Genomic DNA, 57,671 nt, shown 5'->3' with positions numbered 1-57,671 from the left:
TTCATCTTGAAATTTTTCTTCCGTTCTCTTAACTTTTCTCATTCGGTCTACGCGGAAATGTCTAAGTTGATCATCAGGTAAACTTCTTGTAATTAAGTAATAGTAATCATTCGACCAAATTACTGCGAGTGGCTTTACTGCGTATTCTTTTCCATCATGGCTTAATTCAAATTTTTTGTTAAAATTGTATCGGCCATATTGAAAGGTAAGTAATTTTTTCTCAGCGATGGCTTGATGAATTTGATCGATTGAGAAGTGAATACGATTGCTTTCACTTTTAATGGCTGTATCTGGGATAATGCCATTGTGAAGCTTTTTGGCTTCGTTTTCACTTGTAAGGTTTTTTAATTTATCAATAATCTTTTTGGTTTCTTGTTTGTTTAAAAATCTTGAAGCTGTCACAGCATCTACTAATAAACGGAGTTCATGTAATTCAAATAGTCTTTCTTGGTGACTATATGTAGTTGCCTTACCTTCTGAAGCGTTTTCAATTACGTCAAAACCAACATCCACTAATACTGAGATATCTTTTAAAAATGTATTTTTACTATAAGAAAAATCCTCTTCTCCTGCTGCTAACCTCTTTTTTATTTCATCAAACGTAAACTCACGATCAATATCTGTTTTACTTTCTAGTAGTTTCATTAGTTTATAGAAACGTTCTCTGTTTTCCATGGATTCCTCCGTTTATTTAGTAAAATTCAAAAGATGTATTTTATATCAATCTTAATCTATTTTTAATTTTATCATATTTAATTGGTAAAGATTATAGTAATAAGATACTAGTCTTTTTTTACTAGTAGTTCTATTTAATCAATTTTATATTACATCATAAATTTTAGTAAATAAAAGCCGGAAACACTGTTATAGTGCTTTCGGTTTTTGTTTTGATTCAGTTTAGCTTTATTTTTTGTCTAGGACACAAGTACTCGTCCAAAAAGACTAAAAACAAAATAAACGTGATATAGAAATGTGAACAAGCATACACATAAAATATTGATTCCCAAATTTCTCCAATTTACATATCCGAAAAAATTGTACAGGAGGTCAGGAATGATTGAATTTAAACATGTAAATAAGTTTTATGGAGATTTTCAAGTCTTGAAAGATATTAATCTCACAATCAATAAAGGTGAAGTTGTTGTTGTGATTGGGCCGTCTGGTTCTGGTAAGAGTACTTTGTTGCGTTGTATCAATCATCTGGAATCAATTAATGACGGGACACTTACTGTCAGTGGGATTTCAGTTGGGGATAAAAAAACAGATCTTAATAAGTTAAGGCGCAATATTGGAATGGTTTTTCAGCATTTTTATTTGTATCCGCACAAAACTGTGCTTGAAAATATCACTCTAGCTCCTATGAAAGCGCTAGGTCAATCTAGAGAAGAGGCTGATGAAACAGCCAAACATTTTCTTGAAAAGGTAGGTATTTTAGAAAAGGCGAAATCTTATCCTTCCCAGCTTTCTGGTGGTCAGCAACAGCGTGTGGCAATTGCTCGCGGGCTTGCGATGAAACCAGATATTATGCTTTTTGATGAACCTACTTCAGCTCTTGATCCTGAAATGATTGGTGAAGTGCTTGATGTTATGAAGACTCTTGCTAGGGAAGGCATGACGATGGTTGTCGTGACACATGAAATGGGCTTTGCCAGAGAGGTTGCCGACCGAATCGTCTTTATGGACGAGGGTCGCATATTAGAAGAAGCAACTCCGGTTGAGTTTTATGAGAACCCGCGTGAAGAACGGGCTCGCTTATTTCTCAGCCGTATATTAAATCATTAATAGGAGGTAAGTGGAATGTTTTTAAAAAAATTCATGAAAATGGCTTTAGTTTCAACAACGGCCGCCTTAGTTCTTGCAGGTTGTGGTGGGAAGGATGATTCTAAAAGCAAAGATGCTCTAGCACGCATTAAGGATGATAAGAAAATCGTATTTGGCGTAAAATATGACACTCGTTTATTTGGATTGAAAAACCCTTCAACAGGTAAAGTAGAAGGATTTGATATTGACCTTTCCAAAGCACTGGCAAAAGAAATGTTTGGCGATGATGTTAAACCTGAGTACATAGAGGTTACGTCAAAAACTAGGGTTGGTCTCTTAAATAATGGGAAAGTTGATGCGGTAGTCGCTACAATGACCATTAATGAAGAACGTAAAAAAGAAGTAGATTTTACTGATGTTTACTTTAATGCCGGACAATCTTTACTTGTGAAAAAAGGCAGTAAAGTTCATGGACTTGCTGACTTGAAAAAAGGGACAAAAGTGCTTGCTGTTAAAGGGTCCACTTCTGCTGTAAATATTCGTCAGAAAGCTCCTGATACAACAGTACTTGAATTCGAAAACTATGCTGAAGCTTTTACAGCTTTAAAAGCAGGTAAAGGTGATGCCCTAACGACTGATGATTCAATCCTTTACGGTATGAAAGAAGAAGATCCTTCATTTGATTTAGTAGGTGGAACTTTTACAGAAGAGCCTTATGGAATTGCTGTTAAGAAAGGCAATAAAGATCTTGTCGAAGCATTAAATAAAGCATTAAAAAGTCTGAAAGATTCAGGTAAATACGATGAAATTAAGAATAAATGGATTAAAAAATAATTTTTGATATTATCGTTGGGATACGCAGAGTCCGTAATTTTACGGGCCTGCTTTTCCTGATAATTAGGAGGAAATCCTTTGATTGATTTCTCGATATTAACAGATCATATGGAGTATTTTTTAGAAGGATTAAGAGTAACCATTTTAACTAGTTTAATTGCATTATTATGTAGCTTTATTTTAGGGACAATTATTGCAGTTATGCGAATTTCTCCAATTAAACCGCTTAACTGGTTAGGTTCGGTTTATGTAGAATTTATCCGTAATATCCCTGTACTAGTAGTTATTTTTTTCACTTATTTAGCTGGAAGCTTTAGTGGGATGACCGCAGGAACAATTGGACTAACCATCTATACAGCAGCCTTCATTTCCGAAGCAATCCGTGCCGGTATCCTCTCTGTTCCAAAAGGACAAATGGAAGCCGCTCGCTCGACAGGATTGACTTACGGACAGGCAATGAGATTCATTATACTTCCCCAGGCGATAAAAATCGTCATCCCTCCCCTTGGCAACCAATTTCTAAATCTAGTAAAAAATTCATCCTTGTTAGCAGTCGTAGCTGGTGGAGATTTAATGTATCAAGGCGATCTTATTTCTGCAATGACTTACGTAACGTTTGATACTTATATTTTCGTAGCCTTATTTTATTTAGTCTTAACGATTCCTTTAAGTATTGGTGTAGGATATTTAGAAAAACGCTTGGCTAGAAGTAATTAAGGAGGTGGATGAATGGATTTTCTACAGCCGTTTGCTGATGTGTACACTCTAGATCATATCAAGTTTTTGCTAGAAGGATTTTGGGTTACCCTTAAGGTCGCTGCCATTTCAATTGTACTAAGTTTCATTATTGGTGGACTTATTGGAACGCTAAGATATACTAAGATTCCTGTTGTTACTCAATTACTTACCGCGATTGTTGAGACGATTCGAAACCTTCCTTTGCTACTGATTATTTTCTTTACGTATTTTGCCCTACCGGAAATCGGGATTGAAATGAAAATAACGACAGCTGCCATCGCAGCATTAACGGTTTTTGAATCAGCTATGATCTCAGAGATTATTCGAAGTGGATTAAACTCGATCGAAAAAGGACAGATTGAAGCAGCTCGTGCGTCAGGCCTCAATTATACTCAGACATTACGTTATATTGTCTTGCCTCAAGCATTGAGACGAATGGTTCCGCCAATTGTTAGTCAGTTTATTTCTTTACTGAAGGATACATCGTTAGCTGTCGTTATTGCATTGCCCGATTTATTGCATAATGGACAGATTATTTATGCGCAGAAGGAATCTTATGTGATCCCTGTTATGGTGATGGTTTCGTTGATGTATTTTATTGTTAATTATGTTTTGTCGTTGGTTGCGCGTAGATTGGAGATTAAGCAGACTTGAGAAATCTGGTTCATTTATTGGGCCGGATTTTTTTATTGTAAAAATTAAGGAAATAAAAAATACCCCCTTATTAATGAAACTTACAAAAGAGGATTTTGATATCTTCAATGATTTTATCTTAGATATCTTGTCTGATCCATATTAGAATGACAGTGATTTTTTCAATGAGGCTATTATTCATTTGTAGTTTTAGTTTCTATTTCAATCGTATTAGAAACTGGTTTTAATAATAAATTAACTGCAAAAACAAACATTATGATAATTAATATACTAAATAAAACGATTTTAAATAATTTATTTCTCATCTAATCGCCCTTTTATATTTTTTGAAAAACGAAATGCCATAATATATCTCCTGACTTAATACTTAGTTATAATAGTTTGTAATACTTTCTCTTTATATATAATGAAAGTCAATTTAACATTTCTCTCTTTATCAAGATACGTTATCGTTTCTCCTATTTCTTCAAACGAGTGAATGTAGTTATTACCGTACTTATCTATAATAGTAGATATATCATCTCCTTTTCCGATACCTTTATTAGTTTTTAGATTAGGATCTTCAGAAAAAATACTATTAATTTTATTGTTTTTAGTCCCTATATAAAATTTCTTAAATTGATAGTTTCTATCATTCTCAACTGAAAGTATTACTACTATATCTGTGTGTTTAACTGTACTACCATATTTACTTTTTAGATCTACCAATAGTTCAGGTGTAACTTGTTTATCAATCATAATTTCATTCATTCCTTCATTTTTTAGTGAAGTACTTTCTAGTAGTCTATTTTTTACTAAAATAGAAGTACGTTCAACAAGGAAAAAACCTATTAATAGCAATACAATAATTCCAAATAGTGCAGTAATATACTTCCAGGGGATCAGTTTAAATAATAGATTCCCTAGAATTAGTAATAAAATTAAAACTAAGACTGTTAATATCATTTTTATTCTCCTGAACTTTTTAGAAATGTAGGTATTCCAGACCCATAACTACAAGAAAATAGCGAAGCCTCCTTGGATATATTAATTTAAGAATCTAAATACTTCGGTAATATAAAATTTAATACATAGTTTTCTTCTTGTACCCCAAAATAAACTATTAGATGTTGTATCTATGACTAGTGAAAATGATGTAACCTTAGAACTATAAATTTTTCAAAATCATCACTCCTTATTAATAAGTAAGTAAATAGTAGTATAAATTTTAGTAAAATTTACTAACTTGTGAAAATATTAACATACTAAGTTCTATTAAACTCATTATCAATGTGACAAATAATTGAAGATTTTGGAAATAAAAAATGCAGTCTTCAAAAATTTGAAGACTGCATTTTTACTTTAACATAGTATTGATCACTGTAGACAAACTCAATGAAAATCAGGTTTGCCAACAGTCTGAGATAGTTAGTTCATTCTTGAGAACTATCATTTTTTTACTTCTTAAACTTATCTTTCACACGCTATAAAGTCTTTATCTCGATCCATTTTTTTATTAGCGTCATATAAAGCTTTTGATGCATAAGGTTTATATTTAGTTTTACCGCCTTTATTTTTAACGGATGAACTACGGGCAACTCCACCCTTGTAAATCTCGTGCATTTCAGTACAGTTTTTAAATGTTTTCACAGCTGCACTAGCATCATCAGTTGAAATAATTGAATAACTTTGAATAAGTCCAATTGTAAGAATTCCAATAACAAGTTTTTTCATTTTTAATAACTCCTATCTATTTTTTTGTTACAAATGCTACCTAATTTAAAATTTCCAGTAAATAAATATGTTTGACATTTATCTTAATCTATTAATCATTTTAACATAGAAAATTTCGTTATTTTAGTAAAAATGCACCAGATTTATCTAGGGAGTATTTACTAACTTTAATAAACCTACTCAAAAATTGAGTAGGTTTTGGCATCTTTTTAATTCTCCTAAAAGCATAGAAAAGGTTTTTTGAGGTTTTAATTATCTCAAAATTTTTATGAATAACTTTTGTCAGTTTCTCTGGTAATAATCTTTTTCCCACAAGTTATTTCATCGTATGTATAGTATGTATGTCCTTGTAGTGTTTCTTTTGGCGCAGGAAAATGATCTAGTTGTCTTTCTTCTTTCAAAATATAAAACTTAAACTCTTCTTTCTTTTCAAAACCAAATTTATTTCTTCTTTCGTAAATATAACCTAATAGTCGATTTTTAGTTTCACTATCTAAATAATTTACTTTGTTTTCCAGTTCAGGATCTCCATGTTTTAACACTAATTCACATTGTACGCTATACAATGCATCCATGCAGCCACCAGTTTTACGGAAAGTCATATATTTGGATGCTTTATAACTTCTTGGGTATGGATGTGCATGCACCAAATACTTCTTAATTAATTCTTGTGTTCCACTAGCAGGTATTGAAATTACTTCTTTTATTTTTTATCCCCCCTGTTTATCTTCTATATTAATATGCATTACTAACTTGTTTCGATTTCTCTGTATACCAAGGTAATTAAATCTGCATAATATCAGAACTTATCCTTCTACAACATGTTTCAAAAGAATTCTATCTTTAAACCCACCACGATCTTCCTTCTTTTGAAGTCGAACTTTCTCAATTTCCTCAATTGAAATCCCCTGTGTCTCAGCTAAAGCATAAAGTACTTCTAAAATATCAGCAATTTCTCCAACAGTTTCCTCAGGTGTTGCATTATAAAACTCTTCAAGTTCTTCATTTAACTTTTCGTTTAGTTTTTCTAAGTACTCTTTTTCACCTAGGACTTCCGCCTCATATGTACTCCCTGATTTGGTAATAACTGCTGGAATTTTATCTCTTACTAATTTGTTATAATATTTTATAGTCATTAAGTACTCTCCTTTTCCAAAAATAAGTATTTATTGTACACACTTAATTGTAGAATATATTAATTTAAATAGTAAGGGGTTAATTTTTTTGAATATTTTTACAGAAGAGTATCCATCGTTAGAATCTTACTTCAGATCTGTTATTCTTTTTGGAAAGAATTCAGCAAGTTATAAATTCGCATTAGCTAAATCTTTAATAGAAATTTCAGAGAATCATAATCAAAATACATTCATCCCATTAGAAGAATTATCAATTCCTTTTTCTAAATACATTTGTGACCATTTAAAAATTAATGATAAACAAGCTACATCTTCTTCAAGTAGATTTTTAAATGCATGTAGAGACTTTAATAGTGGATCAATAACACAAGATGATTTAATTCTTTTAACAAAAAAATTAGGTTTTGAAAATGTTTTGGATGCATTTCATAATGTAAACCAACAAAACATTCCGGTTTCATTTTTTGAAGTAAAAAAAGAGGGTAAAAATAAAGGTATTATACTAACTGATGATTTGTTTCACTTAAACCAATCAACACAGCACCAAAATTTTGGTCATGAAGTTGAAGCAAGATGGAGACTTGTTGAAACAGCCTGGTCATTAAATTTAAGTCCATCATTATTAAATGTTCATTTTGATGATCAATCCAAAATGTTCTTTATTGATGAGGATAATACACTTAAACGAATAGATGTAACATCGTCAAGAGATGCCTTAAATGGGTATCAAAAAGGTAAATGCTTCTATTGTTTTAATGATATTACAATTGATGAAGGATCTGACAGTTTGGCGGACGTTGATCACTTCTTACCATATACTTTACAACGAGAACTCCCTATAAATTTAAATGGTGTATGGAATTTAGTACTATCGTGTAAAGAATGTAATCGGGGAAAAGAAGGAAAGTTTGCAAGAATACCTGAAATTAGATTTCTAGAAAGATTGCATAAAAGAAATGAGTTTTTCATAGAAAGTCATCATCCATTAAATGAAACTTTGAAGAATCAAACGGGTAAAACCACTCCTACAAGAATTGCTTTTTTACAAAGTGTTTATAATGAATGTTCAAGTTTATCTGGTAATATTAAGTGGAAACCATTAAATGAATATGAAACTGCTTTTTAAAACTAACAATTTAATAAAGATGATTAATCTTAAATCGTTAATTAAAAAAACACTCTAAATTAAAATTTAAAGTGTTTTTTGTTATGGTCTTATAAATTCATAATAAAGATGTTTTTATTGATTTACTTACTTCTATATAAGAAATACTAACGTATTAACTCAGCTACTTTTTGTTTCTTAATCAAATCTTTTATAACATGTTCGATTCTTTCAATTTCACCGGAACGGTTTTTCCACCAATTCCTACTCCAAATACGTTCAATTTTCCATCCTCTATCTTCAAGGAATTTTTGGCGATAAACGTCTCTTTCTTTAGCACTTGGTGAGCTATGGTACATAGCTCCATCACATTCAATACCAAGAAGGTATTTAGAAGGATCATTTGGATCAACAATTGCTAAATCAATACGATATCCTGATAAACCTACTTGAGTATGGACTTCGTATCCTAGTTCAACTAACATATCATAAACTTGTACTTCAAATCCTGAATCAAAATGTAATGCATGTGGCGTAACCATCGTATTGCTTCCTTCTTGAACATCTTTTAGCGTACTTGTAACTAGATCTCTATTGTTTTCAGAAGTAGCTTTAGCATATTCAAGATATGCTTTTAATAATTTCGGACCTCTATTTTTAGAATTTGATACATCAAGTTCATTTGGCTCTATACTTGAAACTACTAGGATTTTTTCTTTTGCACGACTTACTGCTACATTTAACCTATTTTCTCCGCCAGATTGACTTAAAGTACCAAAACGATTATAAACTCTACCATTCTCTCCTTTAGCATATCCAATTGAGAAAATAATGACATCACGCTCATCACCTTGTACATTTTCAATATTTTTTACAAATATTCTTTCATCCAAATCACGTGATTGTATTTGATTATAGATCACTTCAAATTCTTTATCTGTTTCAGCAAGTTTTTCAATCTCATCTAGTATTTTTTCTTGCTGTTTAGCATTAAAAGTAATGATTCCAACAGATAACTTTGGATAGGTAATTATTTGTTTTTTAAGCTCTGAGACAACAAATTGTGCCTCTATAAGATTCGATTGATTTATCCATAATCCATCGATTTTTTTCCAAGTTATTGCAGCAGGTTGTTTTAAAGGCTCAACGTTTGGTGCAATTTGAATATTAGAATTATAAAAAGCATAATTTGAAAAATTAATTAATTCCTCGGACTTAGATCGATAATGCCATTGTAAAATGCTTTCTTGAAAATGACGCTTAGACAAGTTTAGTAAGCTCTTTGATTCCTCAATTTCACCCATTGTTTCATCATCTTCATCTACCTCCATACTACCTTGGAATAAATTAGATGGTGGTAATTGCATTTCATCTCCAGCAACAACTACTGTTTTCCCCCTATAGATCGAAGGAAGCCCATTTTCAACTGTACATTGAGACGCTTCATCAAAAATAACAAGATCAAATAAACCTTCAGTTAGAGGTAAGATTGAAGACACAACTTCAGGTGACAATAACCAAACTGGAAGTAATTCCGTTAGTCCTTTGTCTGAAAACTCTCTTACCAATTTTCTTAATGGCCATAATTGTCTCTTTTTAGATGTTTGATGACTTAGCTCTTTAATCGCTTTACCAAAGTTTATTTTAGTTTCTTCTATTGAACTTAATAATTTATTTTGAAGCATAAGTCTACCAGTATTCCGTTTTTGTTCAATTAAATTTTTCAATTTATCACGAATTCTATTAAACTGTTCTGTACTAATTGCCTCAATTATAGGATGTTTTCTTTCAATTTCATCAATCCAATGTAAATAAGTCGAATCTTTTAGGGAATCAACCCATTCTTTTGCTAAATTCGTTTCAACGAAAGGTACTTCTTTAATAGCTAGTTCAATTAATGAAATTACTGTATCATCTTTATCATGATAGAAACGGTCCATTCTTCTTAGCTCTTCAAAATCTGAGAAAATATATTCATGCATTATTTCAAGCTCATTTAATGGAATCTTTCCATCATTAACTAGCTTTTCCATACTTGTAATCCAATCTTCAGCTACATATGGAATTAAATTTTTTAACTTCGACATGAAATTCTCTGTTTCTTTTGAAAGGTCATAAAGCGTTTTTAACCATTGCTTTAATCTAATCCATTCTTTTGAACTTGTTCCTTTAAACTTATTACCCTCTAATAGCTCTTCAATAATGTTTTTTCCAGTAAAAGAAGTCCAAATCCATAACCGAATATTCTTAAAAGAGCGTTTCTTACTATCATCTAGATCCTCATAAATCTTCTCAATTTTTTCTTGAACTAATTTTGCATATTCAGGAGTCACGAAATTTTGTTCAAACTCGTCTAATTTGGAAACAGTAATTTTTGCGCTTTCGATTAAATCATTTAACGTATCTGTCATTTTCGATTGATCTTTTAACTCTAAAACCTTAAAACTCTTTCTTTGTTTCCATGGATAATTTTCATTTCCAAATCTTTCATAATATTCTCCGTAAGTATAAACCTCCGCAAGAATATCCTCTAAATTGTACTTACTTAATTTGTTTAAATAAGGTTTAACATTAACAAGGCGTTTCATTTCATCCTTTGGTTTCGAGATACTATACAAATCATAAGCTCTATAACCAAAATCCTGTACTTCAAATAATGCATTTGAAATATCATTTAATTGGCCTTCACTCATTCTTAATTGTGAACTTACTACCTCAAAATCTTTTTGATTTGAATCGTTTAATTGAATAGGAACATTTATCAACTGCTGAATCTTCGAGTAAAGTTTTTGACGGTCGTTCTTCTCATCATGTACTAGCGCTGCAAACTTTGATAAACCCAATCCATCAAGTCTCTGATTTACTACATCTAATGCAGCTCTTTTTTGACAAACAACTAATACCTTTTTTTTCTGATTAATTGCATCTGTAATTAAATTAACAATAACTTGAGATTTTCCCGTCCCAGGAGGACCATGAACAACTAAACCCTTTTGGTTTCTAGCTAGTTGAAGAATTTCTTCTTGGGAACCATCTGTAGGTAATAAAAAAACTTTATCTCGTTCATCAATATTTTTTTCTACTTCTTCTACAATTGGTGATAATAATGAATCATTTATAATATTTTCTTCTTCAAATAACAATTCCGAAATAAACCCTAAATCACCGTTCTCTTCTAAAATTGATTTCATTAAATCATAGTCTTTTATTACTGCAGAGTTCCCTTGAGGGAAACAGCCTATTACTGCTAAACTCTCAAGTGCAATTTCTCCATCATTTAATTTTGGAATGTCTTTTAAAGTATAGTTTTGAAATTTTTGAAGTATAGTGTTTTTAATTGGAAAATTATAATCGAATTCTTTAAACCATTCATGAAGTTCTTGAATTGAAGTAACATTAGAAAAATAATCTTCATCTAACATTTTCTCTTCAATATTAAATTCATTTAGTTTTTTTAAGGCTAAGAATAGCGTCCTATTAATTAATTTTTCTCCTTCACCTTTAACTAGATTCCAAGTTAAACCGTTTTTTTCTAACTTGATTGGGTATAAGAAAACAGGTGCTCTAAAAAAAGTACCATCCATCATTTTTCCAGTTAAGAATGGATAGCCTAAATATAAATCATACATTCCAGTTTCTTCTTCAATCCCTTTTAAATTACGGTGTAAGCTAGTTAATTTATGTGATAGAAGCATTTTCTTTTCATCATTTATATCTCTTTTAAATAATGAAATCTCATTTTTCTTATTTTTTATAATATCATCAAGAAGAGAAGAGTTTTGATTCTTATCTTGATAAACAAATTCTAATTCTGTTAAATCAACTGCCCATTTATCTGCTAACTTCATAAGGCGAATAGAACGGTTTCGTTTACTTAAATCACTCAAGCGATCTTTCAAATAGTCCAATTTTTGTATCATTGATGTCAACCTTTCAAAGCTTTTTCCTACATTTTATTTTTTACAAATTTTACTTATGTCTTTACTATAAATTAAATTGTTATATCTTCTATATTAACCTTTGTTATAAATACAAATACAAACATAAAAGCATGAGAACGATTCATTATCGAGCCCATGCTTTTAATTCTAACAAAAATTATAATAAAATATTACACTTAAATATTAATTCTCGTATCAAATTACAACTGGTGACATTTCATAGTAGTAACTTAAATACTTTAAGAACCACTCTTTTAAATCTTCCTTATCTAACATAGGTGACATAATGACAGGATAGCTTTTATTGAATTCAAATAATACACGGCGACCTACACGCTCATCTTTACCAAGATTTTCACGCCCTATAATTTTAGACTTCATCACTTTTGAAAGGTCCAATTCATCGATTATATCTAAAATATTTAATAAGAAACGATCGTTTCGGAAAATTTCATATTTAATAATGTAGTTATACATATCCAGATTATCAATCAACAACTCATAATAACGAGCTCTCTCCTCTATATCTGACACCGCATCATTAATATACTGTGCACCAAGTACACATTTATAAATATAGCTTTCCCAGTTAAAATCCTTTAAGACTATATTGTTAAAATGGCTAATACCTTCTGCGATTTGAGGATATTGCTCTAACAAGTAATCTCTTTTTACTGATGTAAGTAAAGAGTGCCAAAATAACTCATCAAAATGAATATCACGATCGGTATTTAAGTATGAACTTGACAACACTTTAAATGCTTCTAAAAACAATTCTTTTCGTTCCAATTCACTTCTTTGTGCCAAATAAATTGGGAAATCAGGTGCTTCGTCTATAAAAACTACATCCTCTGAAAAATACTCGTCTTTATACCTAATTTTGTCATCTAAAAAATCCATATAAAACTGTTCATTATTTTTATAACCTTTTTTGAGCAGTCTAATTTCCATTTGAACTTAGCTCCTTTAATGCCGCTGCGTATTTCTCTATAATTCTATCTGAAATTTTGTATATAACTTCATCGATGTTATCTATTCTTAATTCATTAATCATCTTTTTTCTCATTAAAGTGTGTAACTTAATGTCCAATGGATCAATCAAATTATCGATTTCGTCTAAATCTACTTGTTCTCCATCTCCGTTATTTACGATAAATCGTTGGAGAGCCTTTTGTAGCCCCATATAAATATATGGATTATTTAATGAATTACTTTTTGGTAGATTATTAAACTGCAACTGTTCATGCTTATAGTGAATAATAATCGTTTCATTGCCTAATTCGATTTTTACATCACTCAATAAATTTGGGTTTAATTTCTTTTCAAATAGTTCTAAAGGTTTTGTAATGCTACCATCAAAAATAACAACATTTGAGAAACCTAAAATCGTGTTTTTAGGCACAATTATTTCATCTTTAAATTGTTGGTAAAATTCACTTAGGTCATTATTGTCTATATAACTGATATCCTCTTTTGACTGAAGATGAAGTTGAATAGTTGTTCGTTTGCTAACGGAAATACGTGATTTTGGAATTTCAATGTAAGATTCATATTGTTTAAGTTTATAAAACTTATTATCTTTAGATTGAATAACTAAGATAAGTTGTGCTTTTCCTTGTTCAAGTAAGCGCTTTATAAAATCAGAATCGATTTCATAGGAAATATCAAAACGATAATTATATACATTTTCATGTAGTTGGACATCTAAAGTAAAATGACTATTTTCATAACTTGTAGATGTGTTCGTTAATATTGGGTATGGGAAATTAGCGTCCTTTTTATATATCATTTTACACCTCTACGTAGTAAACAAATTTAAGAGCTTTGTTGAAATTTTTTGTCAACTCTAACTGTAATTGAGCTCTACCTTCGTAGATAGCAATATCTTTTATAATATTGTTTTCGATTTTACATACTTTCCCTGTTATTCTATCAATTACTTGGCTGTAGTTTTCTTTTAGATTAAATTCGTCAGAATACTCTACGCCCATGCCATCAATAATAGAAAGTGAAATATCGCATGAAGTTTCTTTATTGATTTCTTTACTTTCACTGAAATCAAAACGAACCATTTCTTTATTACCTAATATTAATCGTTCAACAATATCTGGATTTGTAATGTATTTATTACGTACTTTTTCTTGTTCGATCCCATCATCCGCAAGTGGTTGAGATTTTACTCTTTTAACCGGATTTCTAGGAGTTGTTGGTTCATTAGATTTTTTACCGTCTTTTGATTTTTTCTTCTTTTTTGGTATTTCAGTGTTCATTTTTACAATCGATTTACCTTTGTTTATTTTTACTGTTGACATTGTATCTGTTAAGTCTCGTTTAAATTCGTTTTCCACAACATATAAAATATCTTTTGTATTCATTAACCCATCTGTAGGATTATTACTCTTAATCGCCTCTTCAATGATTTTAGAAATTTCACGAGTTAAATTGCTAATAAATTTTTTTGCACGCTTTTGAAGTTCTGGGTCTTTAATATGGTCATAAGACAATTCAGTATGGGATTCATTTTCTAATGATTTTAGGTATGCATCTTCAGGTGCTCCACCTATTAAAATAGCATTATATGGTTTATTAGCATTTCCTTGAATTTTCTTATCTTCTATTTTCATCCCAATTGTTCGAACAACTGCAACTCGACCTTTAGGAATAGCTTCATTGTAATTGAAATATAAATTGAATTTATAATCTACTTTACCATCGGTAACGGTTAATGATTTCGGTTCTTCATTTAAATATGTCTTTACATATAAAGGAGTAAATTCTTTCTTCATTTCTGCCATTTCCTGAACATAGTAATCCGCACTAAATACATAATCTTGAATTGTTTCATTCGTTATATATTTATCGTTTACGATTACTTCTAATTTCTTTTGAAGAATGGATATAAAGAAGCTATCACAGATACTTTTAATAATTTCATTTTCATTATTGTATTCTTCTCTTAAGAACGGAATAATGATTTTTAAACCACGTGTCTTTTTCTCAAATACCTCATGGAATTTATTTTCAAATGGATAGAACTTTGATTTGATATTTTCTAACTTCACGATATCTGTGAAATAACCAGATGAACGATAACTTTGATCTTTGTAATTATGCTCTATCAATTGCACAGTACCACCGAGATGTTGGTTTCCTTCTGCGTCGCAATTGGCAAAAAACATTAAGTTTAAATCTGAGGCTGCGTTCGAGGCAATTTTACCAACACCGTGTGAGCCACCGCGTGAAGTTTCAACAGCTTCATCCTCTTCCTCTGAGTGAACTCCTTTATTGTATGCATAAATCGCCCATGTATCTTCCTTTGAATTACTTTGGCCATTTAAGGCACCCTTAAGTCCTCTTGTATTAAAATCCTCAAAAGAAATATATGATACTTCCTCTTGATCAACTTTATTAATCATATGTTCGATCGCTTCTTTTGTATAACTGTTACGACCTTTTAAGCATTTAATACGATCAATAACTTCGTCAATACCTGGTACCTCGGTCTTTTTTATCGTACCAGTTTTTATTGTTAAAACTACTGGTCCATCATATCCGATTATTTTTCCATCTAGAGCATTTTGTGTGTTTTCACGCGTTAAACCAGAAATTCTTAAGTTGAAAAATCTTTCTAGAATTTTATTAAAATTCGACTCCTCGATATTTGGAATCGGTGAAAATTGCCATAATTGTTTTGTATCTACCAGATTCATAGAATGCTCCCCTAATAATTATTTCAAATACCCCAATTTTATATTTCAATATTTTTCTAATAGGACTCCTTAATAATAAAACTTTAAAGTTGATTAATACTATGATTTAATCCCAATTCTATAAATTACCAACTGTTTTGAAATTCAGTAAATTATAATTAAAATATATTCTCAACTTTAAAATATTTTTCTACCCTTTTAGTTTAAACTATTTGGTATGTAATAATTTGAATAGGTATTTCAAATTATTCAATCATTCACACTTTCTATATGATTGTAAAAGTTCAAATAGTATTCTTTGACATGTAAGAAAATGATAAGAACAAAAATGACGTTCCCTATATAGGTAGGAGAACGCCATTTTTTAGTTCATCAACTTTTCAACAGTAGGAATATCAGCCGGAGCCCATTCAAGTTCTTCTAAATCCGAAACATCTTTCCACTCTAATTTTGCATGCTCACTTGCAACTGGAGTTCCTGTTGAAATCTCTGCTTCATATGTTAACAGGTTTACAATAATTGCATCATATTCATGTACTACATCTTCAACCAAATCTGAAACTACAATTTCACAACCTAATTCTTCCATAATTTCACGAACTAAAGTCTCCTCAGGTTTTTCACCTTTTTCAATTTTACCACCAGGAAATTCCCACAAATTCGGTAAACTCATTTCAGGTGACCTAAGCGCACACAAAATTTGATTTTCATTGTTTCGAATTACCGCACCAACTACTTTAATTTGTTTTTTCATTTTTACATCCCTTTATTTATTTTATTTAACTCTATTATATTGGAAAGATTATTCAATTTAAATAAAGGAAGTAATTTTTTCAAATATTAGCTGAAAAATAAGAGCAATTATTCTTCCTCATTTTCACCACTAATAATGTAATAGTACAACTTACTTTCAATACTGTTTTCCATAATCATATTCATCTGAACAACGGGAAGTTCTTTTTCATCTTTACCTAACATCACCGATTGTTTAACCGTGTTTTTGTCTGGAAGTGCTTTTCCAAGGTAGTAGAAATCTCCACCTTCATCATTGTCCTTTTTCACAAAGATATGAATATCAATATTATTTTCTTTAGCATTTATTATTTTTTTAACTTCTTCTGATTCCAATGAACGATTACTTCTAGTAAACCAATTTAAGACTTCTTGATTTATAAATTCATCACCATATGCCACACTTGACTCTACTTCTTCATGTTTATGATAGGTTACAAATATTGGACAAGTATTATATTTTGTTTTGTAACCATACATTGTTGAGCTTTCGTCATTTGCCCAATTTAACAATCTGCATGCGTCTTTTCTTGTGTATTTTTCATACAGAGTAAGTCGTACATTTGATTGATACTTGTTATTTTTTTCTTTAGATGTTTTTATAACATCCCAAACCATTTTCTTAAAGTGATCATTACTTTGTAAGCTTTCAATAATTGAACCATTAAATCTAAAGTTATTATTTTCATCTAAGATTACAATTGGTATTTCACCATATTTACTTGTAAATGATATTGTAAAAAATGACAAATCAATAATTCTTTTAACAGAATTTATCGTTGAATCATCAATTGAACAATTAGCTTCTTTTAAATGACCGATATAATCGGTCATCTTTACTACTCCATCTTTTTGAAGTAATTCCAAAAGAATTATCTCATGCTTACGTTTACCATTTAATATTTCTAATGAAAGGAAAGTTAAAACCTTATCTTCATAATCACTTAATAAAGGAACATCTTCTTTAAGTTTCAATAAAAACTGTTGATGGTTCTGATATTTATTTACGATTACATTTGGATCAATTGAATTGTTAGTAATAAAATCATATAGAAACGGAGTTCTTCCAATTCTATTTTTCAGCTCAACAAACGCCTCTCTAAGTTTTTTCAGCTCTGTTAAATTACTATTACTAATTGAACTAAATATTAACTTTTTAGCTATTTCTTCAAAATTAATAGAAGAAACACCTTTAATATAACTTGTATCCTTCATATTTCTTCGAATACTATCTTTGTTTAGCGATTTGTCACCTGAAAGTGCGATCGGAATTAAATAATTATTTCGGTAGTTACCTATAAAATCTATTATCGTAACAAAATTTTTTGAACCATGTTTACGTAATCCTCGACCAAGTTGCTGAATAAATATTATGCTGGATTGTGTTTGTCTTAGCATTACTACTTGATTAACACATGGAATATCGATACCTTCATTAAAAATATCAACAGTAATGATATAATCCAAGTTCCCATTCTCTAAAAGTTCTAATTTTCTAGCTCGTTCTTCTTGTGAGTGATCTCCTGTTAAAGCAAAAGTATGATATCCTTTATGATTCAATGCAATTGATAACTTTTCAGCTTCTTCTTTTCTACTACAGAAAATCAGACCTTTTACTTTATCACCTGAATAACCATAATACTCGATTTTATCAATTAAATGGTTAACACGTTCATCTGTTACTAACTTTGATAATATTGTAGCATCATCTATTGTTTCTCCATCCAACTCAAGATCAGTCACTCCAAAGTAATGGAAAGGACAAAGCATGTCTTCCTCAAGCGCTTCTTGTAAACGAATTTCATACGCAATGTTGTAATCAAAAAGTTCATAAATATTAAAATCATCAGTTCGCTCAGGAGTAGCAGTCATTCCCATTAAAAACTTTGGTTTAAAATAATTGATTACCTTTTTATAAGATTGAGCTCCTGCTTTATGAACCTCATCAATTAAAATATAATCAAATTCTTCAGGATCAAATTGTTGTAATGTATCATCCTTAGAAATCGATTGAATTGTAGCAAATAAGTACTTAGCATCTTTTTGTTTATTTGTACCTGATAAAATACCAAAATCCTCGTCGATTCCACCAAGTACTTTTATATAATCTGACTTAGCCTTCTGTAAAATTTGCTCACGATGAACAATAAATAACATTCGTTTAGGCATATAACTTCTAACATCAAATGCTGATAGATAAGTTTTCCCTGTTCCTGTAGCTGAAATAATTAAGCCTTTATCTTTCCCAGCCTCACGAACTGCTTGAATTTCTGCTAATGCCGTTTGTTGCATTTTATTTGGCAAGATTTTTAACGCTTCTTCTATTGGATTAGTTTGATATGATACTGGGAAATCTGATATTTGATCGAAAACTCTATTTTCTTCTATTTGATTATAAGCACTTTCATAACTGTCAATCCACTCATGGTTTAATGGCTGAGATTTTTCCCATACATCTTCAAATTGCTCTTTAAAATGACGAACAATTTCACCATCTTCATGTGAAGTAAGCTTTATATTCCATTCATAATTTACTTTTAAGGCATTTGCAGTAATGTTTGAACTCCCAACAATTAATGAATAGTGAGTATCATTATTAAAGATATACCCTTTTGAATGAAACCCCTCTAAATTTGTTAATCGAACTTCAACATTTTTAATCTTCATTAACTCTCTAAAAATTTTAGGCTGATTAAAACTTAAATAAGTCGAAGTTAAAATGCGACCGCTTACACCTTTACGCTGTAGGTCAAGTAAGTGCGACTTAAGCATGGCAAGTCCACTTTCAGTAATAAATGCTACTGAAAAATAAAATGTCTTACAATTATCTAGTTCTTCTAATATAGTAGATAATACATTTTCGTTATTTTTAGTATTATTGACTAGTAATTTTGGAGTAAAACTTCCGTTATAATTATGTTTTTGATCAATAAACCCCTTGTGTAAAGATTCTTCTAGTTTTTGAATAAAATTCACCATACGATCCCCAATCACTACAGTTTTTATTTATTTCTAATTTGGATTTTAACTTAAAAGAATACCTAATACTATGATTATTGTCATTTCGATTTACATTTTCTGTATTTAGAATACAAAAGAACCTACTCAAAAAATTGAGCAGGTTCTTTTTGGTATACAGTTATTAAGACTGAAAACTAATCTGCTGAAAATCTAAAAAGCTTCTTCTAAAATATATCATTAAGAAAAACTGGCTATACTTTTCTCTATGAACTATTATCCTTTGTTTAAATTTTCCATGTAAATATAAACTTAGAACATGAGCACATTAATAAGCACTTATTAATATTTATAAATAAATTTCTTATGCCAAATGAAATATTCTTTATTTTTGGAATGCATTTGTATATTAATCCTCTTGTCTAGCCCGTAAGTCATATAGTTTTCTTCACAAATTATTGAAGAAATGTGTAAATTCCCTTTGCCATCGAATGCAATCAATCCTTTATCATAAAGTGCATCATGATTACAACAGAGCAACACGCCGTTGTATTGATCTAAACGTTCACTATTATTGCAATCTTTCCATGGTTTCGAATGGCTAGCTCTAAGTAATTCCGTTAAATTTATATCACACAATGCGCATTTATTTTTCCAGAGTTCTAATAGATCTTTTCTAAACTTATGTTGCCCTAATCTAATTTTAGCTTTCGCTTCTAATTCCGTCTCTGATATAACATGTATTAACGTAATGTTTTCAGTTCTTCTTACTGCATCTATGGATAATTCTAATTGCTCTTCATTTATTTGATAAATATTCAGTTCATTAATTAGTTCTAGCAACTTTATTGCTAGTTCCTCGTTACAAGGATATAAGTAGCCTTGGTTTCCACTTCCATCTTGCTGAAATGCCGAATACTTTATAGGTAAAAGAGGCGAAATATCATTAAAATTTTCTCGCACATTTAAAGGTAAATCTAATTCAAAATATTTTACATTTACTAAATACCCCTCGTCATTCCATTGACTATGACCTTGCATTATAGTGGGTTTACTAGCTTTTATACACTCATCTATGGCAGTACTTATAGCAACGATATTACCTTTTACGTAATGAAATATCCTATCATCTTTTTTGATTTCTTTCATTCGTTGCCATGAATGTGGTACATTACTTCCTTTATCCTGCTGTGGAGACCAAATAATCCCTAGTTCTTTTTCTTCATGATAAGTGCGTCCTTGCATAACAATAAAATTATTCAAAGCGCTTCCTCCTAAGCAACTTTCCACTCTAATATTTTTTATGTTATATAAGTAAGATGCAATCTATACATGAAATTAAATATTCTATAGCCAGCAATAGCTAATAAATATTAGATAAAATTATTAATGTCACCTAAGTTTCCACAATACCCATCAGAAAAAGGCTATTTTCCGTTAATAATAAAACGAAAAATAGCCTTTTTTGATTTAAAAACATATATTTTTGTCTTAAAACAAAATCGATTTAACCTGATTTGTTCTCACATTTATTCCAACTTGCTGATCGTTTACAAATACTTCTTCTTTTACTTTTTCATTTAAATTAACATTGTATACCTGATCAATTTCATCATAAAATTGCCAAAAAGCATACTCTTCATTTTCTGATGCATTATAAAAACGTAAAACAAATCCATCTCCTCTCTCAGCCTTCTTCAATGTACTCAAAATCACACTCGAAGACCTCTCCCTAAAAAAGCTAAACTCCAACGGCGTCTTCACACCAAACTCATTCAACTTCATAGCATCATAAGGAATCTTATTATATGAAACAATAGGAGTTAAATACTCCTTGGTAATCCGAGCAACATTCTCTTCCTTATTATATGTAGCAATCGCAAACTCCAAAGACAACTTCCCAATCATCTGAGAATCCGGAGTAGGCAACTTAATCCCAGACGGTCTCCCTGGTCTACGAACCATCTCCTCTTTCCCAAGAAAACCAATACTCCTAAACAGAGTAATCGCGATCGTATCAAATTTTCCACCAACAATTTCATACTCTCTCGTACTATTCGTTAATACACTAATTCCATAATCATCATTTGATAAACCAACGTAACTCAACATAGGATAAATCGAATCTGGACGTTCATCCCAATTTTCTTCCTCCCAGACTTGAATTGCCGGATCTACAACATCTCGTTTTATTGAACCAAATTGATTATCTGAAACTGAGAAAGCTGAAGCAATACCCGTTGGAATTAATACTCTTAGTCGATGATCCTTTGCTTGATTATTCAATTCAAATTTTATATCAAGTCTTGGTTTATGATTTGGAACATTCACTACAATATGAACGTCGATAGCTCCATCAATAATACTTATCTATTCTTTTTTGGAGTGCTTCCTCATCTTCAGGTAAATAAATCAAGTTGAATTAGTTATTTTGTTAGCGATTCCAAAAGAAGAGGAAGGCACTACGCATCTTACTTTATTAGCTGAATTGGTTACAAGATTATCAGATGAAGAGTATAAAAATAATCTACTAAAAGCAGGAACAAATAAAGAACTTTTTGATCTTCTAGACTCACCTTCATTTTTTATTAGGAGAATAGCAATACAAGTTCACATCTGCTATTTGTTGTAAAGGATTTTTACTAAAATGAGTAAGCGATATTAACTTTATTCCCTTAAATTTTGCTAATTCCGCAACATCTAATACTTGAGCTGTTTCTCCAGATAATGAAATTTAAAAAAAGTAAATTATTCTCTTTAGAATCAAATTTAGAAAGCTCATATAAGACATCGTGTCGGTGAATATAATACTCAGCCTGTTTACCGACAACTTTGAGATTTTTTATCATCATTTCACAAAAAGGTGCAGTATCCCCTACACCAAAGAAAAGTACCCTACGTGCTTCTTGAATCATTTTTGTGGTAAGGGAAAGCGTATTTTGATCAATTAGTCCAATTGTTTTATGAATGTTATAAGTTAAACTATCCTCTTCTGTAAAAATACTTTGATTATTCATTTCCTCTTTTAAACTATTCTTCATCTGAGAATATCCATCAAAACCTAATTTTTTGGATAATCCCGTAATCGTATTCGGAACCGTAAATAACCTTTCAGCTAAATATTGTATTGAAAAGCCAACAACATCCTCTTTGTTATTAAGGATAAACTCGACTATTTGATCATCCGTATCGTTTAGCTTATATTCATATTTTTGAATCCTTTCTTGGAATTGTAACATTAACATACACCTACTTTTATGTACTGGAATTATTTATGCAAAAAAGAGAACAACTCTAACATTGTTCTCTTTTTCTATTGTTCTTTCCTTTTACTTTTTACTTAACAATAAAATAACGTACTCTAAGTCGTTTAAATCATATAAAGGTTCTATATATGCTGTTTGATTTAGACCTAAATTATCAATTTTAACTTCTTTGACTTTACCAATTTCAATACCAGTTAAATAAATACCTCCTAGACCAGAGGTAACAATAATTTCACCAGCTTTTAATTTATCATTTACATTGAAAAGGGTCATTTTTAAATAGCCAGTTTTCTCATCTGCTCCTTTAATTAGGCCTTGTAATTGATGATTATTTTTGGGTTGGACTGAAATATATGAGTTATATTTCACTGCACTTAATAATTCTACTTTTGAACTATTCTCTGAGACTTCAATTACTTTACCTACTAAGCCTTGAGATGTCATTACATTAGTATTTATTTTCACACCATTTTTAGAACCCTTATTTATTTCAACAAAGCTGTTCCAAGTATCAAAATCTCTTTTTGTGACGATTGCTACATCAGTTATGTATTTTTGACTCTCTTTGTTTAGTCTTTCTTTTAGCATTTTTAATTCTTTATTTTCTATATTAAATTCAGTTATATTTGCTTTTAAAGATGTTTCATTGCTCATTTTTTCTTTTAGATAATCATTTTCTTTTTTTAATTTAAGAAAATTACTTATATTGTTAGTGTAATTTTTGAATGTGCTGGTTTTTGAGAATAGATACCCACCTGTAATAAGAATAACGATTAAAACCGTAATAATAATTATTTTTTTCATCGGTTTATCCTTTTCATACTTGTTTTTATTATGAAGCAATGAAAATTCAATTTAAGAATACCATGAAAAATATCCTAAATAAGAAGGGTAATATGGCAATTTTGTGTTTGAACAATTTTAATAAATCTGCTATTTATTATTCTCAATTATTACCAAAATTAAGAATTGAAAAATAAAAAGTCAACTGCAGACAGTTGACTTTTGTTGCTGTAAGTTATAGAAATTTTAGTTCAAATCAAACTCTTGAATTATCAAACACCCATAAATAATTACTTTGCATTAGCATCAGGTTGATGAATTCCAAAAATATTACCATCAGTATCAATGAAGTATCCTTGCCATGCCATTCCAGGCAGTGCATATTTAGGCATTGCTACTTTGCCACCATTTTCAACAATTTTAGCTTCCGTAACGTCGTAATTTTCTACTCCCATGGTACATGCATATCCATTTAATGGTTGGTTTGCTTCAGGAGGAGCACTTTGGCGCTGCATTAAGGCACCATTAATTCCCATTTCGTCCTCATTGCCTGTCACTGCACCAAAGTATGGCATTCCTGCATATTCACTCCAATCTTGAAACGTCCAACCAAATACCTCTCCATAAAACTTCTTTGCACGTTCCATGTTATCAACATGAATTTCGAAATGAACTAATCTTCCCATAGTTTCCTCCTATGTTTTACAAGAATTTTCCTTAACTCATCTAGTATGTACACTATAGTTGCTTATTTATTATTATATTGGATATGGAAAAAAATTCAATTTCCAAAGAAATATTATTTTATCATTTGTTCGACATCATTCTAAATTACTTAGTTTTATCGTTTATCGTTCGCAATCTATATACTAATATTTTATATAATCAATTTTTCAACCGTAGGAAGGTCAGCTGGAGCCCATTCAAGTTCTTTTAACTCAGAGCTTTCTTTCCATTCTATCTTCGCATGCTCAGTAGCTACTGGCGTACCGCTTATAATTTTGGCTTCGTAAGTTATCAAATTTACAATTATATTTGGATACTCATGAATGACATCTTCAACTAATTCAGATACAGATATTTCGCAACCTAATTCTTCCTTTATTTCGCGGACCAAAGCCTCTTCAGGTTTTTCATTCTTTTCGATTTTTCCACCAGGAAATTCCCAGCTATTTGGCATGCTCATTTCAGGTGAACGTAAAGCACATAGTATTTGGTATTGATTGTTTCTTATTACAGCTCCAACTACTTTAATTTGTTTTTTCATTGATTCCTAATTCCTTTTAATTTAATTATTACTTTATTATTTACAAGGTCATGATACTATTTCCTACTTTTATCTAAAATACAAATTGCTTTTTCAATTTTAGCTAACGTCTTTCCCATTCCAAAATCTATTACTTTTGTGTGTGGCTGAGTGGATTTTCTTTTATTTTTTCGTTTTAATCCCATAATGCTCCTCCTTTATTATCTAATTTATTTTAACAAAGAAGGAACAAAATTTTCTTCAAAAGTAAGAAGAATATGGGAACTCTTAATAACATCCAGTTGTTTTCATCAGAGTGAGGCTTATTTTCATCCTTTCAGTTAAGTTAAGACACAATAAGAAAACTAAAATATTCACTTATAGTTCATTTTTGTTTAAATAAAGTCGTATGTTTATCTGCTAACATTAAATTATATCTATAGTTAGGATTGCATAAAGACCATATTTAATAAAAGAAGGTGCAAATGAAAAAACTATCACGATTTCAAAAATTATTCTTTTTAATTTGGATTCCTTGCATAATAATTGGAAACATTTTTTTGATTAAAGAAGATGGCTTTACTATTTCTATTTGGTATCAGATTATCTTCGGGTTATCAACTTTAATATTTAGTTATGCTAGTTGGAAAGATAGAAATCTCACAAGATTTTTAATTAATGTTAGCGTATGTTTAACTATTTCAACTTCAATTTTGATTTATTACATATAGACTGGTACTAAATTTCTATTATCCTACATAACTCCATTTCTTCTATATAAAAACGCAATCCCATAACTAGATTGCGTCTTTATTATTTTACGAACCCGTCGATCGATAATGTCTTACTCCAATTTGCCATACTAGTAAACAAGGTATAATAAAAATAATCCCCACTACTGGCGATACCATATATAGATACGCTTTTCCCTCCGTTTTATCTAAAATGTACATTAAAGGTAAGTAATTCACACATCCAAAGGGTATAACAAATGTAAAAAATTTAGTTATCCATTTCTGATAGATATTTAACGGATACTGTGCCATCTCTCTTCCGCCATCAGTAAAAATATTAACTACTTCGAGACCCTGAATTGTCCAAAAACACATCGTTGCTGCAAGGATAAAGATTCCGGTAAAAATAAAGACCCCGCTAATGATCATTAAAATAATGGTTACTACTTTCATACTGCTCCATTCGATGGAAAGATTATTTAATGCCCAAATCAAAACAATTAAACTCTGAAGCAATCTACCAATTCTAGTAAACTCGAATTTGGATCCCATAACTTGAACAATCGTACTTCTAGGACGAACAAGTACTCGATCAAAACTTCCGCTAGCTACTAGACTAGAGAAATTGTCAAATCCACGGGCAAAACATTCACTTAAGGCAAAGGCCATATGGATAATCGCAAAACAAAGCGCAACCTCGTAAAAAGTCCATCCTTTTATTTGTCCAAACCGTTCAAATAAAAAGTAAAGACCTGCAAACATCGAGAACGGGATTAAAAACTGGCCAATTGTTAATAGCCAAAAAGATGTGCGGTACTCCATTTGTGATTTAAAGAGAATAAGTAGATATTTAAAATATAGTCTCATATTGGGTCAACCTCCTTGGACCACGACTCTTCGTAAGGCTTTATTAAAAGCGATTCTTCCTAGCCAAACAAGTAAACATAGCCAAACAATTTGTACAGCGATACCGATTAAAGCTTCATTTTGAGGTATATTACCAGAGTACACTCGAAACGGAAAATCAGCTGTCCATCTAAACGGTAGGAAATTAGCTAAAGTCTGAAGCCACGCTGGCATTAGTGGAATTGGAATTGTTAATCCAGAGAAAAATTCCCCAATAACTCCAAACAGTAACAAGGAGCCGATAGGAGACATTGTCACAAATACTGAAATATAAATAAACATCGAAATTGAAACAAGAAGAAGTAAGCCAAAAATAAGGGCAAACAAAAATAACACAAAGGTTAAGACACTTGGTGGTAACGTCATTTTATAAGGTTGAGGTAAAAGGAATGCAACTAGTAGGATTGGGAAACACCTTAGAATTGCACTCGACAAGCGTTGTGCTAAAAGTTTTGAATACCAAAATCCGTAGATTTCGCATGGTCTACAAAGCTCATATGCGATATTCCCAGTTGTAATGAGATCGAAAAGCTCATTATCACGAAACCACAGCATGATGAAAGCTAAAAAGGATTGTTGTAACCATAAGTATGTAATGATTTCTTTTAAAGAAAGTGGTTGAGAATGTACTGTTTGACTATAGAAAGCTTCAAAAATCATAATGTACATAAATCCCCAGAAAAACTGTGTTGCTACCCCCGCCAATGCTGCTGAACGATATTGCATTCCGTTCAATAATCGTAGTTTTAGTACAGATACATATGGCTTCATATTTGAAACTCCTTGTAGAGACCAACGATAATTTCTTCAATTGGTTGTGCTTCAATCGTCACATCGAGTAGGTCAACCTTACTGGATAAACTGGAAATCACATCTGATATTTTAACTTGTTCTGTGTCTAAACTTATAATTGCCCGTTCAGGTAACCATGAAATCATTGTGGTTCCAGGAATTTTAAATGGATTGTGGTCCTCCCGATAATCTACCGTAATCGTTTTATGAGTCCCAAAATGTTTTCGTAATTCATTCAAGTTACCATCGAACAATAAACTTCCTTTACCAATTAAAATAACTCGATTAGCTAAAGCTTCAATATCATTCATATCATGCGTCGTAAGAATGACGGTAACACCCTTTTCTTTATTAATCCTTTTAATGAACTCACGTACGGCAATTTTTGAAACGGCATCAAGTCCAATTGTAGGTTCATCTAAAAATAAAATTTTAGGACTATGTAGCAATGATGCTGCGATTTCACAGCGCATCCTTTGTCCTAAGCTTAATTGTCGTACAGGTGAATGAATTAGACTTTGTAAATCGAGTGTTTCAATCAGTAAATCAAGATTATCTTGATATTCATTTTGAGGAATTTTATAAATATCACGGAGAAGCTCAAACGAGTCTATGACGGGTACATCCCACCACAATTGAGAGCGTTGCCCAAAAACAACACCGATATGTTTAACATAGGAAGCTCTTTCCTTCCATGGAGTGTATCCCAATATGCTACACGTCCCTCGATCTGGAACCAATATTCCGCTCATGATTTTTATCGTCGTAGACTTCCCTGCACCATTCGGGCCAATATACCCAACGATTTCCCCCGGTTCAATTGAGAAAGAAATATCATTCAACGCTTCAACAATCGTATGCTCACGATAAAAAAGCCCCTTCACTGCCTGCCTAATTCCTGAAGAACGTTTCGCAACCTTGAAGGATTTACTTAAACCATCTACTGTAATCAATTTTTTCGCCTCCTAACATTTTTTGACTGGAAGAAAAATACTATCATCTTAATATCGGCACGTCAATATTTTTTCAGTTTATTCGGTAATTTTTAAAAATTAAAACTTTAGAAGTATATGGCAATAAAAAAAGAATGAAATCAATTAATCTCATCCTTTTTTAGTAAATCACTTATACATCAAATACTTTTTTCGAACCTTCTTAAATTCATCCAATTCATTCTGGTATTTATTCATGATGTCTGTAACGGAAGCTCCATCGAGAATCATCGGTCTGATCCAGTCGTTTCCGATTAATCTATCAAAGAAGTTGTTGGATAGAAATTCAAAATCATTTGGGTACATGTCATGAATCGTTTTAATGATGTGAAGTCCTGTTGAGACCGCTTCTAATTTTTCTTGATCCGTGACATAAATTTCAACACCATTGCTCAGTATTCCCGCATGTTTCGAGAATGTTGGTATAAAGGATGCCTGTCTAAATTTCACACCCGGAAGTCTTAATGCGTTCAGCTTTGCTGCAAGTTCTGTTCCATTAATATATGGTGCGCCGATTATTTTAAACGGTTTGGTTGTTCCGCGTCCCTCTGACATATTTGTACCTTCAATTAGACCAGTTGCTGGATATATAAATGTTGTTGAAACTGTCGGCATATTAGGTGATGGTAAAACAAAAGGTAGTCCTGTTTCGTCGTAATCCATGGAACGTTTCCAGCCTTTCATTTTGACGACTTTTAAATCTGCTCCAATTTTATATTCTTTATTGAAGAATGTAGCGAGTTCTCCAATTGTCATTCCATGCTTCGTTGGAATTGGGTACATCCCAATAAAGGATGAGGAGTTAGGTTCGAGAACAGGACCATCAACTGAAAGTCCGCCTAGTGGATTCGGACGATCAAGTATTACAATTGGAATGTTGTTTTCTTTTGCCGCTTCGATTGCATATGCCAGAGTGTAAATATATGTGTAGTGGCGTGTACCTACGTCTTGTATATCAAAGAGAAGTAAGTTTACATTTTTAAGCATATCAGCTGTTGGTTTATTTGTTTTTCCATAAAGACTGTAAACAGGTAGTCCTGTTTTATCATCAATATACGATTCGACATAACTTCCAGCTTGGGCATCACCTCGAACTCCATGCTCAGGTCCGAATAAAGCTGTTAGTTCGATATCTGGATCCTCGTACAACAAATCGACAATGCTGTTTAGCTTAGAGTCAATACCTGTTGGATTGGTAATTAAGCCGACTTTTTTTCCCTTTAAAAGTTCTTTCTGATCATCTAAAAGAACTTCAATTCCAGGAGTTACTTTATTCTTTTTCTTATTTGCAGAAACATCTTTTTCGATCGGCCATGCACAAAGGACAATAATCATAATGTACAAAAATACTCGTTTCATCTCCCCCCTCCTCTATTTATCGAATTATTTTAGTTGCAATAACTGAACGAATGTCGAGACTCTAGCCAAACGGATATAGATTTTGATGAGCACTAATTTTCACATCTAGCCTTAGCTATCATTCTTCACGATTTTCCCGTCTTTTATGACAAATAGGACTGCTAAACTAGAAGCCCTTCTTTTTAAATCTTCTAAAATAGTGTTAGCTCTCCCGCTGACATGTTAACTTAGTTTATTTGAATTCTACTGCCATTTCATCTTTAAATCCGAATAAGAAAGTAAAAATAAAGCCAGCTACATAAGAGATAATAACTCCAGTTAAGTATAATAAAATCTGATTAGTATGAACTAAGAATGATAGTGGAAGTCCTGAAACACCGACTGCAATTGTAGCGATATGGAAATGAGCCTGAAATGCTCCGCCAACTCCAGCACCTAAACATGCCGTTAAGAACGGACGTCCTAGCGGAAGAGTTACACCAAAAATTAATGGTTCACCAATTCCAAGCATTCCTGATGGAAGTCCCCCACCAATCGCACGTTTCAAACTTTTTTTCTTCGTTTTAAAGTAAATTGCAAACGCTGCCCCTACTTGACCTGCTCCACCCATTGCAAGGATTGGTAGTAATGGGTCATCTCCAATGGAGTTAATTAATTCAAGATGAACTGGCGTCAAACCTTGATGGAGCCCAGTAACGACTAGTGGAAGGAATGTTGCGCCAAGTACAAATCCAGCTACAACTCCTCCAAAATCAAGAACATTCAATAGTCCTTTTGTGATTGCATCTGATACATAACCGCCAACAGGCATAAACACTAGGTATGTAACGATACCTGTAGTTAATAACGCTATGGTAGGTGTGAGAATAATATCTAGAGACTGCGGAACAAATTTTCTTACTCCCCTTTCAACTAAAGCGATGAAGATTGCAGCAAAAAGAACACCAATTAACCCTCCACGCCCAGGAAGCAGATTATGCCCAAACAAAGAAATATCTGCAACTCCAGGGTTGATGACAAGAATACCTGCCAATGCCCCAAGCGCGGGGGATCCACCAAATTCCTTTGATGCGTTTATTCCGACCAAGATTCCAAGATAAGCAAACAGACCCGATCCGATAACAGTTAAAATAATAGCTAATTTTGAATCTGCTGCAAGCCATTCTGCTTGAACAATTGCTTTTGTTATACCGGTTATTAATCCTGAAGCTACAAGGGCAGGAATTAACGGAATGAAAATACTAGCGATTCTACGTAAAAACAGTTTAAAAGGTTTTGCATTCTTTCTATCAATCTCTGATTTGTTTTTGGAAGCTACTTCATTCAAATCAAAATCATCAGCAGCTGCAAGCAGTTTATCAAACTCTGCTGCAACTTTGTTTACAACACCAGGTCCAAGTATGATTTGAATCGTTTCCTCTTCTACAACTCCTAGAACCCCTTCTGTCTTTTTGATTGCCTCTATGTCTACCTTTGAATGATCTTTCGATGCTACGCGTAGTCTTGTCATACAATGAGTGGACGACGAAACATTCTCCACTCCTCCCAAATGCTCTAATAATAGTTCGGCAATTAATAAATATTTGCTAATCCCCTTTGTCATCTTTACATCTCCTTTTAAATTAACAAGTTAATTTGTTTAAAAGATATAATCTAACTCCTGAAATAGATTTGAATAGTCGGTGTTGCTAGATTGTTAGTTGTTTATCCTCTCCCTTTTTTTTCAATTTAAATGAACATTCATCAAACGCCTTAATTTCAGAAAGTGTCTGAAGTTCAGCAATTTGACCAATTAATACATCCTAAAAAGTAACATTATTAGGTTGTTTACTATAAACAAAATTTCTAATATTACATTAAGTATTTTGAAATTATATTTTAAATTTTACGCTAGTGATATCGCTTTTATGACAAGGTATTAATAGGAAAAATATTAAATGAGAGAATTGATAATTTGGATGGGGATGAATCGTATTTACCCCTTATGGTAATTTCTGATGGAGTAAAACCAAGTATGTTTTTAGAAAAAAATAGACACATCCCATATCACTGGAATGCGTCTATAAGGTATCACCTATATTTTCCCTATTTTCTTTGAAATTTCTTCTGCTGCTTTCATTACTTCTTCAATCAAGTATGGAATACGTTCCTGAGTAAAACGAAATCCTGGTACATTCACGCTTAAAGCAGCAAGTACTTTGTTGTTGTATCCAGTAATTGGTGCCGCAATAGCCGCCGTATCCTCTGTTTTTTCACTTTGACTTATTGCATAACCATTTTTTCTGATATCGACCAGTTGTTGTTTTAGAATTGATATTGAATTAAGTGAAAGATTTAACTGATCTAGTACTTGTTGTATTTCATTTTCTTTCATATAAGCAAGAATGGTTTTATTGGGAGCACCAATATGTAGTGGAATACGGATACCTAAATTTTCAGCAATTCTAATTTTTAAAGGACTGTCAATTTTATCAATCACAATTCCATCTATACCACTCTCAATATTTAAATAGATGCTTTCCTCTACATGGTTCGCCAAACGCTCCATTACTGGTCTTGCAACTAATCTGAAATCCATTTTATCCAATTGACGGAGGCCAAGTTCCATCCATTTATACCCCAGCTTGTAATGTTTCGTTTCAGGTATTTGTACAACAAGTCCGTGTTGGATTAAAGAATTTAGTAATCGGTGAAGCGTACCAAGAGATAGAGATGTTTCTTCCGCTAATTCGGTGATTTGCCAATTACTTTTGGATTCATCTGAATTTAGGATATCAATAATAAGCATTGCTCGGTCAAATGATTGGACCATGATCATAACTCCTATGACTCTTCACTTCTTATCTTGGGGAGTCTGTTCAAAAATCTGGGAGTATTCCCCATTAGGTGGATTCCCGTTCATTACGTAATGGTTGTATACGTAAGTTTCTTTAAAGATGCGTTGACTCGAATATCTCAGCTCTTTTTGTTTTCATTTCGAACTTGCAAATGAATAATTGTGAGAGTAATTTTTTACATCTATCATACAAGTTTATCGTCTGTTTTTCCAAGGACTTTTAGATTTATTTACAGCTTTATTGATTCTAATGATGCATTAGCCTTATTTTTTCTTATTTTTCGTTTTTTACCACGACTCACATCTAAAGAATCTTCAAGCTTTTTAACGCCAAACGTAATAACTAGTACAAGTGCAAGATAATATAAACCGACTACAATATATGTATTCATCTGTTCAAAGTTAGAGGCAGCCTCACTTAGTCCTGCTCCCCATAAATCTTGCATCCCTACATAAGCTACGAGTGAAGAATCTTTTAATCCAATGATAAACTGATTACCAAGAGTAGGAATCGCAATTTTAAATGCTTGAGGTAGTACGATTCTTCTCATTGCTAAAGGTTGGGACATCCCAAGAGAACGGGCAGCTTCCAATTGCCCTTTATCAATTGATTGAATTGAACCACGAAAGATTTCAGCAATATATGCTCCACTATGCACACCTAACGCTATTGCACCAGCCCAAAACTGCGAAAATGTAATAATACTAGAAAGTCCGAAATATAAAATGGCGATTTGAACAATAAGCGGTGTCCCACGAATGACCGTGATATAGAGATTAGCAATATAATTAAGCACTTTAATACGGGAGAGTCTAAAAAATGCAAAAATAAGTCCTATTCCACTTCCCAAAATAGTAGATACTATTGTCAATTTTAATGTTAATAAAGTTGCTACTAAAAATACATGAAACGTATTTAAAAATATATGCATGATGAACCTCACCCCTCATCTTGTCCTAGAAAATCTTAGGCTCTTATTTTATGCTAGTACTCTATTATTATTTTTCTTCAAGAATATTACGACCAAACCACTTATTACTAATTTTTTCATAAGTTCCATCTTTAATAATTTCATCTAATGCCTTATTAATTTTCTTCTCAAGTTCTTTATCATCTTTCCTTACAGCAATTGCTTGGTTATCATGAGTTAGTGGTGTGCCAACATCTTTAATCTTAGCCTTACCTTCTTTAATGACTCTAAATCCAACCATTTGATCCGTAATCACAGCATCTAGTCTACCAGTTGGAAGATCCATGATAGCCGTTAGATCACTATCATAATCAACTACATTTTCTTTTCCAGTATATTTAATCGCTAAATCTTTATATGGGCTTGCTTTTACAACGCCAATTTTCTTCCCTTTTAAATCCTCAGCAGATTTGATTTCCTTATTATTATCAGCGACAAAAATCTGAGAACCTGAAATATAATATGGATTACTGAAATCTACCACTTTTAATCGTTCATCAGTGATCGTCATACTCCCCAAAATCGCATCATACTTATTGGATATTAATCCTTGTACAATTGTTTCCCATGGGTTTGTTACTGGTACAGCTTTCATTCCCATCTTATCTGAAAGTGCTTTACCGATTTCAACATCAAATCCAGTAAGCTTGCCATCTTCCTTAAAGTTAAATGGTTTATATAACCCACTCATCGCATAATGAAATTCTTTTGAACTCGCTTGATTACTCGTTTTATCTGCCCCACATGCACTTAGAAACATTGCCCCTGCTATCATTGAAGATAATAAAATACCATGCCAATTCTTTTTCATTACACTTACCTCCATCATTTTTTTAAATTATAAAATACTATTAAGAAATTGTTTTGTTCTTTCATTTTGTGGATTTTCAAAAAACTGTTGAGGTGTACCCTCCTCTAAAATTAAACCTTCCTCCATGAATAAAACTCGATCTGCTACACCTTTAGCAAAACCCATTTCATGAGTGACTACAACCATTGTCATTCCTTCACTTGCTAACTGCTTCATAACTTGAAGAACCTCTCCAACCAGTTCAGGATCTAATGCTGAAGTAGGCTCATCAAACAGCATTACCCTCGGGTTCATCGCAAGTGCACGTGCAATCGCAACCCTTTGTTTTTGTCCTCCTGATAACATTTCTGGATATTCATCAGCCTTATCTGTCAGTCCAACCTTGTCCAACAAAGCAATAGCAATGTCTTTTGCTTCACTTTTTTTCATGCCCCTAACATGAATAGGAGCTTCAATTATATTTTCTAAAACCGTTTTATGCGGAAAGAGATTGAAGTGTTGAAAAACCATACCAACCTCCGACCGAATTTTATTCAAATCTGTTTTGCCGGGTTGAACCAATTCACCTTCAAAATAAATTTCTCCCTTATCATTAATCTCTAAGAAGTTTAAACATCTCAAAAGGGTACTCTTTCCTGATCCACTTGCTCCTAATAAAACAACCACTTCTTTTTCTTTAATCGTTAAATCAATTCCTTTTAATACTTGTAAAGGCCCAAATGATTTACTTACACTTTTGATCTTAATCATATTGTTTCATCCCTCCCACCGAGTAATTAACAACACTTTTTCCACAATGCGGAAACGATTTCTATTTTATTAACATTATACACAATTCTGACTATTCCGTCATTAAGTAATTTTCTTTCTATTAATTTGAGTTAAAAATGTAGCTAATTAAGTACTACTTTTAGAAGTCAATCTGTCAAATCTTTCCAATCACCCTAATCTAGGCGAATGCATATATTGTTAGCCAATATATGTATCGAAAGGGGGCTATTCTCATGCATGTTGATTTAACTGCCATACATTGGCTTTATGTAGCATTTATAGGTTTAATTATTTTATTTTTAATTCTTAGACGTGACACTAGCCTAGTCTGCCTCGCAGGAATTTTCCTTCTTGGTCTAGTAGCAACTGAGTCACTTTCAAGTTCCGTCAGTATCCTGTTTTCGAGTTTCATTTATGCTATAACCGAATTACTTTCTACAATTCTAGTAATCTCGATTATTGTTTCTATGAGTAAAGCTTTAACTGATAGTGGAGTGCATCAGGCACTCATCAGTCCATTTACAAAGGTGATGAGAAACGCCACACTTGCTTATTGGACGATTGGTATTGTAATGATGGTTGTATCTTGGTTTTTCTGGCCTTCGCCTGCAGTTGCTTTAATTGGTGCGGTTTTACTTCCAGTTGCATTAAGAGTTGGCTTACCAGCTTTAGGCGTTGCGATGGCAATGAACTTATTCGGTCATGGTATCGCTCTCTCAAGTGATTACGTAATTCAAGGCGCACCTAAACTAACAGCTGACGCGGCTGGCATTCCGGTTTCGGATGTAATACACGCTAGTATTCCACTTGTAATCGTAATGGGTGTCGTGACAACTGTGGTTGCTTTTTACTTCTTAAAACGAGATATGAAAAGAGGACTTTTAACAGTAGAATTACCTGAAGAAGATACGAAAGCTGAAGACTATCTGCTTTCATCTACGCAACAAAAATGGATGGCCGCTCTTGTTTTCATTTTATTTGCAGTGGATATTTGGTCGATGGTTCACTTCAATTTACAAGGTGGAGATGCAACAGCATTAATCGGGGGCACTGCATTAATCATTCTTTCATTTCTATCCATGTTGGGGCACAAAAATAAAGGATTTGAAGAGGTAACAAATTATTTAATTCATGGATTCAAATTTGGGTTTAGAGTATTTGGTCCGGTTATTCCTATTGCGGCCTTCTTCTATCTAGGGGATAGTGGATTTACTGCAATTATTGGAGATTACTTGCCAAAAGGATCACATGGAATTGTGAATGATTTAGGATTTGCTTTGGCGCATTCAGTACCTGTAAATCCTGGGGTTGCAGGAGTAACTTTAACAACTGTTGGGGCAATTACAGGTTTAGATGGATCTGGATTCTCTGGAATTTCACTTGCTGGATCGGTTGCTTCATTATTTGCTACGGCGATTGGTCATGGTATTGCTACATTAACTGCTATGGGGCAAATTGCGGCGATTTGGGTTGGTGGCGGAACATTGATTCCTTGGGCGTTGATTCCTGCGGCTGCTATTTGTAATGTTAGTCCTTTTGAGTTGGCTAGACGGAATTTAGTGCCTGTTTTGATTGGGTTGGCTGTTACTACTGTTGTTGCTATATTCTTGATTTAACTCTATTGAAGAGTATTTAATTAACGAGATTCTTTATATTTAATAGAAACAAAAATAATAAAAGCTACACATAAACTATCAAATAGTTTGAGTGTAGCTTTTTATTATTTCCATTTTCTTTCACAAAAAGTATAAATATAGTAAATAATTTCCCCTATTAAATCTAATATAATAAAATTATCCCCTGGAACTGGTAGTATTGCACAATTAATGATAATTATCATCGGCATTATATACAGATTATTGTTATAAAGAAAGGTTTGAAAATTGCATGGAAAACAACAAAATAATAAATATATCCTTTATTCTCTTTTATTTACTATTAACTTCAATCTCTATGGCTATTCCTTTTTCAATTATAATCCAACTAGTAAATCCTAAATTTAGTAATCGATTTGTTTGAGCAAATCTAGATTATTTGAAAATATATCAACATTTTCGTCTTCTTGGTTAAGATCGTAAAACGGAATTAATGTATTTGCTGCAAAAGAAATCGGACTTGCCCCATCTTTATAAACTGCCGTAATAGGCATCTGACTATACTTAGTATTTACCACTCTAACTAGAAGAATAGACTGTGCTGTTAAACTAGATTGTGTACTTACTTGATTAATAGTTTTTTCGTTACTTGGTTTCGCAATCTCTTCAGCATGGGATTTCATAGGAATAATAGAACCTAATATCGTTGCAGTTATTGTTATAACAATTACGTTTTTAAATTCCAACAAATAACTCATAGAAAATTGTCACCTTCTAACTTTTATTCGAATGCAGAGATCTATTAATAGATTTTATCTTTAATTAATTTCATTATGTGATTGTTATCACTTAATCCTGTAACAAAATTCCAATTAACGTAAAAGTAAATAACCTCATCATTTATTAATGACATCTTTATCGGTTTCGCTGATTTTAAGAAGAAAAGTCTAGATTGAGTCATGAATGATTTTGAACTAACTGTTCTATCATTTTCCAATTTCAAATCAATAATATTGTGCCATTTAATAAATTTCCAATCTTTAAACTCAATTCCATCGTCATGTATAACTAATTCTCCATGATGTGAAAGTAAGTTTTTTACATGAACTCTAGTCTTTAAAGATAATTTCTTTTTTTCAATTTCTATATTAGTTGCACCATGAAAGATTAATTTTTTCATTTTCTCAACTCCTAATACCTTTTTGATAAACCAATATATCAGATATCAGCCGTTTAACACGCTATTTTCTGGAGCAACATCTTCTAGATCTAAAGTAAAGTGTTATTAATATCCTTTATTATTAATCTAAAAAACTCTTCCTTGAGTCCATTCGGCATAATCATATACATGGCAAATATGAAACGATATTTAATCTATTTACCCTGAACTATATTAGTTAATTATTATACTCAATAGTTTTTTCTATTTGTTCTTCTGTAATTCCCAAGCCATACCATGTTGGTGGTGGAAGTAAAACTCTTTGTTTGTTTCCATCTGAATAATGTATTGATGGTCTTATCACCGTGACTGCATAAGGTGATTTTTGAAAATCAAATTTAATGGGAACTTCTTCTTCTTTTTGTTTATTTACATCGATAACGAATGGTGTAATATTTAATACTTGTTCACCACCCAATTCCGCAGCAAATTTGTTTATTACAATTTTGTTGATACTGTTATTTTGTAAACTATAGATGTAATTATTTTCTTCACCTCTAATAATGGGATTACTGTTACCTACTTCCAGCGGCTTATCCGAGGTATCTTTAATTACATTTATTCCTAATGCTCCAACATCATATTTTTTCAAACCAATCTTAGTTAATATGGTTATTTCCCTTATTTCTGTTTTTCCTTCAGACTTACCAACAATATTAAGCACCAAATTTTTCACATGATACTTTCCAATCTTAGCTCTTCCATTAACTTCAAAACTTTCAATACTAATAGAATTTTCATTTTCATTACTTAACATGATTGAATCAATTTCAGTAAAAAAGTCTTTCTTTTCACTTGAATAAATATAGGTAAAATTCAGTGGTGATTCTTCTCCTACTCCAAGACTATATGACCCGTTAATAGGAAGAAATGTATTTGATATTGGTATAACTACATTAGTTGGGTATGATTTACTTTTCTTTTTAAAAAACGTTATTTGACCTGTCAATAAAACAAGTAGAAAGATTGAGACAATAAATAATAAAATAATAAATAATATTTTTTTCATATTCATGTTTTTACTTAGATAGATCTCCTATTTTTTTAGTAACCGTTTACAAAATTATCTTAACATTATAAACGGTAAAATTTACTAAAACACATTGTCATTATTGTGAACATTTTCACATCTTGTTCAACATCCGCATTTATTTTTTTTGGAACATATGACTATGGAACAAGACTTTAATTCTTTGAATAATGCTTCCAACAATATTCAATCTCATTTTTGTAATTTCGCTACACATTTTATATCTTCTATAAAATAAAAAAGTACTGATTAATCAGTACTTTCAGCTTTGATTCATCTAGAACTACTATTAAGTTATTTACTCAAATTATTCTCTTAATCAAAAGAATTTTTCATTATTTACATCTTTGATCAAAATTTATCCACTTTTGACATAATATCAACCATATTAATGAATCAATTAAAAGGATTTGATTATAAATACGAAAAGTTTCTGGGAAATCAAAAGAAAAATATTTGCTGAGATTATCCCGACATTGAAATATATTAAGTCTTTAATTTTTAATCCCAATAGAACAGAAAATAATAATGAAAAAATAATAGGTGTAATATATTTATAATTTTGTAAGGTAAAGAATAATTGATTATTAAATAGTAATAAAAGATATGTTATTAAAAATAATATTTCATTAACTAAGAAAATAGTATTTAATACTTTTTCTTGATTTTTTTTATAATCTAAATTATATGATGTAAATCTGTCTAAAATAAAGTTAAACAAAATATTAATAAAAAGAATTAATATTAGCATGACAAATAATATAGCAAATATAGCTATTATTATATTTGATTGTGACCATTGAATTTTATAAAAGTTCTTAATTTCTATAAATAATAGAAAAATGATCCCAAATAATAGAGAAAAGTTCATAAAAAACATTGGTTTTGAATTCATAATACTAATCTCTCAATGTCATATATACTATTTAATAATTGTTCTTTGTGATTTATTATAAACACAAAAGATTCGCTATTGAAAATTCTGTCCTTAACCAGTTCGCATGTAGCCATGTCTAAATGCTCAAAAGGTTCATCCAAGAACAAATATTCCCAAGGATAGTCAGTAAATAAAGCTGATATAATTATTTTTTGCTTAGTTCCTTTAGATAAGTCCTTGCAAGAAGTGTGTCGGTTACTCTCTAATCCTAGTAGTTTTATTAATTCATCAAGAATGATGAATTGCTTTGGAATTTTCAACATCTTATTAAGGTAAAAAAGTAGAAAATCTTCTAAAAGCATATATGGTTCGTAAAACGGGGTTGATGGAACGAAAAGGGTTTTACTTTTATTGTAATTTAAGAAGCAATTCCCTTCATTGATCTTGTTTATTCCCAACATAATATTTAATAGTGTAGTTTTTCCTGATCCGTTTTTACCTTGTAACCAGTATTTTTTATTATCTAATAGGGTTAAACTAAAATCTTTAAAGATATAGTTTTCCTCATGATAGAAAAAATCAATATTTTTTAATTCAATCAAAAAAAACACCTCTCAGTAGCTTCAATTGTTGCAGATATAATTAAAAGAACAATAGAAAAAAAGATTAATTTAATATAATTAGTATAATTTAACTCTTTTTCTATAAAAATATCTCTGAATAAAACCCATGACATATATACCCATATTGTCATAGCATATAATTCAAATAAAAAATGGGGAAAAAATAAAAATAAAGTATTTTCAAAATTATATTGTAGTATGTAGATTTTTAATGATCCCACTGTAATATATAAGTCTATTAATAATTTTCCAACTCCTAGTATTGGTATTATATAAAAGATAATAGCCATTAAATTATTGGAAAATATTTTAAAAACATTTTCTGGCTTGCATGCAATATTCTTATATACTGAATCAGAATTTATATTAGACGGTACATCGACTAAAATTAAAAATAGAATAAATAAGCAAATTATACATAAAAAATATATATTTAATATTTTAATAAAAATCACCCAATGTAAATTACGTTAAATGCAATAAAACAAAAAAACAATTCCATGAAAAAAAAGTAAAAGAAATAATTTTTTTGTCCTTTAAATGATTCATACATTACTATTTTATATGTAAATAGTAATAAAAGATAAAAAGCGAAGGCATTTACTACTATAAAAGTTAAAATGTGTATATAATAAAATCCTTTATTTATTAAAAAAAGAATAATTAAAATATTCATGCCTATAAAAGTATGGAAAGTATTCTTGTATAAAATTGTTTTCTCATAAATCTTTATAAAAGGAACTCTTAAATATTTGAATTGCATAAACAGTTGTCTGTAGTTAGCGTTTGCATATATTAATTCTGAGTAAATAAATAAATTGGCACATAAATAAAACAATGGAATATTTATCACTGCGTATAAAGGTATACGACCAAAGCCTAACCAATTAAAAGAAATGAATATAAGAAACATCCCAAATGCAAATAATAATAAAATGAGTTTTAAAACTTTTATAAAGTTCTTTTGATTTTTATTCTTTATATATACAAGGTAAAGTATGTTTAATGTGATAAATAGTAATATAGATACAAGTGAGATAAGAAAACTAGTTAAAGAAATGTAAGAGAAAACGTAGCTTAAAAAAACAAAGATTAGGACAATTATCATCCAAATAAATACCATAATTTTCTCTTTTAAATAAAAAAACAAAAATAAATATCTATCTCCGTAAAACTTATAGGAATCATACTGTAAGGTTGAAATAATATTCTTGTTCCCGCTAATCATTGTCACCAATGTAAACAAAAATAATATATTAATATCCAATGATATAAAAAAGACATTAAATCTATTAAATAGATACAATAGCTCAACTGGATAACAAATAATAAGAAAAATACATAGGAATAGTAAAACTATCCCTATGTATTTAACTAATAATTTATTTATTTCAGATTTTATTAACAAGCTATTAAAAATAGTTTTAACCTCTTCACTTTTTAACTTTAAAATAGCTTTTAACATATATCTCTATTTAGCTACTTTTACCAAGTAGTTGCATAACCTTTTCCATATTTTGAAATAATTTTTTTAGCGGTAATAACAAGTGCAGTTGAAATAACTCCATATCCCACAATAATCGCAACTAGACTAATGATCGTTGTAATAGTACTAAATGTATCAATAATGGTTATAACTTTGCCAGCTACTGTAGTCGAGATACCCAAGTTAGCTGCAAGATGTGGCAAAGAAATAGTTAAAGTTGAAAGCAATACAGCCATTCCTAATACATAAAAAATTGTTTTTTTATTCCTCAATAAAGACATGATAATGCCCCCTTTTTTAATTGGTAGAGTCTAATACCCCTGCTAGTGAAATTAATCCATATGTAAAAGACTATGTTATCAACTTCACCATTAACATGAGCAAGATCGAAATACAATTACCGTTACAATTGCATCTGTTAATGAACCTTGCTTGTTAAAGAGAATGCGGTGGGGTTAATGCTTTGCGGGTGTATACTATATATACCCCTTACTATAGTTTCCTTACAAAATCAGTTAAAAATTTTCTTAAATGTAGAATGACGTCATATCCTAAACTAAAATGGTTAATTATTATACTCAATTGTCTTTTCTATTTATTCTTCTGTAATTCCCATTCATGTTTTATTTCATATCATATCTCCTAATTTTTTAGTAAACGTTTACGAAATTAGCTTAACATTTTAAAAGGAAAATTTTACTAAAATATAGTGTCATTTTTGTGAAGAATTTCACAGTTTTATCTATGGCTGTGTTTACTCCTATTGAAACCACATGAAAATTTAACAACAATGATTCATTAACATGCATTATTCCTATATTTTTATTTAATCTTCATAAAGGGACTTTTAAAAGTAAAAATTTGTAACGTTTTACTAAAACATTCACAAAAATTCCACTAAATTCATTCCCAAGATTACTATAATTAAAAACATTATAGTACATAAAGAGGTGATTGATTTGATAGATAAGGTTTTCTAATCAATTCAAAATATAGTAATGAAAAATTTTATTTTTTTTGGTAGATTAGACTAAAAAAGGAGTAATTGAAGACTATGGATGAGAATGTTTTTCTAAAGGATCAGAACGCTTTTACTTTTTATAGAATACTATCTATTTCATCGGGGATGCAGTCTTTATTTCTTATGTTAAATACTCGTTTTATGATGAAAAGTATCGTAAATGTAGTTGTAATATGTTTATTTTTTTTAAGTTACTTAATTATTTTTATAAAAATGCCTAAAACTAAACGAAATTATCAATATATTTTTTTTAGTTTTGTATTATTTATTTGTATATCAATATTTGTTAATAAGTAAATAACGGAGGTCAGCATTGAATAATTTGATGCTAACCTCCGCTATTTTAAATTGTTTCAGTCCAGTAAGATTTTATTAATTTTGTACGCGCTGAATCGCTGTATATATATATATTGTGCCTAAGAACTCTTGTTTTTCCAGAGTAATAGTATTGAACAACATCTTTTCCGTATCGATTAGGACCTGGGCCGTATGTTGAAATAATGTGTTGAGCAAAACCAGCAAATGTAGATGACATATATCCCGGAACAAAAAGACCTGCTAATCCAGCAGCTATTGTACCAGCTAACTCTTTAGCGGTATGATTTCCTGTAGTGAAATTAATTGTTGTAGCGTATGAAAATTTTGAACTACCTTCTGGAGGAGAGGCAATTGCTCTTGGACTTATATTTATTAAAGAATTTGAATCTATTAAAGGACTAAATGCTAGTTTACTATTATCAACTAAGTTTGTCTCATCTATTGTTTGGGATAAAGTATTAGATTCTTGAGCCTGAGAAATAGTTGGAATAATTGTTCCTAAAATTAAAGATGTAGCAATTAAAGTAATTCCTGTTTTGGTGTTCTTTTTCATGATATTTCCTCCAAATACATAAATTGATTGTTTTATTAAAAAACCTACTTCATTATTGTCATCTAGTATTTTCCATAATTCATTTAAACCTTTTCGTAAAATTTAAGGCGTAACTTCTCCTACTCCAAGACTATATGGACCATTAATAGAAAGAAATTTGTTTGATATGGCCTTACTTATAACTTCATTAGTTAGGTATGATTTACTTTTCTTATTGAACATTAATTGACCTGTAAATAAAACTAGTAAATGAAAGGTAAATAATAATAATATTTTTCCGTTATTCATTTTTAAGCTTAATTATCTCCTAGTATTTTTAGTAAACGTTTACGAAATCAGCTTAGCATTTTAAAAGGTAAATTTTACTAAAATACAGTGTCATTTTTGTGAACGATTTCACATTTTTATCTACGGCCGCGTTTACTCCTATAGAAACTCCATGTAAATTTAACAACTATGATTCTATTAACATGCATTATTCCTATATTTTTATATAATCTTCACAAAGGTACCTTTAAAAGTAAAAATTTGTAACGTTTTACTAAAACATTCACAAAAATTCCACTAAATTCATTCCCAAGATTACTATAATTAAAAACAATATATATTACATAAAGAGGTGATCGATTTGATAGATAAGGTTTTCTAATCAATTCAGAATAAAAAAAAGAGGTTCCTTAAATGAAAACTTATTTTCTAAACTTTAATGAAGGGAACTGTAAGGTAACGGAGAACTATGAATAGAAATCCTAAGAAAAAGAAGAAAAGTCTTATAATTAAATTAAGTTTAATCCTAGTGATACTAATATCAGGCACACTATGTTATGGATTCTATCAATATAAAAAAGGAATTCAGATAAGCCAGCAAAAAGCTAATAAAAAAAATATAAAATTCAATTCTACTAAAGTACCTAATAAAACTAACATCCTATTATTGGGAGAAGATGCTCGTAAAAAAGGTGGAAGCTCTAGAACGGATTCAATTATGATCTTACAATACGATAAAAAACACGAAACAAAGTTAGTTTCAATTATGAGAGATAGTTATGTTCCTATTCCCGGATATGGAAAACATAAGATTAACGCAGCTTATTCTTTCGGAGGGGTTGAACTTCTAAGACAAACGATTCAAAAAAATTTTGGAATCGAAATTGAATATTATGCAATAATTGATTTCAAAGGTTTTGAAGAAATGATTGATGAGATTGCTCCAAAAGGAATAACAATTAATGTAGAGAAACCGATGGAAAGTAATATCGGAGTCAGTCTTAAACCTGGGGTTCAACAATTAAATGGAAAAGAACTTTTAGGGTATGCAAGATTTAGACATGATGCAAAAGGTGATTTTGATCGAGTTGTTAGACAACAAAAAGTGCTGCAAGCTATTAAATCCCAAGTACTTACTATTAAAGGAATTGCAAGTTTGCCGAAAACGTTGGGGGTTATCCAATCATACATACAAACCAACATGTCTTCAATGGACCTATTAAAAATAAGTTCTGATTACATAGTTAAGGGTAAAGACAAAGATGTAGAGACATTGAGAATACCTATAAACAACGCTTTTACACCAAAAAGAAATGAAAAAGCCCGTGAAGTATTGGAGTTAGATGCTGAAAAGAACAAAGAGGCTTTGGAGCTGTTTTTAAATTAATAAAAGGACGCAAAATGCGTCCTTTCTTTATAAGCTATTATTGTACTGTCTCCAACTTAGTATAGCTCAAATTCTTACCAAAAAATCCCTTCAACTCCCCAACCAGATTAGTAAACTTTTGCTTCTTTTCATCAGAAGTTAATGGTTGATCGTAGTCGCCTCTTGCTTGGTTGGATAAAGAAGGGTTAACTCGAAAAGTAAAAAAAGATTGTCCAATAAATAGACAATCTTAAACACGCTATTTAAGACTTCAGTATACTAAACTATTAATAATCGGTTCTCCAGATATTCATAGACATCAATAATAAGAAAGGTGAATTGCATGTTGATTGAGGAATATAGAAGAATAAATAATTGTGATAAAAATAAAGTTCAAATTTATGCAAACAGCTCAACTGGTGTTGTAACATTAACCATTGGTGATCGAACTATTGTTGCAAAAAATAATTCACTAGAAAGTGTTATTGATGAAGTTCGAAAACAACGTCATGATCGTTTAGCTCAAAGTAAAATTCAAACAGCAAGATTTATGGAAAAATTAAATAGTATTGGATGCAAATAGGAGCAATTTTAAAACTTCAATAAACAAAAAGCCTGAATCCACGATTATCAAATAATCAATGATACAGGCTTTTATTTTATAACTTAGTATATTTTTCTACTATTTAACAGTGGCTATCTATAACTATTTCCAATAAAATTAAAATATTGTTAGAAATGTAAACTTACAATTAGATATCGGAGGAGTATTGTGTCAAATTATAAATCACAACTGAAACGCATCGTCGAAGGATTAAAACATACAGATCCAACAATTCGACATGATGCAATTTTTGAATTAATCGAACTATCAGAAGTAGATGATCTACAATTTAATTTATTAACTTTGGAATGGTTAGCAAAAGAAGCCGCTTATCCATATCCAACATCATTTAAGGTTTGGGATGAACCTAGCTACCATCTAATCAAATTCATCTCTGATTTTGAAATACCAGAATTAACAGAGGCCTTAATAAAATATTACCCTGAATATAGTAAGGCTGCTAAAGAAGAAGTATTTCGATACATAACCTCTTTTGACGGAGAAGAGCATGAACTAGCAATCTTGGAATTAATCGAACAAGATATTCAAAACAAACAAGTTGTTTTACCATTAGATGTTCTATATGCCAACCCTGGCATCATTATTAAACTATTAGAAAAACATACTGAATTATTTGAAGTGGAAGAATATAAAACTACTTTTTATCGATTGTTGTCATACTGTTTAGATAAAAATTATCTAGACCGTTTCAAAACAAAATACATCGCACCATTGTTATTAGTGGATTATCAAAAGCAAGTAGATGAATTTCTGTCTTATCAAAATGATTATGATATTAAGTTTGTGTATGGCTCATGGAAAGAAACATATTTACAAATCCGTTCAATAATGGCGATTTATCTATCTTTAATGGAGTATTACTTTAATGATGAGATGACACCTTTTATAAAAGAAGCAATGTCATTTACTGACCCGTTTATTCGAACTAACGCAATTATTGCCGCTCTTCAACGTGACGTTGACGTACCTGAAGAACTACTGTTGGACTGTGCAACAAATATAGAATCCACAGAATACTTTTATTGGGAAATACTCAGAATTCGTAAAGAACACTTATTCCCTATTAAAGAGAAAAAACAAGAATACTTTGCTAAAAGTCACTTGTTTCTTCATATCGTACAAGAACATGATTTTGTCCCTGAAACAATCGAGTTAATCAAACAACTTGATATTGAAAACTCATATAATCAACCAATCCGGTATTATTTAGCTTCCGTTTCACATGATGATCAAGTCATGCCAGCATGGGTAGGTGCTTACGCTCTTGAGGAAGACAACGATTCTGTCCATATGTGGGAAGGTACTTATTTAGAAGATGGACAGTTCAATGAGAAATCAATCGAAGAACATGTACAACTATTTATGGACAAAAGAGCGAATGAAAAAGAAGAAGATGCTTCACTTGTACATTATGAAGGTAAGCCAAAAATAAGTAAGTGGTTCTACGCATGGTACCTCCTACTAGCTTTAAGAGGATATCAAGCATTCTCAACAATGGACCCAGTATACATTTCTTTAACAACTTTACTTGCTGCTTTAATCGTTTCATATCATATTTATAAAACCAAACTAGTAAAAAAGAAAATCGAAATCGTCGGCAATGTTGTCCGATATACCGAAAAGGATGCTCACTCTCAGATTTTACTAGAAGACATAAAAAAAATAACAATCCAAAAGTCTAACATGAAAACAAGACTTCTTGATCGACGTTCCCAAGTTGTTGCAATTTACAACAAACAAAACAAAGTAGCATTAGAATTCCCATTAGAATGTGTATCTTACGATGAATTCGCATTTGTTGTAGATGAACTGACAGATCATTTAAAAGAACAACCACATATTCAGCAGCAATGATTTAATAGAAACAGTAAAAAGCTTGTACCTACGATTACAAAGTAATAAATGGTACAAGCTTTTTATTTTAATATTTAATTTACTAGTGCTTCAGTTCTTTCAATTCTCCATTTTCCGTCCTTATATAGATAATAAAAATCTATGCTTCGATTAATATCTTTATTAATAGGTTCAATATCGATTTCTAATCCCCTACCTTCTACTAGGCCACTAACTTCAACATCTGCCCATCCATCCATTTTACTTGTTTGATGAATCCATACTACTTTTCCTTTTGTTTTCATTCTTTCTTCGAATAAAACTAGCGAGCGCTTCGTTAATTCAGTTTTTGTTTCATTTGTAAAATAGATTATATTTTCGATTGGCTCGTAAATATAAAGCGAAACTATTAAAAAGATCCCTAACAACCCGATTGTTCTAAGAACTGCTTGAAAAGAATACCTAACTGTTTTTTTCAAGTATTTTCCCATCAATAAAAAATAAAGAAAATATGGTAAACAGAAAACTAAAATTGGGAGTCCAACATAAAATATTGAAATAAATAACCATCCAGCAACAAATGATAGAGTTTCAGGTATGCCATAGCAAATAGCTATTCCTACAGTTAATAAAAATGGAGCATAGTACAATAATTTAATTTTCATAGTTAACCTCTAAAAGTGATAAATACAGTATTGTTATTAAAATAATTGTACCATTTTGAGTAAAACATTAATTCCTTCAATAGTAGGGTATTTTATGTAGCACTATTCTTCCTTAATAGATAAAAAGAGCCAATTATTTGGCTCTTAGTTTTTCTACTATCACAATTCTGGACTTATTCATTGCCTAAAATAAAACAGGGAAATCTCAAACGAGACTCCCCTAAAATAACTGACTTAAAACCCAACTCTCATCGTATCAGGATGTGAACCTGCTCGACTATCTTGGTTTAAAGCATCTATGTTTTCCATGTCTTCTTGTGTTAATTCAAAGTCAAAAATATTTGCGTTTTCGATGATACGGTTTTCTTTGATTGATTTTGGAATTGTTACTACATCATTTTGTAAGTCCCATCTTAAGATGACTTGTGCTACTGATTTATTATATTTATGAGCAATCTTTGTTAACACTGGTTCCTCTAGAAGCTGACCTTGTTTTAAAGGTGACCATGCTTCCATTTGGATCCCTTCATTTTTACAGAAAGCTAATAGCTCTTTTTGAGTTAAGTGTGGATGAAACTCTACTTGGTTAACCATTGGTTTAATGTCGCAGTCACTCATTAAGTCTTGTAAATGGTGAATTTGAAAGTTACTTACACCAATTGCACGGACACGACCGTCTTTGTATAATTTTTCAAGCGCCTTCCAAGTATCTTTATATTTGTCAACACCAGGCCAGTGAATGAGATAAAGATCTAAATAATCTAGCCCTAATAAATTCAGACTCGTTTCGAAAGCTTGTAAAGTAGTTTCATAGCCTTGGTCTGAATTCCAAACTTTACTCGTTACAAATAATTCTTCTCGAGCAATTCCAGATTCTTTAATGGCCTGACCAACGCCTTCTTCATTTTTATAAATTGCAGCAGTATCGATGCTGATATAACCATTTCGGATTGCGGCTTTTACGGATTCCACAACTTCTTCTCCTTCTGAAACTTTGAAAACGCCTAAGCCTAATCGTGGCATTCTTACTCCATTATGTAATGTTACTGTTTCTTTTAGATTTGTTAGCATCTTAATGACCTCCAATTTTTTATTTTATACTAACTGCAAAGTTTTTTTCGCAGCGCGTACCTTTTCCATATATTGAATTGCATGATCTGTAACTTGATCATAATCCCCTTTTTTACCAGCTGCAATTAAATTGCCTCAACCCCCTACTGCTACACTACCGTTTCAGATCCATTTTTCTCTTATATCTAAATCTAATCCTATTTTAGGTAAAAAAAGGATTGAGTTCTGTTTGTTCAGAATCCAATCCTTGCTACGATTTATGTAAAAAATTCAGGGCGTGATTAATTAACTAAAAATAGAGATACCGGTATTGACATCTCCTTTGCTTAACCTAATCGGAACTCCATTTTTCTATTTTTTATTGCCATTCCAATAGACTCATAAAATTGAATCGCATTTTGGTTACTCTCCGAAACTCCCAATTCAATACTATGAACGTTCAATTCTTTCGCGAAATAAATAACAGATTGCATAAGTTTTCTTCCAATCCCCATTTTCCTACTCGCATCATCAACACATAAACTATTTACAAGTAAGATTTTCCTTGCATTTACAAAAGAGTTTTCAAGTATTTCTTCTTCCTTCAAAACTGCCACGCCTACTATTTCATTACCTTGAGTAGCTACAAGGATATGTTGTTTATCATCTTTTAGTTGGTTATTGAACTCTTCTTCTCCTACTGGAGTTGAGTTCTCTTTGTATAGGTCTGGTCTTTCAAAAACGTGTAAATCGTGAACTTGTCTAAATAAAGGTAATAATGACTCGTAGTCTTCTTGATTGGCATTTCGGATGGAAATCTCCATGCATTTTCACCTCTTTTGTAGTTTTAACTTTGCAGTAATTTTCTCTAACACATAAAATTAATTTTCCTCAATTACTTCCAATATATTAGCTGCCAACTTTAGCCTGATTGGTTTGATAAAACTTTTCCCTGCTCCCCAACCAATATCAAATATCCCTTCCCCATTACCTGAGGAAATGCACTTAACATACGTCACACCACTAAAGTTATCAATCGTAATCGTCAATGTTGCTGTACTGTCATTTCTAAAAAAATATTTTTGAAATACTAGGATTACAATTTCTTTCTCCTCAGCAACTTTATAATCTTGGAAAATCAAACTAGACTTTAATTCTGTGTCTTCTAAAATAATTTGAGATACTTGAACTGGCTTTATGTTTACAGTGAATTCTAAGTAATGTTTCATTTGATCCCTTTTTCTCCTTTAAATAAGATAAACAAAAATACATCTGAATTAATTCACTTTAATTCTATCAATTATTTCTTTTTATTTTCCAAAGCAAATTATCCTATTTAATTGAATTAAATTCCATTTTACTTAATAAAATAGTTGACTAAACAGTCGATCAATACAACTGCGTTAGCCAACCATTCAAAAGAGTACACCTCATTACACTTCAATTAACAATAAGAGCTTCACTAATGCTCATATTTTCCTCCCCAATTCTCTATCGTGTTCTTCATGGTAAGAAACTATTTTTTTCTTATCGTCGAAGAAACTTCCTTTCATGTTTTCAATCTCTCTTGAAGCTGTAAGGTATACCCTAATATCGTATTCGTTTAAAAGACCGTAATAATACCACCTGGTGGGACTGGAATTGATGGACCGTTTACTTCAATTTCTGCATCAACAAACAACGCATGAGGGAAAGTCGCCCCAGCATTATTAAAAGCCAAATCCGGTCCAGAGCCAAATACTCTCCCAGCTATTACTTCCACACTAAGTTGGTTTTTCTTCTCATTGCGGCCTATATCACCCCAAAATGAAAAACGCCATGTTCCGAAAGCTGGAGGAGAAGATGGACCGGTGACAACGATGAGCAGTGTATGGTGAGGGAGAACTTTTACTGTCCAGTTACCAAATGGTGGGTCAATAATATTCAAATAGGGACATCCATAAATAATATGTAAAAAGAGAAAAAACTGCTTGTACACAAATCTATGAAACTACTTTTTTTATAAGAATCTTTTATTTATACTTGCCTAATGCAACATACGGTAAGCAAAATGGAGCCGTTTCGTTCATTAAGACTAATTTACTAATTAAGAGAATATTGAATGTGCTCCTATTAGGCACTGCTTTGGCAAGTGAAATGATAAATCCTGTATAGAACTGGTAGAGTTTGCCCCAAACTAAAATAATTACATAAAAATCAAATCAATTAATGGGGTATTATGTTGGAAAGATTTTTTCAATTTCATTCAAAATTGGGTCCGTTTCGCCTTTTTTCATTAGATCATCCAATAACAATCGGAATTATTTTGATTCTCGGTATTCTTCTATTTATCTTTAGAAAACAGATTCAGGGCTCGGGGAAAAAGCGGCTATTTCGTTTTTCTTTAGCATTTCTCCTATTGGCTACAGAGATTTTTTATCATATATGGCTTGTGTATGAGAATGCTTGGTCGCTTAAAACGGCTTTGCCACTTGAACTTAGTGATATTACTGTCATTCTGGGAATTATTATGCTTCTGACAAATAGCTATAGAGTGTTTCAATTCATGTATTTTGCTGGTTTAGCGAGTTCGATTCAAGCTATTATGACACCTGATCTTGGCCATTATTCTTTTCCGCATTTTCGATATTTCGAGTTTTTTGTTTCTCATGGAGGAGTGGTGCTTGCCTGTTTAATTATGGTGGTGGCCAGCAAATATCGACCGACCTTAACATCAATGTGGGTGACCGTTCTCATTGTTAACCTTTATGCAGCTTGCGTGTTTTACGTTAATAAGTCGTTGAAAGCTAACTTCATGTATCTCATGAAAAAGCCCGAAGATACTTCTCTATTAGATTATCTTGGACCTTGGCCATGGTATCTTCTATCGGCAGAATTGGTGATGATTTTGAGCTTTTACATTTTGTATAGTCCGTTTTGGTTAAAAAGGAAAAAAGTAAGAAGCTAATCGAAGTTCTTTACATTTAATTTTTAGCATTCAAAAAAGCCAATCCCTATTCAAGGAATTGGCTTTTTTGAATGCTTATTATCTCATTTAATTTAATAAAAATTTTTGTGTTTGCGAGAATTATTTTATATAGTTTTTAATATTTTCATTAGTTGCAAAAATTTTCATTGTATATAGTTACGATTTTAAAATATTATACGTAAGGCCAATAGCACCAGAATTAAATGTTTTGTTTTCGACAAGTGAGAGGTTGCGTTTATATTCCGAGGCTTTAAATAAAGGTAGACCACTTCCAATAATAACTGGTGAAATAGTAATTTTAATAACATCAATTAAATCAAGTTCCATAAGAGCATGTGCAAACCTTGGGCTACCTAAAATAACAATATCTTTACCGGGCTGTTTTTTTATGTTTTTAATTTCTTCCTCAATATTTTCTTTTACTAATTTTGTATTATTCCATTCAGCTTTTTCAAGTGTCGTAGAAAATACAACTTTTGATGTCTCTTCAATCCATTTAGCATGTTCAATTTCATATTCTGATGCTTCAGGGTTAGAAGGTACTGATGTCCAATAATTTTCCATCATTTGATATGTTCCTCTTCCCCATAACACAGTGTCTACAGAACTTAAAATTTCTCTAGCATGCTTTTCTAATTCTTCATTATATGATACCCATCCAATATCCATTTCACCCTTTGGTCCTTCTACAAAACCATCTAAAGAAGAGTGTAAAAATAAAATCACATTTCTCATAAAATCCTCCTATGTACTAAGTTATAGTTGTTTTCTTATATTTATGTAAACAAGGGATTACTAACAGTTTTTATTGTTTAGAAGATATTTTTCTTCTTAAATCCATTTATTATATTCTTCACTTGGAAAAAAAACTAATATCTGGTTTTTAATGTAAAATCTTTGATAATTTTCCCATTTCTGAATTAATCAATACTGTCAATTAGACATTAAAAAACACCGACAAAATTGTCGATCATGTTCTTCACTAACGCACCCGATAGTTTTCTAACATTTATTTGATTGTCTCTGCCAACTCTAAAATAATTCCTTCTGGGCCACGAACGTAGCATAACTTATAGCTTTCTTCATATTGCTGTATTTCACTAAAAATTTCAGTGCCCCTCTTTTTCAATTTTGCAATAATAGCTTCAATTTCTTCAACATTAAAGCAAATATGTCGGATACCCAGCGTATTCGCTAAAGGTTGCTGAATTTCTCTTTCATCTGACGGCGTATAAAATTTGACTAGCTCGATCCATACCTGACCATCTGGCATCCCCATTCCTACACAAGCCGTTTTAACATTATTCAGCCCAACTATTCTGTCCAACTGTTCTCCAGCCAATTCCCATTCTGCTTTCACTTCAAGTCCAAGATCAAGAAAAAACGCTTTAGCTTCTGAAAGATCATTTACGTTTATACTTACATGATCTATTCTATTGATCACCATATCTCATACCTCCTGTGTTCCTGTTATATTCAATACGCGTATTAGTGTAAGGTTTGCTTGAAATTACAATTCGCTTAAAATAGAAAATATCCTTCTTAAACGAGTCTGCCATTTAGCTTCATAAAAAAAAACGACTTTTCAGCCGATCGGGTTGTTCAACTAAAGCATTGCGTTAGTTTAAGTACAATGCTTCACAATTCTATTTATGCATGATGAATGATGCTTCTTCATATTGAGAATCAATATATCCTTTAATGGTCTCATACCGGTTATAGTTCATCTATGCAGTTGCATAACATACAAAAATGTTGATGTAGTAAATGAGGTCATTTGTAGTAAAATGTGTGATATTAAATAAAATCACTTATATATAAATATTTTTATCATTTGCTAGACTGTGCTAAAGTTCTTTTGTAAAAGTTTTTTTTATCCACTTCTTATATAATTAGTGTAGTTGTTAATATTTTTACTTTTTAAAAGATTTTTGTAACAGAAAATTAATATTAATGATATTGAATATCATTATCAATTACTTTATTATATCCCTTGGTAATAGAAATCATTATGTTAATTCCTAGGGGGGAAGTTATGTTTATCGATATTTTAAGGCAAAACAAAAATGTCTCTATACTATTGGCCGTGTTACGTGTATATCTTGGATACACGTGGGTTATGGCTGGTTGGGGGAAAGTAGCAAACGGAAAATTTGATGCATCTGGTTTTTTACAGGGTGCACTAGCAAATGCGACTGGGGAACACCCTGCTGTCCAAGGATGGTGGGTTGCATTGTTGAAAAACTTGATTATTCCTAATATAGAAGTATTCAATGTTTTAGTTACTTTTGGAGAATTACTGGTCGGGATTGGTTTGTTGATTGGTTGTTTCACAAAAACAGCGGTCTTTTTCGGTCTGATGATGAATTTTTCTTATATGTTTAGCGGCACGACAAGTACAAATCCGCAAATGGTTTTACTATCCATGTTCATCTTATTATCTGCAATTAATGCAGGTCGATACGGGGTAGATGGTATGGTTATGCCAACCATTAAAGATAAACTATTAGGACAGAAAACAAAAAAAGTAATAGATGTTGCTTAAGCTTTAATACATATTCCTCTGAAGATCGCTCATTGATTTATGAGTGATCTTTTTTGACATTACAAGAAAACTATCAACAGCATTCCGAATAGATTTTACTTTTAAAGAAATTAGGTATCAGAGGAAAGGCAATTAGAGCAAATGAAGAGAATACAATCAGAATGAAGATCATGCAATAGTAATAAAAACATAGAATTTTAACTCGCTTATTGAACTAACGCATTGGTTAGTTTAACATGTTATTTTATAAAATTATTAATTTCTTTTATGGATTTTAAAATTAATATAGGATCCCAATCTCCATCTCCATGCATCGCTGTATAAATTGGATAATTATCATGGTCTACATCAACAAATACCGGATCTCCACACATTTCTTCATATCCAATTACTATCCATTTTTCTTTCCAATCTCCAATTCCATCTCCACATAATGAAGCGCCATTTTCATTTATGATATACCCTATATAATTCAACATTTTTTAATTTTTTGTAATTACAGTTTTTCTTTATAATAAACTTTAGAATTAATTCTTTTATTATAAAAACACACCCTTCATAAATGCTAATCCAAGTAAAATTGTAACATAAAATTCTATATTTTAAACTTTATGGTTACCTAATCCTTATTCAACTATTCTGCCAGTTAGATCTATAAGAAAATCAATAATCTACTATAACAAAGCCATATAAAAATAGAGCCACAAATGTGACTCATAATCTTCAACAAAATAATAATTTGTTAATCCGTAATGTAATTATTTTAATTTATTGTATAAATTTTTTTTCATTAACTCATTTGAAATGACTAAAGCCTCACTTTTACTATTCGCTGGACCTGTAACCATCCATCCGTCTTTACCTGACCAACCTTTCCCATTATGATCTTCTCTAAGTTCCTCGATCGTCACTTTGTTAAAGTCTTTGTTAGCAAAGATAATACCATAGCTTTCGATTTTTGGCTGTCCATTTTTAAAGTAATCATATACTATTGTCCCCATGCCATATTGATCAAATGCTATTTCTAATTTACGATTTTTATTTGGATTAGGATAATTAGCACCTTCTACATTGATTAGCCCTACAAACTTTCTTTTTCCTAATAAGGATTGATGAAGTTTACCCTTTATTTTTATCGTCACAGAATTTATTTGATCATGACCTGTACCTAATTGATATTCAACACCCTTTATTGACTTATTTACAGTTTTTGGAATGTAATAATAAACACCAATAGCAACTAAAAAGACTAGAAATATACTAGAAACAATGATCTTTTTCAAGAAAATCACCTATATTCGTTAACCTTCAAGTATTCGATTCGTACCTTTTAAAAAATGAATCTAAATAACAATTAGTGATTAAAACAAATATTGTTAATTAATTTTTAGAAACAGGTTTCTCTTCCCCTGTTTCTTTACTTTCATTAATATTAAATGAATCAATAAATGAAATAAAATTTTTATAAAAATTAGGAAATAATTGATATAGCACACCTACACTAAATAAACCCCATCCCAGAACCCTAAAAAAATGAGGATCAGTAAAAGTATAAAAATATGTCATATAGACAAATAAAAGACCAACTAAAATATACAAAGCACACACAAGATTCCTCAAATTCATTCCACCTTTTTCGGTATCTCTTATAACTCAATACAGATTTATTTGAAAGCAATTCATTAATACATTCGATATGCATTAATTTATTCCTTTTTATTCCAAAACAAGTTTGCACAAAAAAAATGGTCTGCCGAAACACACCTAATTGCAAATAAACCACAATCAATAATCTAAAGAATTTATCAATCTTTAAAAATAAATTGTACAATTCTCCTGTTTTTCATTTTCCTTTCATTATTATGTGTGATTATACAAATGTACTTTAATTCAATAGAAAGGAATTCAATTATGGAGACAAAACAAAAGACAATAAATACTCTGCTTAACAAGGTACCAGAAGTTACAATCTATTTCTGGATTATTAAAATTCTATGTACAACTGTTGGTGAAACATTTGCTGATTTCTTGAATTTTAACGTTGGTTTAGGTTTAGGACTTACAACTGTCCTTATGGGTGTAGCATTCTTTATCTCTTTATTTTTTCAATTCAAGGCAAAGAAATATGTTCCAAGTCTTTATTGGATCACTGTTGTATTAATAAGTGTATTCGGAACATTGGTAACTGATAATTTGACTGACGCTATTGGCGTACCTCTTGAAACAAGTACGATTGTATTCTCAGCGCTGCTAGCATTAACGTTTCTTTTTTGGTTTCTTAGTGAAAAAACACTTTCGATCCATTCAATTTTCACAAGAAAAAGAGAAACATTTTATTGGTTAGCGATTCTTTTTACATTTGCTTTAGGTACTGCAGTTGGGGATTTATATTCTGAACAACTTGGACTAGGGTATTTTAAAACTGGTGTAACAGTTATTGTGATCATACTTTGTGTATTCCTAGCATGGAAGTTTTTAAAACTTGATGGAATGTTAGGGTTCTGGATTGCGTACATTCTTACACGTCCACTTGGGGCATCACTAGGAGATTACTTATCACAACCGAAAGTGAATGGTGGTTTAGGTTTAGGAACAACAAGTACAAGTATTATTTTTCTGGTTGCAATTTTAGCAATCATCGTTTTCCTTGCTGTTACAAAAATTGATATTTCATTATATATTGAAAGAATAGATGAAAATAGAAGTAAGAATAATATAATGACACAAACTATTTTAGCATTGTGTATTTTCTTAGCAGTTGGTATTGGCGGTTATATTAAATTATCATCAAATGTAGCATCTACTGAAACAACATTATCTG

At 31.1% G+C, this 57,671-nt stretch carries 58 protein-coding genes (2 of these 58 cut by a window edge); 13 read left to right on the top strand and 45 right to left on the bottom strand.

The window, feature by feature from the left end:
• Nucleotides 1-675 carry the 5' portion of a helix-turn-helix transcriptional regulator gene (locus tag COI44_RS03875; protein ID WP_098426749.1) on the bottom strand. It extends 315 nt beyond the left edge of the window, so the window shows 675 of its 990 coding nt (coding positions 1-675); the start codon lies at nt 673-675; the stop codon falls past the left edge of the window.
• Between the two features lie 378 nt (nt 676-1,053).
• Here COI44_RS03875 and COI44_RS03870 point away from each other — a divergent pair, with 378 nt between their 5' ends.
• The 4 genes from COI44_RS03870 (at nt 1,054) to COI44_RS03855 (ending at nt 3,987) form a co-directional block, all read left to right on the top strand.
• Nucleotides 1,054-1,782 (top strand): amino acid ABC transporter ATP-binding protein, encoded by a 729-nt coding sequence (locus COI44_RS03870; RefSeq protein WP_098426748.1) that lies wholly within the window; start codon nt 1,054-1,056, stop codon nt 1,780-1,782.
• A gap of 15 nt (nt 1,783-1,797) precedes the next feature.
• On the top strand, nt 1,798-2,595 hold the full coding sequence (locus COI44_RS03865) for a transporter substrate-binding domain-containing protein (RefSeq protein WP_098426747.1): 798 nt from the start codon (nt 1,798-1,800) through the stop codon (nt 2,593-2,595).
• A 78-nt stretch (nt 2,596-2,673) separates the two neighbouring features.
• A complete protein-coding gene (locus tag COI44_RS03860) occupies nt 2,674-3,312 on the top strand; it encodes an amino acid ABC transporter permease (protein ID WP_098426746.1) in 639 nt (212 codons plus the stop codon).
• A gap of 12 nt (nt 3,313-3,324) precedes the next feature.
• Nucleotides 3,325-3,987 carry an amino acid ABC transporter permease gene (locus COI44_RS03855; RefSeq protein WP_098426745.1) on the top strand — a complete coding sequence of 221 codons (663 nt, stop codon included), beginning with the start codon at nt 3,325-3,327 and terminating at the stop codon, nt 3,985-3,987.
• A gap of 173 nt (nt 3,988-4,160) precedes the next feature.
• Here COI44_RS03855 and COI44_RS24460 read toward each other — a convergent pair whose 3' ends face one another.
• From COI44_RS24460 to COI44_RS03835, 5 genes are all read right to left on the bottom strand, one after another.
• Nucleotides 4,161-4,292, bottom strand: coding sequence for a hypothetical protein (locus COI44_RS24460; RefSeq protein ID WP_286163744.1), 132 nt, complete (start codon nt 4,290-4,292; stop codon nt 4,161-4,163).
• A gap of 55 nt (nt 4,293-4,347) precedes the next feature.
• Nucleotides 4,348-4,932 (bottom strand): hypothetical protein, encoded by a 585-nt coding sequence (locus COI44_RS03850; RefSeq protein ID WP_098426744.1) that lies wholly within the window; start codon nt 4,930-4,932, stop codon nt 4,348-4,350.
• 504 nt (nt 4,933-5,436) lie between these two features.
• The gene (locus COI44_RS03845; protein ID WP_098426743.1) at nt 5,437-5,700 is read right to left on the bottom strand and encodes an excalibur calcium-binding domain-containing protein; all 264 of its coding nucleotides are present in this window, start codon (nt 5,698-5,700) and stop codon (nt 5,437-5,439) included.
• 266 nt (nt 5,701-5,966) lie between these two features.
• On the bottom strand, nt 5,967-6,347 hold the full coding sequence (locus tag COI44_RS03840) for a hypothetical protein (RefSeq protein ID WP_142329221.1): 381 nt from the start codon (nt 6,345-6,347) through the stop codon (nt 5,967-5,969).
• Nucleotides 6,348-6,506: 159 nt separating this feature from the next.
• The gene (locus tag COI44_RS03835) at nt 6,507-6,836 is read right to left on the bottom strand and encodes a nucleoside triphosphate pyrophosphohydrolase (protein WP_286163743.1); all 330 of its coding nucleotides are present in this window, start codon (nt 6,834-6,836) and stop codon (nt 6,507-6,509) included.
• A gap of 88 nt (nt 6,837-6,924) precedes the next feature.
• On the opposite strand from COI44_RS03835, the gene COI44_RS03830 reads away from it, so the two are divergent.
• Nucleotides 6,925-7,962 carry an HNH endonuclease domain-containing protein gene (locus COI44_RS03830; RefSeq protein WP_098426741.1) on the top strand — a complete coding sequence of 346 codons (1,038 nt, stop codon included), beginning with the start codon at nt 6,925-6,927 and terminating at the stop codon, nt 7,960-7,962.
• 146 nt (nt 7,963-8,108) lie between these two features.
• Here the strand turns inward: COI44_RS03830 and COI44_RS03825 are convergent, their stop codons facing one another.
• From COI44_RS03825 to COI44_RS03790, 8 genes are all read right to left on the bottom strand, one after another.
• Complete coding sequence (locus COI44_RS03825) at nt 8,109-11,861, bottom strand: AAA domain-containing protein (RefSeq protein ID WP_098426740.1); 3,753 nt, start codon at nt 11,859-11,861, stop codon at nt 8,109-8,111.
• Between the two features lie 216 nt (nt 11,862-12,077).
• A complete protein-coding gene (locus COI44_RS03820) occupies nt 12,078-12,833 on the bottom strand; it encodes a hypothetical protein (protein WP_098426739.1) in 756 nt (251 codons plus the stop codon).
• Nucleotides 12,823-13,671 (bottom strand): hypothetical protein, encoded by an 849-nt coding sequence (locus tag COI44_RS03815; RefSeq protein WP_098426738.1) that lies wholly within the window; start codon nt 13,669-13,671, stop codon nt 12,823-12,825. The genes COI44_RS03820 and COI44_RS03815 overlap by 11 nt, the downstream gene beginning before the upstream one ends.
• 1 nt (nt 13,672) lies before the next feature.
• Nucleotides 13,673-15,592, bottom strand: coding sequence for a hypothetical protein (locus COI44_RS03810; RefSeq protein WP_098426737.1), 1,920 nt, complete (start codon nt 15,590-15,592; stop codon nt 13,673-13,675).
• Nucleotides 15,593-15,956: 364 nt separating this feature from the next.
• Nucleotides 15,957-16,346 carry a (deoxy)nucleoside triphosphate pyrophosphohydrolase gene (locus COI44_RS03805; protein WP_098426736.1) on the bottom strand — a complete coding sequence of 130 codons (390 nt, stop codon included), beginning with the start codon at nt 16,344-16,346 and terminating at the stop codon, nt 15,957-15,959.
• A 107-nt stretch (nt 16,347-16,453) separates the two neighbouring features.
• The gene (locus COI44_RS03800; protein ID WP_098426735.1) at nt 16,454-19,363 is read right to left on the bottom strand and encodes a DEAD/DEAH box helicase; all 2,910 of its coding nucleotides are present in this window, start codon (nt 19,361-19,363) and stop codon (nt 16,454-16,456) included.
• A 321-nt stretch (nt 19,364-19,684) separates the two neighbouring features.
• The gene (locus COI44_RS03795; protein WP_098426734.1) at nt 19,685-20,605 is read right to left on the bottom strand and encodes an HNH endonuclease; all 921 of its coding nucleotides are present in this window, start codon (nt 20,603-20,605) and stop codon (nt 19,685-19,687) included.
• Nucleotides 20,606-20,833: 228 nt separating this feature from the next.
• Nucleotides 20,834-21,673, bottom strand: a complete 840-nt coding sequence (locus COI44_RS03790; RefSeq protein ID WP_286163741.1) for a glycoside hydrolase family 38 C-terminal domain-containing protein — start codon at nt 21,671-21,673, stop codon at nt 20,834-20,836.
• 76 nt (nt 21,674-21,749) lie between these two features.
• Between COI44_RS03790 and COI44_RS03785 the strand changes: the two genes are divergently transcribed.
• On the top strand, nt 21,750-21,974 hold the full coding sequence (locus COI44_RS03785; RefSeq protein WP_098426732.1) for a PTS sugar transporter subunit IIA: 225 nt from the start codon (nt 21,750-21,752) through the stop codon (nt 21,972-21,974).
• On the opposite strand, the gene COI44_RS24805 is transcribed toward COI44_RS03785, so the two are convergent.
• The 15 genes from COI44_RS24805 to COI44_RS03710 all read right to left on the bottom strand — a co-directional run bounded on the left by COI44_RS24805 (nt 21,921) and on the right by COI44_RS03710 (nt 34,788).
• Nucleotides 21,921-22,076: an SIS domain-containing protein gene (locus tag COI44_RS24805; RefSeq protein ID WP_098426853.1), complete on the bottom strand. Its 156-nt coding sequence runs from the start codon at nt 22,074-22,076 to the stop codon at nt 21,921-21,923. The genes COI44_RS03785 and COI44_RS24805 overlap by 54 nt on opposite strands.
• Nucleotides 22,018-22,581, bottom strand: a complete 564-nt coding sequence (locus tag COI44_RS03775) for a MurR/RpiR family transcriptional regulator (RefSeq protein ID WP_179887004.1) — start codon at nt 22,579-22,581, stop codon at nt 22,018-22,020. Before COI44_RS03775 ends, COI44_RS24805 begins: the two co-directional genes overlap by 59 nt.
• 90 nt (nt 22,582-22,671) lie before the next feature.
• Entirely contained in the window at nt 22,672-23,412 is a 741-nt protein-coding gene (mreC, locus tag COI44_RS03770; protein WP_098426730.1) for a rod shape-determining protein MreC, read from the bottom strand.
• Nucleotides 23,413-23,681: 269 nt separating this feature from the next.
• Nucleotides 23,682-24,077, bottom strand: coding sequence for a VOC family protein (locus COI44_RS03765; RefSeq protein WP_098426729.1), 396 nt, complete (start codon nt 24,075-24,077; stop codon nt 23,682-23,684).
• Nucleotides 24,078-24,268: 191 nt separating this feature from the next.
• Nucleotides 24,269-24,658, bottom strand: a complete 390-nt coding sequence (mutT, locus tag COI44_RS03760) for an 8-oxo-dGTP diphosphatase MutT (RefSeq protein WP_098426728.1) — start codon at nt 24,656-24,658, stop codon at nt 24,269-24,271.
• Between the two features lie 56 nt (nt 24,659-24,714).
• A complete protein-coding gene (locus COI44_RS24455; RefSeq protein ID WP_286163740.1) occupies nt 24,715-24,843 on the bottom strand; it encodes a hypothetical protein in 129 nt (42 codons plus the stop codon).
• 612 nt (nt 24,844-25,455) lie between these two features.
• Complete coding sequence (locus COI44_RS03750) at nt 25,456-26,238, bottom strand: ABC transporter permease (protein WP_098426726.1); 783 nt, start codon at nt 26,236-26,238, stop codon at nt 25,456-25,458.
• Nucleotides 26,239-26,244: 6 nt separating this feature from the next.
• Nucleotides 26,245-27,048, bottom strand: coding sequence for an ABC transporter permease (locus COI44_RS03745; protein ID WP_098426725.1), 804 nt, complete (start codon nt 27,046-27,048; stop codon nt 26,245-26,247).
• Nucleotides 27,045-28,022, bottom strand: coding sequence for an ABC transporter ATP-binding protein (locus COI44_RS03740; RefSeq protein ID WP_098426724.1), 978 nt, complete (start codon nt 28,020-28,022; stop codon nt 27,045-27,047). Before COI44_RS03740 ends, COI44_RS03745 begins: the two co-directional genes overlap by 4 nt.
• A 168-nt stretch (nt 28,023-28,190) precedes the next feature.
• Nucleotides 28,191-29,420: an exo-beta-N-acetylmuramidase NamZ family protein gene (locus COI44_RS03735; protein ID WP_098426723.1), complete on the bottom strand. Its 1,230-nt coding sequence runs from the start codon at nt 29,418-29,420 to the stop codon at nt 28,191-28,193.
• 232 nt (nt 29,421-29,652) lie between these two features.
• Nucleotides 29,653-31,023 (bottom strand): PTS transporter subunit EIIC, encoded by a 1,371-nt coding sequence (locus COI44_RS03730; protein ID WP_098426722.1) that lies wholly within the window; start codon nt 31,021-31,023, stop codon nt 29,653-29,655.
• Between the two features lie 471 nt (nt 31,024-31,494).
• Nucleotides 31,495-32,232, bottom strand: coding sequence for an IclR family transcriptional regulator (locus COI44_RS03725; RefSeq protein ID WP_098426721.1), 738 nt, complete (start codon nt 32,230-32,232; stop codon nt 31,495-31,497).
• A gap of 254 nt (nt 32,233-32,486) precedes the next feature.
• On the bottom strand, nt 32,487-33,188 hold the full coding sequence (locus COI44_RS03720; protein WP_098426720.1) for an amino acid ABC transporter permease: 702 nt from the start codon (nt 33,186-33,188) through the stop codon (nt 32,487-32,489).
• A 67-nt stretch (nt 33,189-33,255) separates the two neighbouring features.
• Entirely contained in the window at nt 33,256-34,038 is a 783-nt protein-coding gene (locus COI44_RS03715; protein ID WP_098426719.1) for an ABC transporter substrate-binding protein, read from the bottom strand.
• A 27-nt stretch (nt 34,039-34,065) separates the two neighbouring features.
• Nucleotides 34,066-34,788, bottom strand: coding sequence for an amino acid ABC transporter ATP-binding protein (locus tag COI44_RS03710; protein ID WP_098426718.1), 723 nt, complete (start codon nt 34,786-34,788; stop codon nt 34,066-34,068).
• A 254-nt stretch (nt 34,789-35,042) separates the two neighbouring features.
• On the opposite strand from COI44_RS03710, the gene COI44_RS03705 reads away from it, so the two are divergent.
• Nucleotides 35,043-36,425 carry a hypothetical protein gene (locus COI44_RS03705; protein WP_098426717.1) on the top strand — a complete coding sequence of 461 codons (1,383 nt, stop codon included), beginning with the start codon at nt 35,043-35,045 and terminating at the stop codon, nt 36,423-36,425.
• 383 nt (nt 36,426-36,808) lie between these two features.
• Here the strand turns inward: COI44_RS03705 and COI44_RS03700 are convergent, their stop codons facing one another.
• From COI44_RS03700 to COI44_RS03655, 6 genes are all read right to left on the bottom strand, one after another.
• A complete protein-coding gene (locus COI44_RS03700; protein ID WP_098426716.1) occupies nt 36,809-37,162 on the bottom strand; it encodes a hypothetical protein in 354 nt (117 codons plus the stop codon).
• Between the two features lie 44 nt (nt 37,163-37,206).
• Nucleotides 37,207-37,584 carry a hypothetical protein gene (locus COI44_RS03695; protein ID WP_098426715.1) on the bottom strand — a complete coding sequence of 126 codons (378 nt, stop codon included), beginning with the start codon at nt 37,582-37,584 and terminating at the stop codon, nt 37,207-37,209.
• Nucleotides 37,585-37,801: 217 nt separating this feature from the next.
• Nucleotides 37,802-38,632, bottom strand: coding sequence for a hypothetical protein (locus tag COI44_RS03690; RefSeq protein WP_142329220.1), 831 nt, complete (start codon nt 38,630-38,632; stop codon nt 37,802-37,804).
• A gap of 912 nt (nt 38,633-39,544) precedes the next feature.
• A complete protein-coding gene (locus tag COI44_RS03680) occupies nt 39,545-40,132 on the bottom strand; it encodes an ATP-binding cassette domain-containing protein (RefSeq protein ID WP_179887003.1) in 588 nt (195 codons plus the stop codon).
• 1,506 nt (nt 40,133-41,638) lie between these two features.
• A complete protein-coding gene (locus COI44_RS03665) occupies nt 41,639-41,920 on the bottom strand; it encodes an uberolysin/carnocyclin family circular bacteriocin (RefSeq protein ID WP_098426709.1) in 282 nt (93 codons plus the stop codon).
• 1,083 nt (nt 41,921-43,003) lie between these two features.
• A complete protein-coding gene (locus tag COI44_RS03655) occupies nt 43,004-43,531 on the bottom strand; it encodes a hypothetical protein (protein WP_098426707.1) in 528 nt (175 codons plus the stop codon).
• 736 nt (nt 43,532-44,267) lie between these two features.
• On the opposite strand from COI44_RS03655, the gene COI44_RS03645 reads away from it, so the two are divergent.
• The 3 genes from COI44_RS03645 (at nt 44,268) to COI44_RS03635 (ending at nt 47,643) form a co-directional block, all read left to right on the top strand.
• Nucleotides 44,268-45,185 carry an LCP family protein gene (locus COI44_RS03645; protein ID WP_098426705.1) on the top strand — a complete coding sequence of 306 codons (918 nt, stop codon included), beginning with the start codon at nt 44,268-44,270 and terminating at the stop codon, nt 45,183-45,185.
• A gap of 322 nt (nt 45,186-45,507) precedes the next feature.
• Complete coding sequence (locus tag COI44_RS03640) at nt 45,508-45,747, top strand: hypothetical protein (RefSeq protein ID WP_098426704.1); 240 nt, start codon at nt 45,508-45,510, stop codon at nt 45,745-45,747.
• 189 nt (nt 45,748-45,936) lie between these two features.
• Entirely contained in the window at nt 45,937-47,643 is a 1,707-nt protein-coding gene (locus COI44_RS03635; RefSeq protein ID WP_098426703.1) for a hypothetical protein, read from the top strand.
• Nucleotides 47,644-47,717: 74 nt separating this feature from the next.
• Here the strand turns inward: COI44_RS03635 and COI44_RS03630 are convergent, their stop codons facing one another.
• The 5 genes from COI44_RS03630 to COI44_RS03610 form a co-directional block, all read right to left on the bottom strand.
• Nucleotides 47,718-48,287: a hypothetical protein gene (locus COI44_RS03630; protein ID WP_098426702.1), complete on the bottom strand. Its 570-nt coding sequence runs from the start codon at nt 48,285-48,287 to the stop codon at nt 47,718-47,720.
• A 234-nt stretch (nt 48,288-48,521) separates the two neighbouring features.
• Nucleotides 48,522-49,358 (bottom strand): aldo/keto reductase, encoded by an 837-nt coding sequence (locus COI44_RS03625; protein ID WP_098426701.1) that lies wholly within the window; start codon nt 49,356-49,358, stop codon nt 48,522-48,524.
• A gap of 326 nt (nt 49,359-49,684) precedes the next feature.
• Nucleotides 49,685-50,161 (bottom strand): GNAT family N-acetyltransferase, encoded by a 477-nt coding sequence (locus COI44_RS03620; protein WP_098426700.1) that lies wholly within the window; start codon nt 50,159-50,161, stop codon nt 49,685-49,687.
• Between the two features lie 57 nt (nt 50,162-50,218).
• Nucleotides 50,219-50,566 (bottom strand): DUF6054 family protein, encoded by a 348-nt coding sequence (locus COI44_RS03615; RefSeq protein ID WP_098426699.1) that lies wholly within the window; start codon nt 50,564-50,566, stop codon nt 50,219-50,221.
• A 374-nt stretch (nt 50,567-50,940) separates the two neighbouring features.
• On the bottom strand, nt 50,941-51,264 hold the full coding sequence (locus COI44_RS03610) for a hypothetical protein (RefSeq protein WP_098426698.1): 324 nt from the start codon (nt 51,262-51,264) through the stop codon (nt 50,941-50,943).
• Between the two features lie 294 nt (nt 51,265-51,558).
• Between COI44_RS03610 and COI44_RS03605 the strand changes: the two genes are divergently transcribed.
• Nucleotides 51,559-52,284 (top strand): YwaF family protein, encoded by a 726-nt coding sequence (locus COI44_RS03605; protein WP_098426697.1) that lies wholly within the window; start codon nt 51,559-51,561, stop codon nt 52,282-52,284.
• Between the two features lie 177 nt (nt 52,285-52,461).
• Here COI44_RS03605 and COI44_RS03600 read toward each other — a convergent pair whose 3' ends face one another.
• A complete protein-coding gene (locus COI44_RS03600) occupies nt 52,462-53,040 on the bottom strand; it encodes a dihydrofolate reductase family protein (protein ID WP_098426696.1) in 579 nt (192 codons plus the stop codon).
• Nucleotides 53,041-53,314: 274 nt separating this feature from the next.
• Nucleotides 53,315-53,752, bottom strand: a complete 438-nt coding sequence (locus COI44_RS03595) for a VOC family protein (RefSeq protein ID WP_098426695.1) — start codon at nt 53,750-53,752, stop codon at nt 53,315-53,317.
• A gap of 588 nt (nt 53,753-54,340) precedes the next feature.
• Here COI44_RS03595 and COI44_RS03590 point away from each other — a divergent pair.
• Nucleotides 54,341-54,850, top strand: a complete 510-nt coding sequence (locus COI44_RS03590; protein WP_098426694.1) for a DoxX family protein — start codon at nt 54,341-54,343, stop codon at nt 54,848-54,850.
• 239 nt (nt 54,851-55,089) lie between these two features.
• Here the strand turns inward: COI44_RS03590 and COI44_RS03585 are convergent, their stop codons facing one another.
• The 3 genes from COI44_RS03585 to COI44_RS03575 all read right to left on the bottom strand — a co-directional run bounded on the left by COI44_RS03585 (nt 55,090) and on the right by COI44_RS03575 (nt 56,470).
• Nucleotides 55,090-55,329: a hypothetical protein gene (locus COI44_RS03585; protein ID WP_098426693.1), complete on the bottom strand. Its 240-nt coding sequence runs from the start codon at nt 55,327-55,329 to the stop codon at nt 55,090-55,092.
• 279 nt (nt 55,330-55,608) lie between these two features.
• Entirely contained in the window at nt 55,609-56,133 is a 525-nt protein-coding gene (locus COI44_RS03580; protein ID WP_098426692.1) for a hypothetical protein, read from the bottom strand.
• A gap of 97 nt (nt 56,134-56,230) precedes the next feature.
• A complete protein-coding gene (locus tag COI44_RS03575) occupies nt 56,231-56,470 on the bottom strand; it encodes a hypothetical protein (protein ID WP_098426691.1) in 240 nt (79 codons plus the stop codon).
• A gap of 291 nt (nt 56,471-56,761) precedes the next feature.
• Here COI44_RS03575 and COI44_RS03570 point away from each other — a divergent pair, with 291 nt between their 5' ends.
• Nucleotides 56,762-57,671, top strand: the 5' portion of a protein-coding gene (locus COI44_RS03570) for a COG4705 family protein (RefSeq protein WP_286163738.1). Its footprint extends 275 nt past the window's final position; 910 of the gene's 1,185 nt are visible here — the first part of the coding sequence; its start codon is at nt 56,762-56,764; the stop codon falls past the right edge of the window.

The sequence above is a fragment of the Bacillus sp. AFS088145 genome, from assembly GCF_002564465.1.
Lineage (GTDB): Bacteria > Bacillota > Bacilli > Bacillales > Bacillaceae_G > Gottfriedia.
The sequence above is the reverse complement of the archived record's forward strand: the minus strand, read 5'-3'. Positions and strand labels throughout refer to the sequence as shown.

Coding starts and splice junctions, on each gene's coding strand:
- COI44_RS03700 (WP_098426716.1), bottom strand. CDS start 37,162: ATGAGTTATTTGTTGGAATTTAAAAACGTAATTGTTATAACAATAACT.
- COI44_RS03615 (WP_098426699.1), bottom strand. CDS start 50,566: ATGAAACATTACTTAGAATTCACTGTAAACATAAAGCCAGTTCAAGTA.
- COI44_RS03750 (WP_098426726.1), bottom strand. CDS start 26,238: ATGAGACTATATTTTAAATATCTACTTATTCTCTTTAAATCACAAATG.
- COI44_RS03665 (WP_098426709.1), bottom strand. CDS start 41,920: ATGTCTTTATTGAGGAATAAAAAAACAATTTTTTATGTATTAGGAATG.
- COI44_RS03630 (WP_098426702.1), bottom strand. CDS start 48,287: ATGAAAATTAAATTATTGTACTATGCTCCATTTTTATTAACTGTAGGA.
- COI44_RS03835 (WP_286163743.1), bottom strand. CDS start 6,836: ATGACTATAAAATATTATAACAAATTAGTAAGAGATAAAATTCCAGCA.
- COI44_RS03720 (WP_098426720.1), bottom strand. CDS start 33,188: ATGCATATATTTTTAAATACGTTTCATGTATTTTTAGTAGCAACTTTA.
- COI44_RS03690 (WP_142329220.1), bottom strand. CDS start 38,632: ATGAAAAAAATATTATTTATTATTTTATTATTTATTGTCTCAATCTTT.
- COI44_RS03725 (WP_098426721.1), bottom strand. CDS start 32,232: ATGGTCCAATCATTTGACCGAGCAATGCTTATTATTGATATCCTAAAT.
- COI44_RS03735 (WP_098426723.1), bottom strand. CDS start 29,420: ATGAAACGAGTATTTTTGTACATTATGATTATTGTCCTTTGTGCATGG.
- COI44_RS03805 (WP_098426736.1), bottom strand. CDS start 16,346: ATGAAAAAACAAATTAAAGTAGTTGGTGCGGTAATTCGAAACAATGAA.
- COI44_RS03645 (WP_098426705.1), top strand. CDS start 44,268: ATGAATAGAAATCCTAAGAAAAAGAAGAAAAGTCTTATAATTAAATTA.
- COI44_RS03810 (WP_098426737.1), bottom strand. CDS start 15,592: ATGAATCTGGTAGATACAAAACAATTATGGCAATTTTCACCGATTCCA.
- COI44_RS24460 (WP_286163744.1), bottom strand. CDS start 4,292: ATGAGAAATAAATTATTTAAAATCGTTTTATTTAGTATATTAATTATC.
- COI44_RS03625 (WP_098426701.1), bottom strand. CDS start 49,358: ATGCTAACAAATCTAAAAGAAACAGTAACATTACATAATGGAGTAAGA.
- COI44_RS03865 (WP_098426747.1), top strand. CDS start 1,798: ATGTTTTTAAAAAAATTCATGAAAATGGCTTTAGTTTCAACAACGGCC.
- COI44_RS03825 (WP_098426740.1), bottom strand. CDS start 11,861: ATGATACAAAAATTGGACTATTTGAAAGATCGCTTGAGTGATTTAAGT.
- mutT (WP_098426728.1), bottom strand. CDS start 24,658: ATGAAAAAACAAATTAAAGTAGTTGGAGCTGTAATAAGAAACAATCAA.
- COI44_RS03815 (WP_098426738.1), bottom strand. CDS start 13,671: ATGATATATAAAAAGGACGCTAATTTCCCATACCCAATATTAACGAAC.
- COI44_RS03585 (WP_098426693.1), bottom strand. CDS start 55,329: ATGTTGAATTATATAGGGTATATCATAAATGAAAATGGCGCTTCATTA.
- COI44_RS03775 (WP_179887004.1), bottom strand. CDS start 22,581: ATGTTACAATTCCAAGAAAGGATTCAAAAATATGAATATAAGCTAAAC.
- COI44_RS03820 (WP_098426739.1), bottom strand. CDS start 12,833: ATGGAAATTAGACTGCTCAAAAAAGGTTATAAAAATAATGAACAGTTT.
- COI44_RS03730 (WP_098426722.1), bottom strand. CDS start 31,023: ATGACAAAGGGGATTAGCAAATATTTATTAATTGCCGAACTATTATTA.
- COI44_RS03765 (WP_098426729.1), bottom strand. CDS start 24,077: ATGGGAAGATTAGTTCATTTCGAAATTCATGTTGATAACATGGAACGT.
- COI44_RS03870 (WP_098426748.1), top strand. CDS start 1,054: ATGATTGAATTTAAACATGTAAATAAGTTTTATGGAGATTTTCAAGTC.
- COI44_RS03715 (WP_098426719.1), bottom strand. CDS start 34,038: ATGAAAAAGAATTGGCATGGTATTTTATTATCTTCAATGATAGCAGGG.
- COI44_RS03800 (WP_098426735.1), bottom strand. CDS start 19,363: ATGGTGAATTTTATTCAAAAACTAGAAGAATCTTTACACAAGGGGTTT.
- COI44_RS03600 (WP_098426696.1), bottom strand. CDS start 53,040: ATGAGAAATGTGATTTTATTTTTACACTCTTCTTTAGATGGTTTTGTA.
- mreC (WP_098426730.1), bottom strand. CDS start 23,412: ATGAAAAAAATAATTATTATTACGGTTTTAATCGTTATTCTTATTACA.
- COI44_RS03850 (WP_098426744.1), bottom strand. CDS start 4,932: ATGATATTAACAGTCTTAGTTTTAATTTTATTACTAATTCTAGGGAAT.
- COI44_RS24455 (WP_286163740.1), bottom strand. CDS start 24,843: ATGGGATTAAAACGAAAAAATAAAAGAAAATCCACTCAGCCACACACA.
- COI44_RS03845 (WP_098426743.1), bottom strand. CDS start 5,700: ATGAAAAAACTTGTTATTGGAATTCTTACAATTGGACTTATTCAAAGT.
- COI44_RS03595 (WP_098426695.1), bottom strand. CDS start 53,752: ATGGTGATCAATAGAATAGATCATGTAAGTATAAACGTAAATGATCTT.
- COI44_RS03695 (WP_098426715.1), bottom strand. CDS start 37,584: ATGAAAAAATTAATCTTTCATGGTGCAACTAATATAGAAATTGAAAAA.
- COI44_RS03855 (WP_098426745.1), top strand. CDS start 3,325: ATGGATTTTCTACAGCCGTTTGCTGATGTGTACACTCTAGATCATATC.
- COI44_RS03710 (WP_098426718.1), bottom strand. CDS start 34,788: ATGATTAAGATCAAAAGTGTAAGTAAATCATTTGGGCCTTTACAAGTA.
- COI44_RS03620 (WP_098426700.1), bottom strand. CDS start 50,161: ATGGAGATTTCCATCCGAAATGCCAATCAAGAAGACTACGAGTCATTA.
- COI44_RS03590 (WP_098426694.1), top strand. CDS start 54,341: ATGTTTATCGATATTTTAAGGCAAAACAAAAATGTCTCTATACTATTG.
- COI44_RS03745 (WP_098426725.1), bottom strand. CDS start 27,048: ATGAAGCCATATGTATCTGTACTAAAACTACGATTATTGAACGGAATG.
- COI44_RS03640 (WP_098426704.1), top strand. CDS start 45,508: ATGTTGATTGAGGAATATAGAAGAATAAATAATTGTGATAAAAATAAA.
- COI44_RS03705 (WP_098426717.1), top strand. CDS start 35,043: ATGCATGTTGATTTAACTGCCATACATTGGCTTTATGTAGCATTTATA.
- COI44_RS03655 (WP_098426707.1), bottom strand. CDS start 43,531: ATGAAAAAGAACACCAAAACAGGAATTACTTTAATTGCTACATCTTTA.